At 72.0% G+C, this 56,713-nt stretch carries 46 protein-coding genes and 2 pseudogenes (2 of these 48 only partly in view); 25 read left to right on the top strand and 23 right to left on the bottom strand.

Features of this window, described 5'->3' with window-relative positions; genetic code table 11:
- Together lysX and ACZ4EG_RS10815 are read left to right on the top strand one after the other, a co-directional pair.
- A protein-coding gene (gene lysX, locus ACZ4EG_RS10820) for a bifunctional lysylphosphatidylglycerol synthetase/lysine--tRNA ligase LysX (RefSeq protein WP_467790365.1) crosses the window boundary here: on the top strand, window positions 1–2,717 show its 3' portion. The gene continues 562 nt to the left of window position 1, outside the view; 2,717 of the gene's 3,279 nt are visible here — the last part of the coding sequence; its start codon lies off the left edge, out of view; its stop codon occupies window positions 2,715–2,717.
- Window positions 2,718–2,806: 89 nt separating this feature from the next.
- The gene (locus ACZ4EG_RS10815; protein ID WP_453545778.1) at window positions 2,807–3,640 is read left to right on the top strand and encodes a polysaccharide deacetylase family protein; all 834 of its coding nucleotides are present in this window, start codon (window positions 2,807–2,809) and stop codon (window positions 3,638–3,640) included.
- 28 nt (window positions 3,641–3,668) lie between these two features.
- Here ACZ4EG_RS10815 and ACZ4EG_RS10810 read toward each other — a convergent pair whose 3' ends face one another.
- The gene (locus tag ACZ4EG_RS10810) at window positions 3,669–4,346 is read right to left on the bottom strand and encodes a class F sortase (protein ID WP_453545780.1); all 678 of its coding nucleotides are present in this window, start codon (window positions 4,344–4,346) and stop codon (window positions 3,669–3,671) included.
- Between the two features lie 973 nt (window positions 4,347–5,319).
- Between ACZ4EG_RS10810 and ACZ4EG_RS10805 the strand changes: the two are divergent.
- Window positions 5,320–5,712, top strand: a pseudogene (locus ACZ4EG_RS10805) (hypothetical protein); the annotation flags it as partial.
- Window positions 5,713–6,035: 323 nt separating this feature from the next.
- Here the strand turns inward: ACZ4EG_RS10805 and ACZ4EG_RS10800 are convergent.
- Complete coding sequence (locus ACZ4EG_RS10800) at window positions 6,036–6,800, bottom strand: bestrophin-like domain (RefSeq protein WP_453545781.1); 765 nt, start codon at window positions 6,798–6,800, stop codon at window positions 6,036–6,038.
- 42 nt (window positions 6,801–6,842) lie between these two features.
- Complete coding sequence (locus tag ACZ4EG_RS10795; protein ID WP_467790364.1) at window positions 6,843–7,316, bottom strand: hypothetical protein; 474 nt, start codon at window positions 7,314–7,316, stop codon at window positions 6,843–6,845.
- A 321-nt stretch (window positions 7,317–7,637) separates the two neighbouring features.
- Between ACZ4EG_RS10795 and ACZ4EG_RS10790 the strand changes: the two genes are divergently transcribed.
- From ACZ4EG_RS10790 to ACZ4EG_RS10780, 3 genes are all read left to right on the top strand, one after another.
- Window positions 7,638–8,603, top strand: coding sequence for an SCO0930 family lipoprotein (locus ACZ4EG_RS10790; protein ID WP_453545786.1), 966 nt, complete (start codon window positions 7,638–7,640; stop codon window positions 8,601–8,603).
- Window positions 8,604–8,993: 390 nt separating this feature from the next.
- Window positions 8,994–9,806, top strand: coding sequence for an SAM-dependent methyltransferase (locus ACZ4EG_RS10785; protein ID WP_467790363.1), 813 nt, complete (start codon window positions 8,994–8,996; stop codon window positions 9,804–9,806).
- Window positions 9,803–11,944: a putative bifunctional diguanylate cyclase/phosphodiesterase gene (locus ACZ4EG_RS10780; protein WP_467790362.1), complete on the top strand. Its 2,142-nt coding sequence runs from the start codon at window positions 9,803–9,805 to the stop codon at window positions 11,942–11,944. Before ACZ4EG_RS10785 ends, ACZ4EG_RS10780 begins: the two co-directional genes overlap by 4 nt.
- Before the next feature lie 121 nt (window positions 11,945–12,065).
- On the opposite strand, the gene ACZ4EG_RS10775 is transcribed toward ACZ4EG_RS10780, so the two are convergent.
- Complete coding sequence (locus ACZ4EG_RS10775; protein ID WP_453545791.1) at window positions 12,066–12,950, bottom strand: LysR family transcriptional regulator; 885 nt, start codon at window positions 12,948–12,950, stop codon at window positions 12,066–12,068.
- 120 nt (window positions 12,951–13,070) lie between these two features.
- On the opposite strand from ACZ4EG_RS10775, the gene ACZ4EG_RS10770 reads away from it, so the two are divergent.
- From ACZ4EG_RS10770 to ACZ4EG_RS10745, 6 genes are all read left to right on the top strand, one after another.
- Window positions 13,071–13,742, top strand: a complete 672-nt coding sequence (locus ACZ4EG_RS10770) for a succinate dehydrogenase (RefSeq protein WP_453545793.1) — start codon at window positions 13,071–13,073, stop codon at window positions 13,740–13,742.
- A gap of 1 nt (window position 13,743) precedes the next feature.
- Window positions 13,744–15,693, top strand: coding sequence for a fumarate reductase/succinate dehydrogenase flavoprotein subunit (locus ACZ4EG_RS10765; protein ID WP_467790361.1), 1,950 nt, complete (start codon window positions 13,744–13,746; stop codon window positions 15,691–15,693).
- Entirely contained in the window at window positions 15,690–16,439 is a 750-nt protein-coding gene (locus ACZ4EG_RS10760; RefSeq protein ID WP_453545797.1) for a succinate dehydrogenase/fumarate reductase iron-sulfur subunit, read from the top strand. Before ACZ4EG_RS10765 ends, ACZ4EG_RS10760 begins: the two co-directional genes overlap by 4 nt.
- 130 nt (window positions 16,440–16,569) lie before the next feature.
- Window positions 16,570–17,595, top strand: coding sequence for a hypothetical protein (locus ACZ4EG_RS10755; protein WP_467790360.1), 1,026 nt, complete (start codon window positions 16,570–16,572; stop codon window positions 17,593–17,595).
- 156 nt (window positions 17,596–17,751) lie between these two features.
- Window positions 17,752–18,528 (top strand): GNAT family N-acetyltransferase, encoded by a 777-nt coding sequence (locus ACZ4EG_RS10750; protein WP_453545802.1) that lies wholly within the window; start codon window positions 17,752–17,754, stop codon window positions 18,526–18,528.
- Complete coding sequence (locus tag ACZ4EG_RS10745; protein ID WP_467790359.1) at window positions 18,528–19,433, top strand: lysophospholipid acyltransferase family protein; 906 nt, start codon at window positions 18,528–18,530, stop codon at window positions 19,431–19,433. The genes ACZ4EG_RS10750 and ACZ4EG_RS10745 overlap by 1 nt, the downstream gene beginning before the upstream one ends.
- Before the next feature lie 281 nt (window positions 19,434–19,714).
- Here the strand turns inward: ACZ4EG_RS10745 and ACZ4EG_RS10740 are convergent, their stop codons facing one another.
- Together ACZ4EG_RS10740 and ACZ4EG_RS10735 are read right to left on the bottom strand one after the other, a co-directional pair.
- A complete protein-coding gene (locus ACZ4EG_RS10740) occupies window positions 19,715–22,048 on the bottom strand; it encodes an excinuclease ABC subunit UvrA (RefSeq protein WP_467790358.1) in 2,334 nt (777 codons plus the stop codon).
- 86 nt (window positions 22,049–22,134) lie between these two features.
- A complete protein-coding gene (locus tag ACZ4EG_RS10735; protein ID WP_263214954.1) occupies window positions 22,135–22,326 on the bottom strand; it encodes an antitoxin in 192 nt (63 codons plus the stop codon).
- A gap of 149 nt (window positions 22,327–22,475) precedes the next feature.
- On the opposite strand from ACZ4EG_RS10735, the gene ACZ4EG_RS10730 reads away from it, so the two are divergent.
- Window positions 22,476–24,947, top strand: a complete 2,472-nt coding sequence (locus ACZ4EG_RS10730; protein ID WP_467790357.1) for an ATP-dependent Clp protease ATP-binding subunit — start codon at window positions 22,476–22,478, stop codon at window positions 24,945–24,947.
- 27 nt (window positions 24,948–24,974) lie between these two features.
- Here the strand turns inward: ACZ4EG_RS10730 and ACZ4EG_RS10725 are convergent, their stop codons facing one another.
- Window positions 24,975–26,261 (bottom strand): DUF2716 domain-containing protein, encoded by a 1,287-nt coding sequence (locus ACZ4EG_RS10725; RefSeq protein WP_467790356.1) that lies wholly within the window; start codon window positions 26,259–26,261, stop codon window positions 24,975–24,977.
- Window positions 26,258–27,271, bottom strand: coding sequence for an LLM class flavin-dependent oxidoreductase (locus ACZ4EG_RS10720; protein WP_467790355.1), 1,014 nt, complete (start codon window positions 27,269–27,271; stop codon window positions 26,258–26,260). Before ACZ4EG_RS10720 ends, ACZ4EG_RS10725 begins: the two co-directional genes overlap by 4 nt.
- 101 nt (window positions 27,272–27,372) lie before the next feature.
- Between ACZ4EG_RS10720 and ACZ4EG_RS10715 the strand changes: the two genes are divergently transcribed.
- Entirely contained in the window at window positions 27,373–27,864 is a 492-nt protein-coding gene (locus ACZ4EG_RS10715; protein WP_390705760.1) for a phosphatase domain-containing protein, read from the top strand.
- Between the two features lie 36 nt (window positions 27,865–27,900).
- Here ACZ4EG_RS10715 and ACZ4EG_RS10710 read toward each other — a convergent pair whose 3' ends face one another.
- Entirely contained in the window at window positions 27,901–28,116 is a 216-nt protein-coding gene (locus ACZ4EG_RS10710; protein ID WP_390705761.1) for a dodecin, read from the bottom strand.
- Window positions 28,117–28,343: 227 nt separating this feature from the next.
- Between ACZ4EG_RS10710 and ACZ4EG_RS10705 the strand changes: the two genes are divergently transcribed.
- Window positions 28,344–29,600 carry an extracellular solute-binding protein gene (locus ACZ4EG_RS10705; protein WP_467790426.1) on the top strand — a complete coding sequence of 419 codons (1,257 nt, stop codon included), beginning with the start codon at window positions 28,344–28,346 and terminating at the stop codon, window positions 29,598–29,600.
- 54 nt (window positions 29,601–29,654) lie between these two features.
- Here ACZ4EG_RS10705 and egtD read toward each other — a convergent pair whose 3' ends face one another.
- Genes egtD through egtA form a run of 4 tightly spaced genes read right to left on the bottom strand, consistent with a single transcriptional unit; the run spans window position 29,655 to window position 34,073 of the window.
- On the bottom strand, window positions 29,655–30,623 hold the full coding sequence (gene egtD, locus ACZ4EG_RS10700) for an L-histidine N(alpha)-methyltransferase (protein WP_467790354.1): 969 nt from the start codon (window positions 30,621–30,623) through the stop codon (window positions 29,655–29,657).
- Complete coding sequence (gene egtC, locus ACZ4EG_RS10695) at window positions 30,620–31,399, bottom strand: ergothioneine biosynthesis protein EgtC (protein WP_467790353.1); 780 nt, start codon at window positions 31,397–31,399, stop codon at window positions 30,620–30,622. The genes egtD and egtC overlap by 4 nt, the downstream gene beginning before the upstream one ends.
- Window positions 31,399–32,715, bottom strand: coding sequence for an ergothioneine biosynthesis protein EgtB (gene egtB, locus ACZ4EG_RS10690; RefSeq protein WP_467790352.1), 1,317 nt, complete (start codon window positions 32,713–32,715; stop codon window positions 31,399–31,401). Before egtB ends, egtC begins: the two co-directional genes overlap by 1 nt.
- Window positions 32,712–34,073: an ergothioneine biosynthesis glutamate--cysteine ligase EgtA gene (gene egtA / locus ACZ4EG_RS10685; protein WP_467790351.1), complete on the bottom strand. Its 1,362-nt coding sequence runs from the start codon at window positions 34,071–34,073 to the stop codon at window positions 32,712–32,714. Before egtA ends, egtB begins: the two co-directional genes overlap by 4 nt.
- Window positions 34,074–34,342: 269 nt before the next feature.
- Between egtA and ACZ4EG_RS10680 the strand changes: the two genes are divergently transcribed.
- Window positions 34,343–35,167, top strand: coding sequence for a TIGR02452 family protein (locus ACZ4EG_RS10680; RefSeq protein WP_467790350.1), 825 nt, complete (start codon window positions 34,343–34,345; stop codon window positions 35,165–35,167).
- On the opposite strand, the gene ACZ4EG_RS10675 is transcribed toward ACZ4EG_RS10680, so the two are convergent.
- The 4 genes from ACZ4EG_RS10675 to ACZ4EG_RS10660 form a co-directional block, all read right to left on the bottom strand.
- Window positions 35,152–35,598, bottom strand: a complete 447-nt coding sequence (locus ACZ4EG_RS10675; RefSeq protein ID WP_363298186.1) for a type II toxin-antitoxin system PemK/MazF family toxin — start codon at window positions 35,596–35,598, stop codon at window positions 35,152–35,154. The two genes, ACZ4EG_RS10680 and ACZ4EG_RS10675, sit on opposite strands and share 16 nt — an antisense overlap.
- 45 nt (window positions 35,599–35,643) lie before the next feature.
- Window positions 35,644–37,125: an SPFH domain-containing protein gene (locus ACZ4EG_RS10670; protein ID WP_453545829.1), complete on the bottom strand. Its 1,482-nt coding sequence runs from the start codon at window positions 37,123–37,125 to the stop codon at window positions 35,644–35,646.
- 131 nt (window positions 37,126–37,256) lie between these two features.
- On the bottom strand, window positions 37,257–37,475 hold the full coding sequence (locus ACZ4EG_RS10665) for a hypothetical protein (protein ID WP_316750697.1): 219 nt from the start codon (window positions 37,473–37,475) through the stop codon (window positions 37,257–37,259).
- Between the two features lie 26 nt (window positions 37,476–37,501).
- Window positions 37,502–38,926, bottom strand: coding sequence for an amidase (locus tag ACZ4EG_RS10660; protein ID WP_467790349.1), 1,425 nt, complete (start codon window positions 38,924–38,926; stop codon window positions 37,502–37,504).
- 213 nt (window positions 38,927–39,139) lie between these two features.
- Between ACZ4EG_RS10660 and ACZ4EG_RS10655 the strand changes: the two genes are divergently transcribed.
- Window positions 39,140–40,528, top strand: coding sequence for a glycoside hydrolase family 43 protein (locus ACZ4EG_RS10655; RefSeq protein ID WP_467790348.1), 1,389 nt, complete (start codon window positions 39,140–39,142; stop codon window positions 40,526–40,528).
- An 80-nt stretch (window positions 40,529–40,608) separates the two neighbouring features.
- Here the strand turns inward: ACZ4EG_RS10655 and ACZ4EG_RS10650 are convergent, their stop codons facing one another.
- A complete protein-coding gene (locus tag ACZ4EG_RS10650; RefSeq protein WP_453545836.1) occupies window positions 40,609–41,385 on the bottom strand; it encodes an SDR family oxidoreductase in 777 nt (258 codons plus the stop codon).
- A gap of 250 nt (window positions 41,386–41,635) precedes the next feature.
- On the opposite strand from ACZ4EG_RS10650, the gene ACZ4EG_RS10645 reads away from it, so the two are divergent.
- The 4 genes from ACZ4EG_RS10645 to ACZ4EG_RS10630 all read left to right on the top strand — a co-directional run bounded on the left by ACZ4EG_RS10645 (window position 41,636) and on the right by ACZ4EG_RS10630 (window position 49,482).
- Entirely contained in the window at window positions 41,636–42,526 is an 891-nt protein-coding gene (locus ACZ4EG_RS10645; RefSeq protein ID WP_467790347.1) for a helix-turn-helix domain-containing protein, read from the top strand.
- A 172-nt stretch (window positions 42,527–42,698) separates the two neighbouring features.
- Window positions 42,699–46,676: a molybdopterin-dependent oxidoreductase gene (locus tag ACZ4EG_RS10640; protein WP_467790425.1), complete on the top strand. Its 3,978-nt coding sequence runs from the start codon at window positions 42,699–42,701 to the stop codon at window positions 46,674–46,676.
- Window positions 46,677–46,868: 192 nt separating this feature from the next.
- On the top strand, window positions 46,869–48,980 hold the full coding sequence (locus tag ACZ4EG_RS10635; RefSeq protein WP_467790346.1) for a xanthine dehydrogenase family protein molybdopterin-binding subunit: 2,112 nt from the start codon (window positions 46,869–46,871) through the stop codon (window positions 48,978–48,980).
- Window positions 48,981–49,011: 31 nt separating this feature from the next.
- Window positions 49,012–49,482, top strand: a complete 471-nt coding sequence (locus ACZ4EG_RS10630) for a (2Fe-2S)-binding protein (protein ID WP_453545846.1) — start codon at window positions 49,012–49,014, stop codon at window positions 49,480–49,482.
- A gap of 168 nt (window positions 49,483–49,650) precedes the next feature.
- Here the strand turns inward: ACZ4EG_RS10630 and ACZ4EG_RS10625 are convergent.
- Window positions 49,651–49,755: pseudogene (locus ACZ4EG_RS10625) on the bottom strand (alpha/beta hydrolase); the annotation flags it as partial.
- A gap of 121 nt (window positions 49,756–49,876) precedes the next feature.
- Here ACZ4EG_RS10625 and ACZ4EG_RS10620 point away from each other — a divergent pair.
- Window positions 49,877–50,758 (top strand): LLM class F420-dependent oxidoreductase, encoded by an 882-nt coding sequence (locus ACZ4EG_RS10620; protein WP_467790345.1) that lies wholly within the window; start codon window positions 49,877–49,879, stop codon window positions 50,756–50,758.
- A 65-nt stretch (window positions 50,759–50,823) separates the two neighbouring features.
- Here the strand turns inward: ACZ4EG_RS10620 and ACZ4EG_RS10615 are convergent, their stop codons facing one another.
- Window positions 50,824–51,381, bottom strand: a complete 558-nt coding sequence (locus ACZ4EG_RS10615; RefSeq protein WP_467790344.1) for an NAD(P)H-dependent oxidoreductase — start codon at window positions 51,379–51,381, stop codon at window positions 50,824–50,826.
- Window positions 51,382–51,481: 100 nt separating this feature from the next.
- Here ACZ4EG_RS10615 and ACZ4EG_RS10610 point away from each other — a divergent pair, with 100 nt between their 5' ends.
- Window positions 51,482–52,162 (top strand): TetR/AcrR family transcriptional regulator, encoded by a 681-nt coding sequence (locus ACZ4EG_RS10610; protein WP_467790343.1) that lies wholly within the window; start codon window positions 51,482–51,484, stop codon window positions 52,160–52,162.
- A 13-nt stretch (window positions 52,163–52,175) separates the two neighbouring features.
- Here ACZ4EG_RS10610 and ACZ4EG_RS10605 read toward each other — a convergent pair whose 3' ends face one another.
- Window positions 52,176–53,312: an FAD-dependent oxidoreductase gene (locus ACZ4EG_RS10605; protein WP_467790342.1), complete on the bottom strand. Its 1,137-nt coding sequence runs from the start codon at window positions 53,310–53,312 to the stop codon at window positions 52,176–52,178.
- Window positions 53,313–53,332: 20 nt separating this feature from the next.
- A complete protein-coding gene (locus tag ACZ4EG_RS10600; RefSeq protein ID WP_467790341.1) occupies window positions 53,333–54,016 on the bottom strand; it encodes a TetR/AcrR family transcriptional regulator in 684 nt (227 codons plus the stop codon).
- Window positions 54,017–54,146: 130 nt separating this feature from the next.
- Between ACZ4EG_RS10600 and ACZ4EG_RS10595 the strand changes: the two genes are divergently transcribed.
- On the top strand, window positions 54,147–55,193 hold the full coding sequence (locus tag ACZ4EG_RS10595) for a LacI family DNA-binding transcriptional regulator (RefSeq protein WP_453546811.1): 1,047 nt from the start codon (window positions 54,147–54,149) through the stop codon (window positions 55,191–55,193).
- Between the two features lie 105 nt (window positions 55,194–55,298).
- On the opposite strand, the gene trxA is transcribed toward ACZ4EG_RS10595, so the two are convergent.
- Window positions 55,299–55,679 carry a thioredoxin gene (gene trxA, locus ACZ4EG_RS10590; protein ID WP_263214994.1) on the bottom strand — a complete coding sequence of 127 codons (381 nt, stop codon included), beginning with the start codon at window positions 55,677–55,679 and terminating at the stop codon, window positions 55,299–55,301.
- Window positions 55,680–55,797: 118 nt separating this feature from the next.
- Between trxA and ACZ4EG_RS10585 the strand changes: the two genes are divergently transcribed.
- A protein-coding gene (locus ACZ4EG_RS10585; protein WP_467790340.1) for a dihydrolipoyl dehydrogenase family protein crosses the window boundary here: on the top strand, window positions 55,798–56,713 show its 5' portion. The gene runs 515 nt beyond the window's last position; only the first 916 of its 1,431 coding nucleotides appear in the window; the start codon lies at window positions 55,798–55,800; its stop codon lies off the right edge, out of view.

Here is a 56,713-nt window from a genome sequence, read left to right as displayed (position 1 = left end):
GGGCGGCCGACCGGGTGTGCGGCGGTCTGGTCTCCGACCAGTCCTTCGACGGCCGCCCGCCCCGCGCCGTCACCTTTGTGCTCGGCCTGTTCGGCGCGCTCGCCCTGCTGAACGCCGCGGCCACCCTCTTCCGCTCACAGCGCCTGGAGGCCGCCCTGCACGGCGACGAGGAGGCCCGCATCCGCGCCCTCCTCAAGGCGTACGGCGAGGACGACTCCCTCGGCTACTTCGCCACCCGCCGCGACAAGGCCGTCGTCTTCTCGCCCAGCGGCAAGGCCGCCGTCACCTACCGCGTCGAGGCAGGCGTCTGCCTGGCCAGCGGCGACCCCGTCGGCGACCGCGAGGCCTGGCCGCACGCCATCGCCGCCTGGCTCGCCCTGGCCCGCCGTCACGCCTGGGCCCCCGCGGTGATGGGCGCCTCCGAGGACGGCGCCAGGGCCTTCGTCCGCGCCGGACTCGGCGCGCTCCAGCTCGGCGACGAGGCCATCGTGCACGTGCCCGGCTTCGACCTGGACGGCCGCGACATGCGCGTCACCCGGCAGGCCGTGCACCGGGTCCGGCGCACCGGCGCCACCTGCCGCGTCCGCCGCCACGCCGCCCTCACCGACGCGGAGATGGAGGGGGTCGTCGACAAGGCCGACGCCTGGCGCGACACCGAGACCGAACGCGGCTTCTCCATGGCCCTGGACCGGCTCGGCGACCCGGCCGACGGCGACTGCCTCCTGGTCGAGGCCCTCAGCGACGACGGCCGGCTCCTCGCCCTGCTCTCCTTCGTGCCCTGGGGCGGCGACGGCGTCTCCCTGGACCTGATGCGCCGTGACCGCACCGCCCCGAACGGCGTCATGGAGTTCATGGTCGCCGAACTCTGCACGGCCGCCCCCAAACTGGGCGTGCACCGCATCTCCCTCAACTTCGCGGTGTTCCGCTCGGTGTTCGAGGAGGGCGCCCGCATCGGCGCGGGACCGGTCCTCAGGCTGTGGCGCCGTCTGCTGCTGTTCTTCTCCCGGTGGTGGCAGCTGGAGGCCCTGTACCGCTCCAACGCCAAGTACCTGCCCGAGTGGTACCCGCGCTTCATCTGCTACGCCGACACCGCCTCCCTCGCCCGCATCGGCCTCGCCTCCGGAATCGCCGAGGGTTTCGTCGCCGTACCGTCGCTGCGCAAACTCTTGGGAAAGGGGCACTCGAAGGCCGGGCAGCGGCCCACGACCACCGAGGGTCTGCCGCCCCTGGCGGCGCTCGGCCTCGACGGAGGGGGCGAGACCGGGCCCGCAGCCGCGGACGCGGGCCTGCCCGAACAGGTCCGCGTCCGCCACCACCGGCTCGACCGGCTGCGCGCCGAAGGCACCGACCCCTACCCCGTGGGAAGTCCCCGGCCCACCCATGCCCTGGCCGAGGTCACAGAGGGCCAAGAAGTCACCGTCGCGGGCCGGATCATGCTGGTCCGCGACTTCGGCGGCATCGTCTTCGTCGTCCTGCGCGACTGGTCCGGCGACCACCAGCTCGCCCTCACCCGCGGCGACTTCGGTCCCGCCCTCGACCGCTTCACCGCCGACACCGACATCGGCGACCACATCACCGCCACCGGCCGCGCGGGCCGCAGCGACAAGGGCGAGCCGACCGTCTTCGTCACCTCCTGGCAGCTGACCGGCAAGTGCCTGCGCCCCCTGCCCGACAAGCGCCGCGGCCTCACCGACCCCGAGGCCAAGGTGCGCATGCGCTCTCTCGACCTGGTCACCAGCCCCGCCGCCCGCGACATCGTCCGCGTCCGCTCCACCGCCGTACAGGCCCTGCGCCAGGGCCTCCTGGACCGTGGCTACCTGGAGGTCGAGACCCCGATGCTCCAGCAGATCCACGGCGGCGCCAACGCCCGTCCCTTCACCACCCACATCAACGCCTACGACCTCGACCTGTATCTGCGGATCGCCCCCGAGCTGTATCTGAAGCGGCTGTGTGTCGGCGGCCTGGAGAAGGTCTTCGAGCTGGGCCGCACCTTCCGCAACGAGGGCGTCTCCCACAAGCACAACCCCGAGTTCACGATGCTCGAGGCCTACCAGGCCCACGCCGACTACGACGTGATGCTCGACCTCACCCGCGAACTCGTCCAGGGCGCGGCCACCGCCGCCTTCGGCCGCCCGGTCGCCCACAAGGACGGCAAGGAGTACGACATCTCCGGGCGCTGGACGGTCAGCACGGTCTACGGCGCGATCTCCGAGGCGCTGGGGGAGGAGATCGGTCCCGGCACGGAGCCGGAGCGACTGCGCCGGCTGTGCGACCGGGCGGGCGTGCCGTACACCACGGACGACGGGCACGGAGACATCGTCCTGGAGATGTACGAGCGGCTCGTCGAGGAGAGGACCCAGCTGCCGACCTTCTACAAGGACTTCCCGACCGAGGTCTCCCCGCTCACCCGGCAGCACCGCACCGACCCGCGGCTCGCCGAACGCTGGGACCTGGTCGCCTTCGGCACCGAGCTCGGCACCGCCTACTCCGAACTGACCGACCCCGTGGAACAGCGGCGCCGCCTCACCGCCCAGTCCCTGCTCGCCGCCGGGGGAGACCCCGAGGCGATGGAGCTCGACGAGGACTTCCTCGACGCTCTGGAATACGCGATGCCGCCCACCGGCGGACTCGGCGTCGGCGTCGACCGACTGGTCATGTTCCTCACCGGACTGACCATCCGTGAGACGCTGCCGTTCCCCCTTGTGCGCCATCACTGACCGCCGGGACTGGGCCGAGCGGGTGCTTTCCGGCGGCCGTACCGGTGTCGCTGTGGTGCGCCGGAGCCTCTTCGGGCGACTGATGAGTCATGCAGAAGGATCAGTTGCTCACACGGCGCCGGGTGCTGCTCGGTGCCGCCGCTCTGGGAGCCGCCGGTACCGCGGGACTGCTCATGTCCGGCACGGGCGGCGAATCGGTACGGTCGGCGGCGCCCGCCTGGGGCCCGCAGGCGCGTGCCGCGCTCAAGCCCAACGCCTACCGGCTCCAGCCCCTCGCCGGTGACGCGCCGCCGCGCAGGCGGCCCGGCAAGGTCGCGGTGCGCGGCGAACCCATCATGGAGCTGCCCGTGCACGGCCGGCTCATGGTGCTGACCTTCGACGACGGACCCGACCCCCGCTACACCCCCGACATCCTGGACACCCTGGACGAGTACGGCGTCCGCGCGATGTTCTTCGTGTGCGGGGAGATGGCCGTGGACAACAAGGAACTGCTGGCCCGGATGGCCGACGCCGGGCACATCGTCGGCAACCACACCTGGACGCATCCGCTGCTGACCCAGCTCGACCGCGCCGAGATCCGCTCCGAGATGGTGCGCACCAGTGATGTCATCGAGGACGCCTACGGGGAACGGCCCTGGTGGTTCCGGGCGCCCTACGGTGCCTGGAACCGCGCGGCGTTCCAGCTGGGCGCCGAGATGGGGATGGAGCCGCTGGCCTGGACGGTCGACAGCCTCGACTGGACCACTCCGGGCACCCGCACCATCATCGACCGGGTCGAGAACGGCGCCGCCCCCGGTGTCGTCGTGCTCTCCCACGACGCCGGGGGCGACCGCTCGCAGACCGTGCGGGCACTGCGCAAGTGGCTGCCCCATCTGCTCGACGACGGCTACCACTTCACCGTTCCCCGACGCCGCACCGCCTGAGGGACCGGCCCGCCCCGCCGGGGAACGGTCAGCGGACCTCGGCCAGGCGGGCGAAGACGACGACGTTCCCGTCGTAGCCGTGCTGTTTGGAGAATCCGCCTCCGCAGGTGATGACACGCAGCTCGGGCGTGCCCTTGGAGCCGTAGACCCGGTCGCCGGGGAAGTTGTTCTTCGCGAAGACCTCGATGCCGTAGATCTCGAAGACCGCGGTCTTCCCGTCCTTGCGGGCGACCTCGATGCGATTCCCCTTCTTCAGGGACCCGAGTCCGTAGAACACGGCCGGGCCCTGCTTGTTGTCGACGTGCCCGACGATCACCGCCGTGCCCTTCTCGCCGGGCGAGACGGCGCCGGTGAACCAGCCGGCCAGATTCGGGTCCTCGGGCGGCGGCGCGCCGACCCAGCCGTTCGAGTCCAGGCCCACGGAGATGATGGGTGCGTCGACCCGGATCGAGGGGATCCTGACCCGGTCGGGCGCGGCGAACGGCAGGTCCTGCCGGCCCCCCGCGACGGTGGCACCGGGCACCCGGCTGTCCGCGGCCGCGGCCGCCGCCCGGGCGGGCTGCGGCGGCCCGACGTCGAACTCCCCCGAGCCGTTCCGGATGAGCGCGAGCCCGGTCAGCAGAACAAGCGCTATCACGCCCCAAGGGGCGCGCTTCTTTCGCCGGTCCTCCACTTCGACGAGCTCGGACAGCCCGGACGCATACATTCGCCATCCCCTCTCGACGAAGCCGTCGCCACGTCATTCGCGCATACGAGAACGCTAAGTCCCGCACGAGCGACCGGCGACGGGGCATACGGCGAACGGGTGGCCCGGGCGACCCTTGGTGCGCCATCCGAGTTGCCATCGGCCGGAAATTTTCTGACGGTCCGTGACCTGCGATGTTGTCCGATTGTGCGGTTTTCCGTCGGCGTGTCCGCTCACCAGGACGGACCATTCTCGAAATGCGGGCGTGTTCCCCGCGCCCGAGGGTCTTTCCTGGAGGTGCTTTCTCGCCGATCGACCGGGGACGGGTCCCGGGGTGCCTCCCGCGGAGGATCACATGAGGAACACACGTGCCCTGGCGGCCGCGGCCTTGACGGTCGCCGCCCTCGGGCTCGCCGCCCCCGCGGCCGTCGCGGACGGTGTGGGGAGCGGCGGCGGTCCGAGCAGCACCGATCTGAACGGGGTGAGCGGCGTAGGCGGCGTAAGTGGTGTAGGCGGCGTGGCCGGTGTGGGAGGTGTGGGCGGCATCGGCGGTGTAGGTGGCGTGCTCGGCGGGGGCGATCTGGGCAACAACGGGCTCCGCCCCGGCAACAACAACGGCTACGGCAACAACAACGGGGTCGGGAACAACAACGAGAACCGGCCGGGGAACAACAACGGTTACGGCAACAACAACGGGGCGGGGAACAACAACGAGAACCGGCCGGGCAACAACGAGAACCGGCCGGGCAACAACGAGAACCGGCCGGGCAACAACGACGGGTACGGCAACAACAACGGTTCCGGGAACAATGGTTCCGGGAACAACGGTTCCGGGAACAGCAACGAATCCCGGCCGGGCAACGAAAACGGCGCCGGGAACAACAACGGGGTCGGCAGCAACAACGGCGTCGGGGGAAACAACGGGGTAGGGAGCAACAACGGCGTCGGCAACAACAACGGGCCGGGCAACAACACCCTCGGTGACTTCGCGAGGAACATCAACGCCGCGCCCAACGCGATCGCCGCGGGCGGCCGGCTCACCATCACGGCGGAGGGCTGCCGGGGCGGTGGCACGGCGTCCTCGCGTGCCTTCCGCGCCATCGCACTGTCGCCGCTGGCCGGCACCAACGACACCGCGCGGGGCATCGCGACGGTCAACAACGACGCCCTGGCCGGCCCGTTCGACATCGCCGTCAACTGCAACGGCCGCACCCTGACCCGCCCGGCGGCCTTCAATGTGCTCGGCGGCGTCAACGGCGGCGTCGGTGGCAGCGTCTCGTCCGGGGCGACCAAGACCGACATGGCCATCGGCGGCGGTCTGGTGGCCGCGGCCGTGATCGGCGGCGGGGTGTTCCTGGTGCGCCGCAGGCACGAGAAGCGGATCTGAGCGGGTGGCCCCTCTCCCTGGCAAGGCCCCCTTCGGAGAGCACGACGCACGGTGACAGGCCTTCGCCCCGGTCCTCGACGGATCCCGGGGCGAAGGCCTGCTGGGGCGTTGACGGGGGCAGACACCGTCCGCGGCAACGCGTATCGCGCCCATGGTCTGTCCCTCCGGTCACCGAGGAGCGGCGGCGGACCTGCTCCGCTCGCGCCTGACGTGCACCTCGCTGACTCGAACGCTAGGCACGCCGGCCCACGGGCGCGATCGGGATGGGGCGAACGGGTCAGGCCCGTGGGCCGCACGGGTGAGGGCTCGGCCCCTGGCCGTCGTCATCCCTTGACGTGCGGGAAGAGCGCGAGGAACGGTTCGGCCGTCGCCGCGATGCCCCGGCTGTAGGGCGCGTCGAAGTCCCAGATGAGGAACAGCATGAAGGCGATCGTCGCGGAGAACAGCCCGGCCAGGACGAGCTCGCGTGGGGTGCGTCTGATCTGCAGGGCGAAGACCATGCCGATGGTGATCGCGGCCCCGGTGAGCAGCCCGAACCACACCACGCCGGGCATCGTCGCCCCGGTCGAGTCGGCCCGGGCGTTGCGCGCCTGGTCGGCCGTGGCCACCTGGTCGGCCAGCGGCTGGTAGGCCTGCGCCTGGAAGTCCGTCTTCGGCTGAAAGTCGGTGACGTCGTGGCGGACGCGGTCGAGCAGTTCGGTGCCGCGCGGGGTGAGCCGGCCGTGGTCGGTCATCGACTTCCACTCGGTGGTGACGACGTGTCCGACATAGGCGTTGACATCGGCCCGAATCCGGTCGCGGACATCGGGCGGATAGACCCGGACCCGCTCCGAGATCTCGTGCAGCGCCTGGGCCTCCGCCTGTACGTGGTCCTGGGCGGCGCTGCGCGCCTCCCACGCCCCGGCGATGGCCAGGCCCAGCACGATGGCGTACACGACGCCGATCCACATGGTCATGTACTCGATGACGTCGGGGGTCTCGCTGGGATCGTCGTCTTCGGCGGCCGTGCGGTGCCGTACGAGGGTGACGACGACCACCACGGCGCACGCGCCCAGCATCGCGAGGGCGAGAACAAGCCATTCCGACAACAGGTGCCTCCAGAGAACAGCGCGTGTCTGTGCGTCGACGCGTCAGCGCGGACGCAGTGCGGCGACGGCGACCACCGCGGGGACGGTGATGAGCAGGACGTAGGTGACCGGGGACGTACGCCCGTGCGTCGTCCCGCCGGTCGGCCTGGGCCGGTAGTGCGGGTACCGCACCGGCGTGGGCGAGGGGTGTGGGGTGGGCCTCGGCCTGGGCTTCGGGGGCGGGGGAGTGGGCGTCGGGGTGGGGACGAGCGCCGGCCGGAGCGGGGGTGGTGGTTTCGGCGCGGGCTTCGGCGGCGGGGGCGGCGTCGGACGCGGGGTGGGCGTCGGCCTCGGCGGTGCCGGGGTGGGTGTCGGCGTCGGAGTGGGCGACGGGCAGGCCGGCGGCGTGGGCCAGGAGCGGCCCCCGGCGACGGCCACCGCGACCATGCCGTCCGGGCCGGTCGAGGCGTACGCGCAGGCGTCGGCGGCCGCCGGCCCCGCCGGGCAGCCGGCCAGGGTCCACGTCAGCGCCAGCACGGCCAACACCCTTGGGGCGGGCGCGAGTCGGGTCCGTTCGGGTCCATGCACGACGGAGATCATGGGCAGCGGAACACCGTCCCACGCCGCCGTGCCCGGGGATTGCCCCGAAGGGGGGACCGGCACCGCAGGGCGGTTTGAACGGCGGGGCGCGGCGGCCGGGCGATGGCGGACGCGCGTGCGGTGTGCGGCAGGGTGTGGCACAGCGTTCGGAAAGAAATTTGTGCGCCGGTTGAACACAACGCCCGTCCCCATCCGTACCCAATGTCGTGCGGCGGCGCAGAGGCGCTGCAATATCCAGGCGATTATGGGGAGTTGACGATGAAGACCTCCTGGCGGAGCGCCTCACTTGTGGCGACGGCCGCATCGGTGCTGATGCTCACGACGGCGTGCGGTCAGGACAATGCCACCACTCCGTCGTCGGCGGCCCAGAACGTCGGTGCGACGGCCGCGGCGGGCGATTACGGCAGTGCCACCGCCGGTGCGGGGACCGGCGCCGGCAATGGCTACGGCGCCGACGGCAGCCAGAGTTCGAGCTCCCCGAGCCCGGCGGCCCCCGCCGGCAATCTGTCCGTGGCCGCCAACCCGGACCTGGGCAAGGTGCTGACCGACGGTTCCGGTCTCACCCTCTACCGTTTCGACGCGGACACCGCCAATCCCCCCAAGTCGAACTGCGACGGCGACTGCGCCACCACCTGGCCGCCGGTTCCCGCGGACGACGCCACGGCCGGTGAGGGCATCGACAAGTCGCTCCTCGGTGAGGTCACCCGCTCCGACGGCACCAAGCAGCTGACGATCGGCGGCTGGCCGGCGTACCGCTACGCCAAGGACGTCAACGCCGGTGACGTCAACGGCCAGGGTGTGGGCGGCAAGTGGTTCGCGCTCGCCCCCAATGGCAAGAAGGCGACCCTCTCCGCTCTGCCCGGCCTGTCCGTCCGCAAGGACGCCAAGCTCGGCGACATCGTCGTCGACAAGAACGGCATGACGGTCTACCGCTTCATCAAGGACAAGGCATGGCCCAAGTCCGTCTCGAACTGCACCGGAGCCTGCCTGGAGAAGTGGCCGGCCGTCGCGGAGGTCAGCGCGAACGACACCAAGGGCGTCAAGAAGAAGGGCCTGATGGGCTTCACCCGGCCCGACAACGGCACCAAGCAGATGACGGTCAACTGCTGGCCGATCTACACCTTCTCCGGTGACAAGGCCCCCGGGGACACCAACGGTCAGGGCGTCGGCGGCACGTGGTACGCCGTCTCGCCCGAAGGAAAGCTGGTCGGCGCGTCGGAGTAGAGATCACCTCCCCAGGGTTGATCGCCTCGCCCATGTCGTATCGGACCACCGCGGAAGGGAGGGACGAGGACGAGCGAGAGTGCCGGACGCACGACAACCGGCGCGCGACCACAGGTCCGCCCCCTCCGCACCGCACGGAGGGGGCGGACCCCTTTGCGTGGGCGCCGGATGGCGCGCCCCGTGGAGAGGGGGGAACGGGGCGACTGGCACGAACCGCCCGCACCCGACCGACGGGCCGAACACACCCAAAGCGCAGCTCGGCGTTGCCGCAGGCAGTGACCGGGAACGGACGGTCAATTTCCGGTTCGGGTCGCTCCATTGGCGGGCGATCAGTAGCCTCAGCTCGAACACCGGATCGCCTGACCTGTCGCCTACGCCTTGGAGAGATACATGGAGCGTCCCGCCTGGGCCCCACGAAGCATCGACATCTCGGTGCCGAGCGTTTCGCGTATCTACGACTACTACCTGGGCGGATCGCACAATTTCGAGGTCGACCGCGAGGCGGCCCGCAAGGCCATGGAGTTCATGCCGGGCCTCCCGAAGATCATGCAGGCCAACCGGGCATTCATGCGCCGGGCCGTGGCCTTCGCGGCCGAGGAGGGCATCGACCAGTTCCTGGACATCGGCTCGGGCATCCCGACCTTCGGCAACGTCCACGAGGTGGCCGGGACGGCCCGGCCCGGCGCACGGGTCGTGTACGTCGACCACGATCCGGTGGCCGTGGCGCACAGCCAGGCGGTCCTGGCGGGCAACGAGCGCGCGGATGTCGTCGCCGCGGACCTCCGCAAGCCCCAGGAGATCCTGTCGAGCCCCCAAGTGGAGCGTCTGATCGACCTGAATCGGCCAGTGGCGCTGCTTCTCGTTGCCATACTGCACTTCGTGGAAGACGCGGACGACCCGTACAGTGCGGTGGCCGAGCTGCGAGAGGCGCTCGCGCCCGGCAGCCTGCTGATCCTCACGCATGCCTCGTACGAGGGAGTCCCGCTGCCACCGAAGCGGGCGGAGGGTGCGGTGGACGTGTACAAGGACATTCGCAACCCGCTGATCATGCGTTCGCGCGACGAGATCGCGCGGTTCTTCGAGGGGTACGACATGGTGGAACCCGGGCTGGTGCCGATGCCTCACTGGCGGCCGCAGACGGCGCCGGAGGACGAGGATCCCTACGCCTTCTCCGGATTCGCCGGCGTGGGGCGTACGGCGTGACCGCGGAGCCGGACGGGCCGGAGGACAGACTCCGCCGGTTCGCGACGATCTGGAGCCGGGCCGTCTTCCCGGTGACCTCCACGTCGCTGACCCGGCCGGAGCTCGAAGAGCAACTCCTGCCGCTCGCACGCCGGTTGAGCGACGCGCTACGGGCCCGCAGCTTCGACGCCGACGAGGCCAGGGCGGTCGGCGCGGCGCTGATCGACACGCACTGCACCGACCCCGAGGCGCTCACCCGCACCCTGGACTGCGTCGACGCCTACCTGGTGCTCTACTGCGGCGCGGACGGCCCCCAGGACGAGATGCGGATGCGCTCCTCGCGGGTCCAGCACTCCATGGCCGCCGGGTTCGCGCAGGCGCTGCGCGAGCGGACCCTGGCCGAACAGGAGGCCATCGCCCGGGCCGCGCTCCAGGCCCAGGGCGTGGTCGCCCAGGCGCTGCACGCCAGCGAGGCCCGGTTCCGCGCGGTGTTCGAGGGCGCCGCCATAGGCATCGGCATCGCCGACCTCGACGGCAACGTCCTCCAGGTCAACGGGGCGCTGCTGCGTATGTTCGGCGGCTCCGAGCAGGCCGTGCGGGGCCGCAACGTCATGGAGTGGACCCACCCCGAGGACGCGCCCCAGACCTGGAAGCTCTACGACGAGCTGGTGCGCGGCGACCGCGAGCACTACCACGTCGAGAAGGCCTTCAACCGCCCCGACGGAACGGTCCTGTGGACCAATCTCACGGTCTCCCTGCTCAGGGACGCCGACGGCAGCCCGCAGTACCAGCTCGCCCTGATGGAGGACACCACCGAGCGCCGGCTGCTCAATCTGCGGCTGCGCTACGAGGCCACCCACGACGCGCTCACCGGCCTGCCCAACCGCACCCTGTTCTTCGAGCGTCTGGAAAAGGCCCTGGCGGCGGGCGAGGGCCAGCGCTTCGGCCTGTGCTACCTCGACCTCGACGGCTTCAAGACCATCAACGACAGCCTCGGTCATGCGGCCGGCGACCGGCTGCTCGTCGAGGTCGCCGACCGGCTCCAGTCCTGCGCGACCGCGCCCGGTGAGATGGTGGCGCGGCTCGGCGGCGACGAGTTCGTGGCGCTGACCACCGGTCCCGGCACCGAGCGCGAGGTCGACGAGCTCGCCGAACGCATCATGCACGCGCTCGTCACCCCGATCAGCGTCGACGGCCGCGAGCTCCTGGTCCGCGGCAGCATCGGCATCGTCGAGGGCCCGGCGGGCGAGCGCACCCCGGCCGAGGTGCTGCGCAGCGCCGACATCACCATGTACCGGGCCAAGTCGGCGGGCGGCAACCGCTCGGAGCTGGCCGACCCGGAGGCCGACGCCCGCGCCATCACCCGGCACGGTCTGACCACCGCGCTTCCCGCGGCCCTGGACCGGGGCGAGTTCTTCATCGAGTACCAGCCGCTGGTCCACCTCGGCGACGGCAGCGTGCGCGGCGCCGAGGCCCTGGTGCGCTGGCTGCACCCGCAGCACGGCGTCCTCGGCCCCGACCGGTTCATCCCGCTCGCCGAACACACGGGCCTGATCGTGCCGTTGGGCCGCTGGGTCCTTGAGGAGTCCGTCCGCCAGGCCCGCGACTGGCGCGAGCGATACGACGGGGCGGCCGACGGGCCGCTGCGCATCAACGTCAACCTCTCGCCGTGCCAGCTCACCCATCCCGGTCTGGTGCAGGACACGGTGGAGATCCTGGAACGCGCGGGCGTCGCGCCGGACTCGCTGTGCCTGGAGGTCACCGAGTCCGCCCTCATCGGCGCCGACGACGATCTGCTCAAACCGCTGCGCAGGCTCGCCGAGATGGGTGTCGACATCGCCCTCGACGACTTCGGCACCGGCTACTCGAACCTGGCCAACCTGCGTCGTCTGCCGGTGAGCATCCTCAAGCTGGACCGCTCCTTCACCCAGAGCATGCAGCGGTTCCCGGCCGACCCCGTCGACCTCAAGATCGTCGAGGGGATCGTTTCACTGGCCCACAGCCTCGACCTCGCGGTCACCGTGGAGGGCGTGGAGACCGGCGCCCAGGCCGAGCAACTGCGCATCCTGGGCTGCGACACGGCCCAGGGCTGGTACTACGCCCGCCCGGGCCCACCGGAACGCCTCCACGACCTGGCCCTGGTGGACGCAACAGGCTGAACCCCTGAAGCACGGCAGGCGCAGTTCCCCTCAGGGTGCGGGGAACTGCGCGAGCAACCGAACACGACCCGCACCCCCCGACGGCGCCCCCGAGGCAGACGCACCCGGGCACAAAGCAAACTCACCGCTCGAGCAACATCCGCTGCAACTCACGCGCGGCCCGAGGCGGAGCCACATCGCTCCGGTGCGCCAACGCGATCGTCCGATGCAACCCCGGCCGAGCCAACGGAGTAACCCGCAGGCCCCGGCCCGACCGCGTCGCCACCATCCGCGGTACGACGGCCACGCCGAGCCCCGCCCGGACAAACCCCAGCACCGCGTCCATCTCACCCCCCTCCACGCCGAAGTCCGGCTCGAACCCCGCGGAGCGGCACGCCGCCACCGTGAGCTCGCGCAGGTCGTAGCCGTGCCGGAACATCACGAGGCGCTCGCCCTCCAGGTCGGCGACGCGCACGGCCGGCGCGCCCCGGCCCGGTGCGGGCGCCTCTGGTGACGACACCACCACCAGGTCCTCCCGCAGCAGTTCCACCGAGGTGAGGGCGGGCGAGGCGGGCGGCAGCGGGAGCACGATCAGGGCGAGGTCGAGGGCGCCGCGCGCGAGCTCCCGTACGAGATCGTGGGAGCCGCCCTCCTCGATCAGCAGCCGGATGCCGGGATAGCGGTCGTGGAAGGCCCGCAGCACGTCAGGCAGCAGCCCGGTGCACAGACTCGGGGTCGCGCCGAGCCGCACCCGCCCGCTGCGCAGCTGCACCAGCTCCTGCACCTCGTGCCGGGCCGTGTCGGCGTCGGCCAGGATCCGGCGGGCCAGCGGCAGCAGCGCCTCGCCCGCGTCGGTGAGCGTGATGTTGCCGCGCGCCCGCAGGAACAGATCCGCCCCCAGCTCCCGCTCCAGCGCCTTGATCTGCTGGGACAGGGACGGCTGTGCGACATGGACCAGCTCGGCGGCCCGGGTGAAGTGCCGGGTCTCGGCGACCGCCACGAAATACTGGAGCTGCTGGAACTGCATGGTTTCAGAATAGCCCCAGCCTATGGAAACAAGCCGGACCATGTCTTGGACCGATCGGGACCATCGGCCCTAGCGTTCTGATTCATGGCTCTGGCAACGCGGACGGACCGACGGCCGTCCATGGCACGCACGGTGTGGGACTCCACCGTAGGCAAGAAGACCGTGATGGCGGTCAGCGGCCTGATCATGCTGCTGTATCTGGTCGCGCACATGATCGGGAACCTGAAGATCTACTTCGGGGCGGGCGAGTTCAACCACTACGCCCACTGGCTGCGCACCGTCGGTGAACCGTTCATGCACTACGAGTGGACGCTGTGGCTCATCCGCGTCGTCCTGGTCGTCGCCGTGGTGGCCCACGCCACGTCCGCCTACCAGCTCAGCCGCCGTGACATCAGGGCGCGCCCCAGCAAGTACGTGCACAAGAGGCCCCGGGCGAGCTACGCCACGCGCACCATGCGCTGGGGCGGGATCATCCTCGGCCTGTTCATCGTCTGGCACCTCCTGGACCTGACCACCGGCACCGTGCATTCCGGCGGCTTCCAGGAGGGCCACCCGTACCAGAACGTCGTGGACACCTTCTCCACCTGGTACGGCAACGTCATCTACATCGTCGCGATGCTCGCGCTCGGCCTGCACATCCGGCACGGCTTCTGGAGCGCCGCACAGACCCTCGGCGTCGGCAGCCGCGCCCGCGACCGCGCCCTGAAGACCGTCGCCAACGTACTGGCGCTGCTGCTCACGGCCGGCTTCATCGCCGTACCCGTGGGCGTCATGACCGGAGTGGTGAGCTGACATGACAACCTACGCGAACTACGAGACCGGCGCGCCCGTCGTCGACGACAAGGCGCCCTCCGGCCCCGTCCACGAGCGCTGGGACAAGCGCCGTTTCGAGGCCAAGCTGGTCAACCCCGCCAACCGCCGCAAGCACACGGTGATCGTCGTCGGCACCGGCCTCGCCGGCGGCTCCGCCGGCGCCACCCTCGCCGAACAGGGCTACCACGTCGTCCAGTTCTGCTACCAGGACTCCCCACGCCGCGCCCACTCCATCGCCGCGCAGGGCGGCATCAACGCGGCCAAGAACTACCGCAACGACGGCGACTCCGTGCACCGGCTCTTCTACGACACCGTCAAGGGCGGCGACTTCCGGGCGCGCGAGTCCAACGTCCACCGCCTCGCGCAGATCTCGGTCGAGATCATCGACCAGTGCGTGGCCCAGGGCGTGCCCTTCGCGCGCGAGTACGGCGGCCTGCTCGACACCCGCTCCTTCGGCGGCGTCCAGGTCTCGCGCACGTTCTACGCCCGCGGCCAGACGGGCCAGCAGCTCCTCCTGGGCGCCTACCAGGCGCTGTCGCGGCAGATTGCGGCCGGGAACGTGGAAATGCACCCGCGCACCGAGATGCTCGACCTGATCGTCATCGACGGACGGGCGCGCGGGATCGTGGCACGCGACCTGATCACGGGCCGTATCGACACCTACTTCGCGGACGCCGTCGTGCTCGCCAGCGGCGGCTACGGCAACGTCTTCTATCTGTCGACGAACGCCATGAACTCCAACGCCACCGCGATCTGGCGGGCCCACCGGCGCGGCGCGTACTTCGCCAACCCCTGCTTCACCCAGATCCACCCCACCTGCATCCCGCGCACCGGCGACCACCAGTCCAAGCTCACCCTGATGAGCGAGTCGCTGCGCAACGACGGCCGGATCTGGGTGCCCAGGGCCAAGGGCGACACCCGGCCGCCGAACCGGATCCCCGAGGACGAGCGCGACTACTACCTGGAGCGCATCTACCCGTCCTTCGGCAATCTGGTCCCGCGCGACATCGCCTCCCGCGCCGCGAAGAACGTCTGCGACGAGGGCAGGGGAGTGGGCCCCGGCGGGCAGGGCGTGTACCTGGACTTCGCGGACGCGATCGAACGGATGGGCCGCAAGGCCGTCGAGGCCAAGTACGGCAATCTCTTCGACATGTACCAGCGGATCACGGACGAGGATCCGTACGAGGTGCCGATGCGCATCTACCCCGCCGTGCACTACACGATGGGCGGCCTCTGGGTCGACTACGACCTGCAGACCACCGTCCCCGGCCTGTTCGCCGTCGGCGAGGCCAACTTCTCCGACCACGGCGCCAACCGGCTCGGCGCCTCCGCGCTGATGCAGGGCCTGGCCGACGGGTACTTCGTGCTGCCGGCCACCATCAACGACTACCTCGCCCGCAACCCCCACCAGGAGGCGGTGACGGTCGAACACCCCGTCGTCCAGGAGGTGCTGGCGGAGACGCAGGACCGGCTCAGTCTGCTCCTCTCCGTCGACGGCGACCGCACCCCCGACTCCTTCCACCGCGAAGTCGGCGAACTGATGTGGGAGTTCTGCGGCATGGCGCGCACGGACGCCGGACTGCGCAAGGCCCTTGAGCGCATCCCACAGATCCGCGAGGAGTTCTGGCGGCGGATCAAGGTTCCGGGGACGGGCGAGGAGCTCAACCAGTCCCTGGAGAAGGCGAACCGCATCGTCGACTACCTGGAGCTCGCCGAGCTGATGTGCCTCGACGCGCTGCACCGCTCCGAGTCCTGCGGCGGCCACTTCCGCGAGGAGTCCCAGACGCCCGACGGCGAAGCCGCCCGCAGGGACGACGAGTTCTCCTACGCGGCCGCCTGGGAGTTCACGGGTACGGGCGAGGCCCCGACCCTGCACAAGGAAGACCTGGTCTTCGAGTACGTCCACCCCACCCAGCGGAGCTACGCATGAAGCTCAACCTGCGCGTCTGGCGGCAGAAGAACGCCGACGCCGACGGCGCCATGTCCACGTACGAGGTGGACGGCATCTCCTCCGACATGTCCTTCCTGGAGATGCTCGACACACTCAACGAGGAGCTCATCCTCAAGGGCGAGGACCCGGTCGCCTTCGACCACGACTGCCGCGAGGGCATCTGCGGCGCCTGCTCGCTCGTCATCAACGGCGACGCGCACGGCCCCGAGCGCACCACCACCTGCCAGTTGCACATGCGGTCCTTCAAGGACGGCGACACGATCGACATCGAGCCGTGGCGGGCGTCCGCCTTCCCGGTGATCAAGGATTTGGTCGTGGACCGGTCCGCCTTCGACCGGATCATCCAGGCGGGCGGCTACATCACCGCGCCGACCGGTGCCGCCCCCGAGGCCCACGCCACGCCGGTGCCCAAGCCGGACGCCGACTTCGCCTTCGAACACGCGGAGTGCATCGGCTGCGGGGCGTGCGTGGCCGCGTGCCCGAACGGGGCGGCGATGCTGTTCACCTCCGCCAAGGTCAACCACCTCAACGTGCTGCCGCAGGGGGCGCCCGAGCGCGAGACTCGGGTGCTGGACATGGTGGCGCAGATGGACGAGGAGGGGTTCGGCGGCTGCACGCTCACCGGGGAGTGCGCCACCGCCTGCCCCAAGGGCATTCCGCTGATGTCGATCACGAACATGAACAAGGAGTGGCTGCGGGCCACGCGCAAGGCGGGCAAGCGGTAGGGCTGTTGGCCGCAGGGCCGTCGGTCGCAGGGCCGTCGGCCGTGCGTCGGCCGGGTGCGGACGGGCGGGGCCGGGAGCGGTGCTCATCCCCCGGTCCCGCCGGGCACCCGGCCCTCGATAGGCTGCGCGCATGATCTTCGAGAACAACGGGAGGGAGCGGTTCCTCGAGGCCGTCATGGACTTCGAGGCCGCTGTGCGCGAGCGGGACGTGGACCGTTCGGAGCGCGCGTTCGGAGAGCTGTACCGGAGCATCGGGGAGGCGGGGGAGCAGGAGGTCGGGAAGGCCGCGCCGCGGCTCGCCGCGCTGCTGCCCGACGTGCCCCCGGGGCCGCGAGGCACCATAGCCGTGATGGTCGGCGCCTGCGTGGAGCGCGGCGCCGACGCGGTGCCCTGCGCGCCGTACGTCTTCGCGGAGCTCGCCGAGACGCTCGCCGCCGTCGGCGAGTTCTGCGAACGCTGGGAGGAGACCGGCGGAGGGGACTTCCCCGACCCGGAGGACGGCGAGCCCGACCCGGCCCTCTTCGACCGGGTGGGGCCGGAGCAGGCCCTGGCCTGGCTGACGCTGCCCCAGTGGGAGATGGCCTCCGTCGCCATGCTCAGCCACGCGGCCGTGCGCACCGCGCTCGACGCGGCCCTGCGCGACCGGCTGCTGCGGGCCGTGGGGAGCGTCGCGGAGGCGTCCGGGCACACCTTCAAGTGTCTGACGTACGCCCTGCTGGTCCTCGACGAGCCGCTGATCGTGCTGCACCGCCCCACCGGCACCGGCTACGCGATGCGCATGGGCGGCATCGGCGACAACTTCCAGCTGCACACCCTGCTCGCCGACGTCCTCGTCGGCGGCGGCCATGTGCCCGGCCGCGCCCCCTCCGCCGAGGAGGCGGCCGTGTGCCGGGACCAGCCCGGGCAGGTGCACACCACCGGCTCCTTCAACCTCGTCAGCCCCACCGGGGAGTGGGTGTGGAACGAGGGGACGCCCAGCGACATCCCCGTCGTCGACGGAGTACGACTGCTCGTCCTCGACCCCCCGCCCTACGAGCGGAGCTGGCCCTCGGGCCGGTTCTTCCCCAACATGACGGGCGACCTCGTCCTGGAGCGGGCGCTCGCCCCGGAGGAGGCCGGGCGGCTGCTCGCCGGGTGCGTGACCAAGGACGGCTGACCGGTCGGTAACCCCGGCGTTCAACATCCCCACATCCACTCTCCTGGCGCAGGTCACGCGCAGGTCAACCGGCATCGGAAGAACAGGAGCGGCGGCCCGTACGCACCCGGTCCGCCCTCTTCCCCCGCCGAACCGGCCCGTGACCAGGAGAGAGCCATGACCGGCGTTTCCACCCTCGACCGTCCCCCGCAGCCCGCGGCTCCCACCCGCTACACCGTCACCCTCGCCCGTGACGAGGCCGACGTGCGTGCCGCGCAGCGGCTGCGACACGACGTGTTCGCCGGGGAGATGGGGGCCCTGCTGTCGAGCCCGCACCCCGGCTACGACATCGACGCCTTCGACGCGTACTGCGACCATCTGCTCGTGCGCGACACCGCGACCGGGCAGGTCGTCGGCACCTACCGGCTGCTGCCGCCGGAGCGGGCCGCGGTCGCCGGCCGGCTGTACTCGGAGGGCGAGTTCGACCTGGCCGCGCTCGACACGATCCGGCCCGGCCTGGTCGAGGTCGGCCGCTCCTGTGTGCACCCCGACCACCGCGACGGCGCGGTCATCGGCCTGATCTGGGCCGGAATCGCCCGCTACATGGTCGACCGCGGCCACGAGTGGCTGGCGGGCTGCTGCTCCATCCCGCTCGCCGACGGCGGCGCCCTGGCCTCCGCCACCTGGGAGCGGGTGCGCACCAAGCACCTGGCTCCGGAGGAGTTCCGGGTACGGCCGCTGCTGCCCTGGGTCCCGGACGGCGAGGTCCAGGCCCAGGCCGCGCGCACCGAACTGCCCGCCCTGCTGCGCGGCTATCTGCGACTCGGCGCGTGGGTCTGCGCCGAGCCCGCGCACGACGCGGACTTCGGGGTGGCCGACCTGTACGTGCTGCTGTCGATGCGCCGGGTCAACCCGCGCTATCTGCGGCACTTCCTCTCACTCGTGCCGGCCTGATGAGCGTCTGGCTGCCGAGCGCGCCCTGCACCCCGGGGGCGTGTGTGGAGCCGACGGGGTCCGCGACGGCCGTACCGCGTGCCGTGCTGCGGCTGACGGGGGTCACGCTCCTGGTCCTGACCGGGATCGTGCTGGCCCCGCTCGGCGGGCTGATCCCCGCCGGGCTGGTCAGGCGGTGGTGCCGGGCGATCGTGCGGGCCGCCGGGGTCCGGGTCCGCCTCACCGGCGCCGCCGCACCCACCGGCGGACTCCTCATGGTGGCCAACCACATCTCCTGGCTGGACATCCCCCTGCTGGGCGCCGTGCGTCCGGCGCGGATGCTCGCCAAGACGGAGATACGGCAGTGGCCGGTGGCCGGGGCCCTGGTGGCACGCGGCGGGGCCCTGTTCATCGAGCGCGACCGGCTGCGGGCGCTCCCGGAGACGGTCGCCCGCATCGCGGACGCCCTGCGCGACGGTGCCGCGGTCGTCGCCTTCCCCGAGGGCAGCACATGGTGCGGCCGCGCCCAGGGCCGCTTCCACCGGGCCGTCTTCCAGGCCGCGCTCGACGCCGGGGTCCCCGTCCAGCCGGTGCGGCTGCACTACCGGATCGCCGGTGGCGCGGCCAGCACCGCGCCCGCGTTCGTGGGCGAGGACACGCTGTTCGCCTCGGTGTGGCGGGTGGTGTCGGCGCGCGGCCTGGTGGCTGAGGTGGAGGTGCTGCCGGCGATACCACCGGGCACCCACCCCGACCGCCGCACCCTCGCCCGAGCCGCAGAACCGGCCACACACGGGCCCACCTGGACCCACGCGGCCCTGGTGACCCGCGACCAGACGCCCAGCGATCGCTCCCGCGCCGATGCCCGCCCGGCTTCGGGGCCGGGGGCTGTGCGCCCGGATTCCCGGGAGGACCTGGAGCGCGCCTGAAGGTGACTGGGGGTGGCAGCCGCGCACGGGCCCACTTGGGGGCCCACGTGGCCCAGGTGGCGGGCGGGTAGGCGCTCAGTGATTGTTCTCCTGGGTGGCCCGTCCGGGTTCGGGGCGCCGGATGTGCGCACGGATTCCCGGAAGAAGCTGGACCGCGCCTGAAGATCACTGGGGCAGCGCCCGCCGCAGACAGGGCGCCGTCGCGCTCCCCGGTGCTTGCGCTACGTCGCCCGGTGAGCCTCCCGCGCACGGGCCCACGTGGCCCGCGAGCAGGCGCTCAGTCACTCGGGGAGTGCCCGCCGTAGGTACGGAGCCGTCGTGCTGCCCGGGGCTTGTGCCACCTCGTTCGGTGAGCCTGCCGCCACGATCCGGCCGCCCGCGTCGCCGCCGCCCGGGCCCAGGTCGATCACCCAGTCCGCGGCCGCGACGACCGTCATGTCGTGCTCGACGACCACGACTGTGTGCCCGGCGTCGACCAGGCCGTGCAGCTGGCGCATCAGCACCTCGACGTCGGCCGGGTGGAGGCCGGTCGTCGGCTCGTCGAGGAGGTAGAGGGCGTGACCCCGCCGGGCGCGCTGGAGTTCGCTCGCCAGCTTGATGCGCTGGGCCTCCCCGCCGGACAGGTCGGTCGCGGGCTGCCCGAGCCGCAGATAGCCGAGCCCGACGTCGAGCAGCGTGCCCAGGCTGCGAGCCACGGCCGGGGTGTCCGCGAAGAAGTCCGCCGCACTCTCCACGGTCAGGTCAAGGACCTGGGCGATGTTCCGTCCCCGGTACGTCACTTCGAGCGTCTCGGGGTTGTAGCGCGCCCCGCCGCAGTCCGGACACGGCGCGTAGGTGCTCGGCAGGAAGAGCAGCTCGACGCTCACGAACCCCTCGCCCTGGCAGGTCTCACAGCGCCCGCCCGCCACATTGAAGGAGAACCGCCCCACGCCGTACCCCCGTGCGCGAGCGTCGTCGGTGGCAGCGAACACCTTCCGAACGACGTCGAACAGACCGGTGTACGTGGCGAGGTTGGAGCGCGGGGTGCGCCCGATGGGCCTCTGGTCGACCGACACCAGCCGGCCGACCCCGGCCGCCTCCTCGGTGATCTCGCCGATGAGCGTGGACTTTCCGGAGCCCGAGACACCCGTGACCGCGGTGAACACACCGAGCGGGAACTCGGCCGTCACCTCGCGCAGGTTGTGCCGGGTCACCGGACCGACCGTCAGCCGGCCCTGCGGTGCCCGGACTTGACGCACCGGCGCGGGGGAGCGGCCGAAGAGGAAGCGCGCCGTCGCCGACCCGTCGACCCCCGCGAGCGCCGTCACCGGGCCGCTGTGCAGCACCTGTCCGCCGTGCTCGCCCGCGCGCGGGCCCACGTCCACCAGCCAGTCGGCGCCGCGCATCACGTCCAGGTGGTGCTCCACCACGAACACCGAGTTGCCCGCGGCCTTCAGCCGGGCCAGGACCGTGAGGAGGGCCTCGGTGTCCGCCGGGTGCAGTCCTGCCGACGGCTCGTCGAGGACATACACCACACCGAACAGCCCGGACCGCAACTGGGTGGCCAGCCGCAGCCGTTGCAGCTCGCCCGCCGAGAGGGTGGGCGTGGCGCGGTCGAGGCTGAGGTAGCCGAGGCCGAGCTCGACGACCGGCGTGATACGGGACTTGAGGTCCTCGGTGAGGACACGCGCGGTCTGTGACGTGCCTTCGAGCAGTCCGGCCAGCTCGGCGAGCGGCAGCGCGGCCAGTTCCGCGATCGTGCGGCCCGCGAAGGTCACCGCGAGCGCCCGCGGCCGCAGCCTGCCGCCGCCGCACACCGGACAGGGCGCGCTGGTGAGGAAGCGCTCCGCCTTCGCCCGCAGGGACGCGCTCTTGGAGTCCGAGAACGTCTTCATCACATACCGGTGGGCGCTCATGTACGTGCCCTGGTACGGCCGTTGGATCCGGTCGGCGTCCCGCACCGGATGCACCGTGATGACCGGCTGCTCTTCCGTGAAGAGGATCCACCGCCGCCGCTCGGCCGGCAGCTCGCGCCAGGGCCGGTCCACGTCGTGTCCGAGGGCGTCGAGGATGTCGCGCAGGTTCTTGCCCTGCCAGGCACCCGGCCAGGCGGCGATCGCGCCCTCACGGATCGACAGCGACGGGTCGGGGACCAGCAACTCCTCGGTCGTACGGTGCACTTGACCGAGACCGTGGCACTCGGGACAGGCCCCGGCCGCCGTGTTGGGGGAGAAGGCGTCGGAGTCGAGCCGCTCGGCGCCCGGCGGGTAGTCGCCGGCCCGCGAGAACAGCATGCGCAGCGAGTTGGAGAGGTTGGTGACCGTGCCGACCGACGAGCGGGAGGTCGGGGAGGAGCGGCGCTGCTGGAGCGAGACCGCGGGCGGCAGCCCGGTGATCTCCCCGACCTTCGGCGCGCCCACCTGATGGATCAGCCGGCGGGCATAGGGCGCCACCGACTCGAAGTAGCGACGCTGTGCCTCCGCGTAGATGGTGCCGAACGCCAGCGACGACTTCCCCGAGCCGGACACGCCGGTGAACACGGCCAGCACGTCCCGCGGGATGTCCACGTCGACACCCTTGAGGTTGTGCTCGCGGGCGCCGCGGACACGGACGTACGGGTCGTGGGCGCTGTGCATGGGGGGTACTCCGTACGGGCCGGCCGGGCGGGGACAAACCCCGCGATTCTAGCCCGGCGCCCGACGCGCCCCCCAGGAGCGGGGACTTACGGGTGCGGCGGGATGTCCCGCTCCTGGCCGCCGAGCTCGTCCTTCAGCTTCTGCTGTGCGGTGTCGACCTGGGACTGGTACTTGTTCCCGGTCTTCTGGTCGGCGTAGTCGCCGCCCTTGTCGATGCCCTTGGAGGCCATGTCCTCGTGGCCCTTGAGCATTCCCTTGATCTTGTCCATGAAGGACATGGGGTCCTCCCAGCCGGTAGACGTTCCCTCTCCCAGCCTGGTCGGCCCGGGCGCCGTCCGCATCTCGGCGGCCGTCCCCGTGCGGGGGTGCCCGGCCTGTGCGAGTTTGGAAGGCGCGTATGCCTGGCGCACCAGAAAGGCCCGTTCCCATGACTACTCCCGGTTTCGGCTTCGGACGCAGCCCCTTCGAAGAGTTCGACGACCTCATGAATCGCTTCTTCGGTGGATCCGGCCCGGCCTCGTCCGGCAGGCGGGTGCAGCGGGTCGACATCGGCAGCCTGCTGTCGGAGCGCGCCCGTGAGCTGGTCGCGGACGCACGCGACATCGCCGCCGTGGAGGGCAGCGAGGAGCTCGACGCACGGCACCTGCTGGCCGCCGCCACCGAGCACGAATCCACCCGCCGGCTGCTGACCGAGGCGGGCGCGGACCCCGACCGGATCCGGGAGCGGCTCGGCACTGCCCCGGGCGGCGCCGAGAAGTCCGAGCCCACCACGCTGACCCCGGCCGCCAAGCGCGCACTGCTCGACGCCTACCAGATCTCCCGCGCCGAGGGCGCCTCCTACATCGGCCCCGAGCATCTGCTGCGGGCGCTCGCCGCGAACCCGGAGTCGGTGGCCGCGCGGGAGCTCAGCGACAGCGGCTGGGAGCCGACCCGGCTGCCCGCGGAGGGGGCGGCGGAGCGCCGCAAGCCCAGCAGCACGCCGACCATCGACGAGTACGGCCGCGACCTCACCGAGGACGCCCGGGCCGGGCGGCTCGACCCCGTGATCGGACGGGACGAGGAAGTCGAACAGACGATCGAGGTGCTGTCCCGGCGCAGCAAGAACAACCCGGTCCTCATCGGCGACCCCGGCGTCGGGAAGACCGCGATCGTCGAGGGCATCGCCCAGCGCATCGCCGCGGACGACGTCCCCAAGACCCTGAAGGGCAAGCGGCTCGTCTCCCTGGACCTGGCCGGGATGGTGGCCGGGACCAAGTACCGGGGCGAGTTCGAGGAGCGGCTGAAGAAGCTGCTCGACGAGGTGGGCGAGCACAGCGACGAACTGGTGCTGTTCCTCGACGAGCTGCACACCGTCGTGGGCGCCGGCGGGGGCGGCGAGGGCGCCCTGGACGCGGGCAACATGCTCAAGCCCGCCCTGGCCCGCGGCGAACTGCACCTCATCGGCGCGACGACCGTCGACGAGTACCGCAGGCACATCGAGAAGGACGCCGCGCTGGAGCGCCGCTTCGCCCCCATCCTGGTCGGCGAGCCCACCGTCGACGACACCATCGAGATCCTCCGCGGCCTGCGCGACCGCTACGAGGCCCACCACCAGGTCCGTATCACCGACGAGGCGCTCGTCGCCGCGGCCGAGCTGTCCGACCGCTACATCACCTCCCGCTTCCTGCCCGACAAGGCCATCGACCTGATGGACCAGGCCGCCGCCCGCGTCCGGCTGCGGTCCAAGACACCCCTGTCGGACACCCGGGACATCGAGGACCGGATCGCCGCCCTCAACCGGGAGAAGGACCAGGCGGTCGCCGACGAGGAGTACGAGCGCGCCAAGGAACTGCGTGACCGGATCAAGGACGCCGAGGAGCAACTGGCCGGGTCGGACCGGGCCGAGGAGCACGCGCCCAAGGTCACCGCCGAGGACATCGCCGAGGTCGTCTCCCGCACCACCGGCATCCCCGTCGCCCAGCTCACCGAGGAGGAGCGGGAGCGGCTGATGAAGCTGGAGGAGCACCTCCACGAGCGGGTCGTCGGCCAGGACGAGGCGATCACCGCGGTCGCCCGGTCCGTCCGCCGCGCCCGCGCCGGCATGAGCGACCCCAACCGCCCTGTCGGCAGCTTCCTCTTCCTCGGCCCCACCGGCGTGGGCAAGACCGAACTGGCCCGCGCGCTCGCCGCCGCCCTCTTCGGCGACGAGAACCGCATGATCCGCCTGGACATGAGCGAGTTCCAGGAGCGGCACACCGTCTCCCGGCTGGTCGGGGCGCCTCCCGGATACGTCGGCCACGAGGAGGCCGGCCAGCTCACCGAGGCCGTGCGCAGGCAGCCGTACGCCGTCCTGCTGCTCGACGAGGTCGAGAAGGCGCACCCGGACGTCTTCAACACCCTGCTGCAACTGCTCGACGACGGCCGCCTGACCGACTCCCAGGGCCGCACGGTGGACTTCAAGAACACCGTCGTGATCATGACGTCGAACATCGGCGCCGACCGGATCCTGACGTCCGGCGTCGAGGACTACACGAAGGTCCGCGAGTCGGTGATGCCGGTCCTGAACCGGCACTTCCGGCCCGAGTTCCTCAACCGCATCGACGAGATCATCGTCTTCCGCGGCCTGGACCGCGCCCAGTTGCGCCAGATCGTCGACCTGCTGCTGGAACACACCCGGCGCCGGCTGCACGCGCAGGACGTCTCGATGGAGGTCACCGACGCGGCCGCCGACCTGCTCGCGAACATCGGCCACCAGCCGGAGTTCGGCGCCCGCCCACTGCGCCGCACCATCCAGCGCGAGGTCGACGACCGGCTCGCCGACCTGCTCCTGTCCGGTCAGCTGAACGCGGGCGACCGGGCCGTGGTGGACGCGGCGGACGGCGCGATCGCGATCCGCACGGACCGGACGGCCGCCGTCTGAGGACGACGCCCGGGCACGCGGGTGCGATCAGGGGCCGAAGCTCCACACATTGCCCACCGGCCGGCCGTCGCGGCGCAGCACCGTGCCGAGCAGTGCGGTGAGTTCGGCCTCCACCTCCTCGACGAGGTCGGGGCCGAACACGCACAGGGACTCCTCGCGGAAGTTGCCGTACGTGCCCATCCGCAGGTCGCCGGTGACCTGGACGACGTTCTCGTCGACGAGGTAGGAGTAGCCCACCCAGCGGGGCTGCCCGGGGCCGCCGACGCGCGTGGGGTCGCAGCGGGAGCCGCTGATGTACCACTTCAGGCGGTAGAGCCGGTCGCCGGGCCGCCCGCAGGCCCGCAGTCCGCGCGCGATCACGCGCTCGACCTCGGCGAGCAGCGGGTCCTGTGGGTGGTCGACGGCGGCCATGTGGAAGACGACCGAGCCCGGGGGCTCGGCCATACCGTCGTAGGCCGTCTCGTACGTCACCTCGAAGCGCTCCTCGAACCGCTTCCAGATCTCGTCGTGCTCCGGCTCCGACAGGAGTCGTCGGGACGGACGTTCCAAGGCCGGATCACCGGGCGGCGCCCAGCGGTACGTGGTCACGCGGGCGGCCTCGTGGAAGCCCGCCGCGAGATGGGCCGGCACGAAGGCCTCCGGCGCCTCGGCGACCAGCCGCGTCGACCGGACGGACCACCGGGAGGCGAACGCCACTGCGGCGTCGAGCAGTTCGGGACGCGGGTTGGTCGTCCCCCCGATCGCGGTGAAGTCGGTGTCGCGTACTGCCTCCAGCCAGAGCACGTCCACGACCCGGCCCGCACGCTCCAGAACGAGGGCCTCCCAGTCCTGCCCGTCGGCCTCCGACTCCGCGAGCGCCCGGCGCTGTTCGGGAGCGTCGGCCGCCATGCGGCGCACGGACTCCCGGCGCGGTTCGTCCAGACCGGCGAAGTGCGACCGTACGACCGCTCCGGGGCAGGCGGGCACGTCGGCGACGTCGGCGATCAGCAGGGCTCGCGGTGGTCCCGGCGTGAACCCCGCGGCGTACAGCGCCGCGGGCAGGGCGGGTCCGTCGTGGTCGTACACCTTCCACTCGACCGGCTCGACACGCTCGGCGAAGGCCGCCTGCTGGCGCCGGACCAGCCCGTCCAGGTCCAGGTCCGCGCCGACCAGCGATGCGTGGACGACGGTCCCGTGCGTGCCGTAGTGGACGCGCACGAGCGGTCCGTCCCGCTCGACCCTGGTACCCCATGGCTCCCAGGGGCCCTCCGGGGGCGCGGCACCGCGGATCTGTCTCTCGTACTCGGCCCACAGCAGCGCGGAGGTGGCGGTCACTCGGTGTTCTTCTCCAGGTTCGCGATCCCGGCGAGCCGCCGGTAGGAGTCCAGCAGCGCCGATCGGTCGTGTGTGCTGGTCGTGACGAGGATCTCCTGGGCGCCGGTGTCCTTCAACAGCATTTCCAGCTCGTCGGCCACCTGCTCCTCGGTGCCCGCGATATGCCCGGCCAGGCCGGACTCGTACAGGCCGCGCTCCTTCGCCGTCATCGTGCCGGACTCGATCCGCTCGGCGGGCGGCAGGGGCGGAAACATGCCGTGGGTGCGCGCGTACGCCATGGACCAGGCCTCCGGGACGAGCAGGCGCCGGGCCTCCTCGGGGGTGGCGGCCACCGCGATCGTGCCGGAGACGACGACGTACGGCTGCGACGCCCAGGGCGAGGGCCGGAAGCGGGCGCGGTAGTGGTCGATGCCGCGCAGCATCTTCTCCCGGTTGCGGAGGTCGCCGATCACCATGGGCAGCCCGGCGCGGGCCGCGATGCCGGCGCCCTCGCCCATGGCCAGCACGAAGGGCGGCACGCGCAACCCCTCCGCCGGACGCGCGTGCACCCCGGTGGGGGAGGTCCCCTCGAACCAGCCGAGCAGTTCGTCCAGTTGTGCCGCGAAGTCCTCCGCGTCGCCCTTGCCGCGCCCCAGCGCCCTGCGCACCCCGTCGGTGAAGCCCACGGACCGGCCCAGGCCCATGTCGATCCGCCCAGGGAACAGCGACTCCAGCACCCCGAACTGCTCGGCCACGACCAGGGGTTGGTGGTTCGGCAGCATCACTCCGCCGGTGCCGACCCGGATCGTGCGCGTGGCCGCGGCCACCGCGGCGGCCAGCACGGTCGGCGCGGACCCGGCGACACCGGGCACGCCGTGGTGTTCGGAGACCCAGAGCCGGTGATACCCGAGCGCCTCCAGTTCCCGCGCCAGCACGACGGTGTCGCGCAGCGCCTCGGTGTGCGTGTGCCCCTCCCGGGTGCGGGAGCGGTCGAGGACGGAGAAGCGGGCCGAGGCGACAGCGGAACTCATACGAGGTACAACACCGCAGAGCCCGCGGGATTCCTCACGGCGGCCGCGGGGCCTTGCGTTCCTCCGCCCGGGTTCCGGGCGGTGCCGATTAGGGTGGCCGGGTGACTGACAGCAGTACGCGACCGCTCGCCGTGTTCGATCTCGACAACACGCTCGCCGACACCGCGCACCGGCAGCGGTTTCTTCAGGACAAGCCGCGGGACTGGGAGGGCTTCTTCGGCGCGGCGTCGCTGGATCCGCCGCTCGCCGAGGGCGTGGCGCTGGTGCTGGAGTGCGCGCGGGAGTGCGAGGTCGTGTATCTCACCGGGCGGCCCGAGCGGTGCCGGCCCGACACGGTCGACTGGCTGGCCGCCCAGGGGCTGCCCGAGGGACGTGTCTTCATGCGGCGCGACGCCGACCGCCGGGGCGCCCGTCACACCAAGCTGGAGATCCTGCGGCGCCTCGCCCGTGACCGCGAGATCCGGGTCCTGGTGGACGACGACAAGCTGGTGTGCGAGGACGCCGAACGGGCCGGATTCACCGTCGTACGGGCGCGCTGGGCCGACCGGTCGGCCGCCCTGGAGGACGCCCAGGAGCGGGAGGGGCGGACCTGAGGCGGCCGGGCACGTCAGGTCGCGGCCCCGGTCGGGTCAGGTCTCGTCCTCGATGCGGAAGCCGACCTTCAGGCCGACCTGCCAGTGCTCGATCTGCCCGTTCTCGATCTGGCCCCTGACCTGTGTCACCTCGAACCAGTCCAGATTGCGCACGGTCTGGGCGGCGCGGGCGATGCCGTTGCGGATGGCCTTGTCGACGCCCTCGGGGGAGGTGCCGACGATCTCCGTGACCCGGTAGGTGTGGTTGGTCATGCGGGTGCTCCTCTCTCTCCGTGACGGGTGTGTCACGCGTCACTCCACCGTGCCGTATGTGGAGGCGGAGCGCGAGGCGTCACGGCCCTACCCCCGGTAGCCCTTGACCGCCGCATTGGTCCATACCAAAATCCTGCACACCCGTACGAGCCCCGCGCTCGTCCCCCCACGTCGGGCCTCTTCCCCTGTCCGCCGACAGAACAGGACCCCTCGTGAGTCACGAACCGGTGCGCCGACGGCTGCTCGCCCTCATCTGTGTGTCCGCCTCCCTCGCCACCGGCTGCGGCGTCCTGCCCGGCGGGAACGAGCGCCACACGGTCACGGTGTGGCTGATGAAGGACAGCGCGTCGAAGGAGTTCCTGCGCCGCTTCACCGAGGACTTCGAGCGCACGCACAAGAGCATCCGGCTCGACATCCGCATCCAGCAGTGGACCGGCATCGTCGACAAGGTGCAGTCGGCCCTGAAGGCACAGTCCAAGGACGGCCCCGACGTCATCGAGGTCGGCAACACGCAGGTCCCGCAGTACGTCGAGGACGGCCGGCTCACCGACCTGACGCTGGAGTCCGCGCGCGACTGGGGGATGTCGCACTGGCTGCCCGGCCTCGCCGAACCCGGACGGGACAACACCCAGCAGTACGGCATCCCCTGGTACGCGGCCAACCGCGTCGTCATCTACCGCAAGGACCTGTTCGAGAAGGCCGGCATCGACGCGCCGCCGAAGACCCGCGAGGAGTGGCTCAGCGACACCCAGAAGCTCGACTCCGGCGGCAACCAGGGCATTTACCTCGCCGGACAGGACTGGTACACCCTCTCCGGGTTCATCTGGGACGAGGGCGGCGACCTCGCCCGGGAGGCGGACGGACGCTGGAAGGGCACCCTGGACACCCCGGCCGCCCTGCGCGGCATGGAGTTCTACCGCCGGTTGCAGGCGCTGGGCCAAGGACCCGTCGGCGCGGACGAGGAACACCCGCCCCAAGCGGGCGTGTTCGCGGACGGCAAGGTGGCACAGATCGTGGCCGTGCCGGGACTCGCCCAGGCCATCGTGCAGCAGAACCCCGCGCTCGCGGACCAGTTGGGCTACTTCCCGGTCCCCGGCAAGACCGCGGGCCGTCCCGGCACCGTCTTCACCGGCGGCTCCGACCTCGTCGTACCGCAGAACACCGACCGGCCGTACGACGCCGTGGCCGTGGTCGGGGCGCTCGCCGGGGCCAAGTGGGACACCGAGCTGGCCCGCACCATGAACTACGTCCCCAACAAGACGACCCTGGCGAGCGCGGTCGCCGGGGCCGAGGGGGTCGCCGCCATGGCGGCCGGTGCCGCGCACGGCCGGGCGACCCCCAGCACCCCTCAGTGGACCGCGGTCGAGGCCGACAACCCGATCAAGGAGTACATGACCAGGGTGCTGGGCGGCGCGGACCCGGCGACCGAGGCGCGCCGCGCCTCCCGGCGGATCACCGAGGCCCTCGCACCCGACCTGGGCTGAGGCACCGCACCCTGCCCGGTGACGGGCACGGTGCGCATCCGTCGCGCACGGTGCTCAGTGCTCGCGCACGGTGCTGAGCGACAGAGCGAAACGGTTCTGCGGGTCGGTCCACCAGTCGGTCAGCGTCAGCCCCGCCGCGGCCAGTTCGGCGGAGATCCCCTCCTTCCGGAACTTCGCCGACACCTCGGTGCGCAGTTCCTCGCCCGCCGCGAACTCCACGGCCAGATCGACGGCGGGGATCTTCACGGTCTGGGCCGTACGGGAGCGCAGCCGCATCTCGATCCACTCGTTCTCGGCGTCCCACAGCGCCACATGCTCGAAGGCGTCCGGATCGAAGTCGGCGCCCAGTTCGCGGTTGACCACGGCCAGTACGTTCTTGTTGAACTCGGCCGTCACCCCGGCCGCGTCGTCGTACGCCCTGACCAGCACCTCCTCGTTCTTGACCAGGTCCGTGCCGAGCAGCAGCGCGTCGCCCGGCGACAGCAGTCCGCGCACCGACGCCAGGAAGTCGGCGCGTTCGGCCGGCAGCAGATTGCCGATGGTCCCGCCCAGGAAGGCGACCAGCCGCGGACCGGGCGTGTCCGGCAGGGTCAGCCGGGCGGTGAAGTCCGCGATCAGGGCGTGCACGTCGACGGCCGGCCGCTCCTCGACGAGGGCCTGTCCGGCCTGGACGAGCGCGCTCTCGCTGACGTCCACGGGGACATAGGTGCGCAGGTCGGTGAGCGCGTCGAGCAGGAAGCGGGTCTTCTCGGACGAGCCGGAACCCAGCTCGACCAGGGTGCGGGCGCGGGAGGCCGCCGCGATCTCGGCGGCCCGGGCGACGAGGATCTCGCGCTCGGCGCGCGTCGGGTAGTACTCGGGCAGTTCGGTGATCTTGTCGAACAGTTCGCTGCCCCGGGCGTCGTAGAACCACTTCGGCGGCAGGGTCTTGGGAGTGACGGTGAGGCCGTCCCGGACGTCGGCGCGCAGCGCGGCGTCGGTCGCGTCCTCGGGAAGCGTGCGGGTGACGTGCAGGGTACTCACGTACAAGGCTCCTTCGACGGTACGGAGGCCGGGTCCTCGACCGGGGTGAGCAGCACCCCCGCGCGGCTCGCCGTGAGCAGCGTGCGGTCGGGGACCTCCTGCCAGTGCGGGTCGTCGTCGTACGGCTCGGAGGCCACGACGGTGCGAACGCCGGGTTCCACGAGATGGAAGAGGGTGTCGCCCCAGGCGGTGGCGGCGATCGTCTCGCCGTCGCTGAGCAGCAGGTTGAGCCGGGAGGCCGGGGCCGCCTCGGCGACCTGCCGCACCGTGCCGGCCAGCGCCCGGCCCAGGTCGTCGCCGCCCCGCAGCCGGTGCAGGACCAGGGCCCACACGAACGCCGAGTCGGTGCGCGCCTCCAGGGACAGCAGATCGACCGGAGGCAGTCCCGGGACGAGCGGCGCCGCCGACTGCGGCCAGCCCGCGACGGCGCCGTTGTGGCTGAAGAGCCAGCGGCCCGCGGCGAACGGTGCCGCCGCGGCCTCCGCGTCGGCGCCCGCCAGGGTCGCGTCACGCACCGCGGCGAGCAGTGCTCCGGTGCGGACGACCCGGGCCAGATCGGCGAAGGAGACGTCCGCCCAGATCGGCCCGGCCCGCCGGTAGCGGGCCGGCACCGGATCGCCCGGGGCGTACCAGCCCACCCCGAAGCCATCGGCGTTGACCGTCCCGTACCGCTGCCGCCGCGGCGCCCACGACTGGCGGTACAGACCGTGCGGGGGCTCCACGAGCAGCCGTCCCAGCGGCTCCTCGGCTCCCAGATACGCCAGATGACGGCACATCAGACACTCTCCGAGCGGGCGGTGCGGAACCCGGAGAAGATCTGCCGCCGGATCGGGTAGTCCCAGTTGCGGAACGTCCCCCGGCAGGCCACCGGGTCCACGGCGAACGAACCGCCGCGCAGCACCTTGTACTCGGACCCGAAGAACACCTCCGAGTACTCCTTGTACGGGAACGCCGCGAACCCCGGGTACGGCAGGAAGTCGCTCGCCGTCCACTCCCACACATCGCCGATCAACTGCCTTATCCCCAGCGGGGATTCACCGGCCGGATAGCTGCCGGCCGGAGCGGGCCGCAGATGGCGCTGGCCCAGGTTGGCGTGTTCCGGCGCCGGATCGGCGTCGCCCCACGGGTAGCGCGTCGAGCGGTCCTGGGCGGGATCGTGGCGGGCCGCCTTCTCCCACTCCGCCTCGGTGGGCAGCCGACGCCCGGCCCAGCGGGCGTAGGCGTCCGCCTCGTACCAGCACACGTGCAGCACCGGCTCGTCGGGCGGCACCACCTCGGTGACGCCGAAGCGGCGCCTGAGCCACTGCCCGCCGTCGCGGCTCCAGAACAGCGGTGCCGTGATGGAGTGCCGGCGTATGTGCTCCCAGCCCTCCGGCGTCCACCAGCGCTCCTGCTCGTAGCCGCCGTCCTCGATGAACGCCTGGTAGGCGGCGTTCGTCACGGGAGTGGTGTCGAGATGGAAGGGCGCCACCTCGACCTGGTGTGCCGGGCGTTCGTTGTCCAGCGACCACGGCTCGGTGGAGGTGCCCATGGTGAACGGGCCGCCGGGGACCAGTACTTCGGCGGGGCCGGTGAACGGCGGTGCCGGGTCCGGGTCCGGGGCGGTGAGGGCCTGCGGGCCCCTGCGGAGCTGATGGGTGATCAGCATGGTCTCGTCGTGCTGCTGTTCGTGCTGCGCGATCATCCCGAAGGCGAAGCCCGCCTCGGTCAGCCGTGTGCCGTGGAACGCCGTGCTCTCCAGCAGGTCCAGGGCGCGTCCGCGCACCTCGGCCGCGTAGCGGCGGGCCTCGGCGGGCGGCAGCAGCGGCAGCGAGGGCCGCTCGGCACGCGGGTGCTCGAAGGCGTCGTACAGGCTGTCTATCTCGGGTCGCATCGCCTCCCGGCCGCCGACCGAGCGCAGCAGCCACAGCTCCTCCTGGTTGCCGATGTGGGCGAGGTCCCACACCAGCGGGGACATCAGCGGAGAGTGCTGGGCGGTGAGGTCGGGCTCCTCGACGCAGCTGGTCAGCAGCGTGGTGCGGTCACGGGCCGCGGTGAGCGAGGTCAGGGCACGTCGGCGCAGGGTCTCGGAGTCGGTCTCGGGGGCGGTCATGTGAGGATGTCCTTCCCGTGGGCAGTGGGCGTCCCTCCGGTCGAGCCGAGCCGAGACTGGGGGAGTTCCGTGCCGTGCAGACGGTCCAGCAGATCGTCGGCGGGGCAGCGGCCCCGGACGACATAGCGGTTCAGGTACGCCGCGACGGCGGCCGTGACGTCGCCGGTCGCGCCGAGGCGGGGCAGGGCCTCCAGCGCCGCCGTGAAACAGGTGACGGCGGCCTCGCGCAGCTCGGGGTCGGCGAGCCCGGTCCGTGCCGCGTCGATCCACAGCGGATTGTGCGGCGCGGGGCGCGACAGGGCCCGCTCGGCCAGCGGCTTCACGGTCCGGTACGCGGTCTCGGCCGCCTCCGGGTCGTCGAACAGCGCCGCCGTCACCGCGAGCGGCACGATCCAACCGTCGTCGCCGGGCTGTGCGTCGATCATGCGCAGTTCCAGGTGGCCGCGCGGTCTGATCGGCGGGAACAGCGTTGTGACGTGGTAGTCGAGGTCCTCGCGGGTGGGCGGCCGGGGCGCCTTCGAGCGGGTCCACTCCCGGAAGGTGAGCCCCTCGGGCACCTCCCACGGGCCGTCGTCGTGCCGTACGCACATCACCGGGGCGTCGAGAACGTGCCGGGCCCAGGCGTCGCGCGGCTCCCCGTCCAGTGGGGGAGCGCCCGCCTGACCGGGGCCGATCTCCAGCCACAGCAGCTGCCGGGTGGACAGCCAGCCCGTGGGCTGCCGTCCCACCAGCGGGGAGTTGGCGAACGTGGCCACCAGCACCGGGCCCAGCTGATGCGCCAGCCACCAGCGGCGGCCGTGGCCCAGTGGGCCGGGTTCCTCGTACCCGGCGTCCACGCACACCTGGACGGAGGCCGAGGTGCACATCATGTGCCGGCCGGCCGTGCCCCTGCGGTCGAGGCTGGTCTCCATGGCCTCGTAGCGCGGATCGCGCAGGAACCGGCGGGGCAGGTGCCAGGGGTCGTGACCGACGCCGACGAGACCGAGGCCGGCCTCGGCGAGGACCGCGCGGACGGCGTCCAGATCGGCGGAGACGGTACCGATGCACTCCATCAGGGAGGCGGCGGGCGGCGAGCTGAGTTCCAGCTGGCCGCCGGGCTCGACGGTGAGCGCCGACCTCAGGGGCACGGTACGCAGTGCGGCATAGGCCGCTTCGAGTCGTTCGGGTGTCACGGGGAGCTGCGGCTGCCGCAGCTCGTGGACCAGCCATTCCACTTCGACCCCGAGGCAGCGGGGCGGTCCGGTCTTGAAGCAGATGCCCCGGACCAGGGCCTCCACCTCGGCTTCGGTGACGGAGGTGCGTGGCTGCGTACAGTCGCTACAGTCACTCACCGAACCGGCACTGGATGTATCGGACATATCGCGATCCTCTCAGAGATTCCGCGATGCCACCGGTCGGGCGTTCGACGGGCCCCGCCCGGCGGCACTCGTCCCACCCAAGACCCTCGCCTCGATTCGCACAAGGGTGCACATAGGCGTGTTCGGGACTCGTCATCTCCGTTTCCCGCGCGTTTCCGGGGCCGGGAAACTCTGTTGCACCCAAAGACCGGAATCGCTCACGATGCGTTCATGAACACGACGGGGGAGACCGCGCGGCACGCGGTCGTGGCGCACACGGGGGTGGCGCCATGAGCGCGCGGCTGCGCGGTATCGCGACGGAGACCGAGCGGATCGTGGCGCAGGGGGCGTATCGCGCGCCCGGCGGTCACGAGGTGTCGCTCACGGCCGGGATCGAGGCCGCGCGGGCGGGCACCCGCATGCACGGGCCCGACCCGGTCCCGTTCCCTCCCGCGGCGGCCACGGCCACGGTCCTGGAGGTCTCCGGCGAGAGCAGCCTGGAGGCGGCCCGCCGGCTCCCGGGACCGGTCGCCGTCCTGAACTTCGCCTCGGCCCGCAATCCGGGCGGCGGCTACCTGAACGGCGCCCAGGCCCAGGAGGAGGCCCTGTGCCGCGCCTCCGCGCTGTATACGTGCCTGCTGCGGGCCCCGGAGTTCTACGACCACCACCGCGCCCACCGCGACCCGTTCTACACGGACCGTGTCATCCACTCACCGACCGTACCGGTCTTCCGTGACGACCGCGGCCGACTGCTCGACGAGCCGTACACGGCCGGATTCCTGACCTCCCCGGCCCCCAACGCCGGAGTCGTCCTGCGTACGGTTCCGGAGCGGGCGCCCGACCTGCCGCGGGCCCTCGCGGTGCGTGCCGAGCGGGTGCTGGAGACGGCCGCGGCGCACGGCTACCGGCGGCTGGTCCTCGGCGCCTGGGGCTGCGGAGTCTTCCAGAACGACCCCGCGCAGGTCGCGGGCGCCTTCCACGGGTTGCTCGGGCCCGGCGGGCGGTTCGCCGGGACCTTCGAACACATCGTGTTCGGGATCCTGGACCGCACACCGGGAGCCGTGGTGCGAGCAGCCTTCGAACGGACGTTCGTGGAGCGTCAGGTCCAGCCGTAGCGCTCGTGCAGCCGCTGCCGCACCAGGTTGAACCGGCCGCGGTCCAGCGCGCACGCCTCCCGGCGCATGCCCTCCTCGTGCAGCCGCAGCACGCGGTCGACGTCCACCCATGAGTCGCGCCCCGTGCGGTCCCACGGCCCGCTGCCGATGGCCACCCACTCGCGGTCGCCGTCGTGCCGCTTGCTGGACAGCTGGACGGCGAGGAACGTCCCCTCGGCCTCCCGTGCCACGACCAGCACCGGCCGGTCCTTGCCCCGCCCGTCGTTCTCCTCGAAGGGCACCCAGGTCCACACGATCTCACCGGGATCCGGGTCGCCGTCGTGCGCGGGGGAGTACTCGGTGCGCACCCGGCCGACCGCACGGGGGTCGGCCTCGGTGGTGGCGGTGGGGCCGTGGCGGCCCGGGACGTTCTCTTCGGTAAACGCAGTCACGGGGGCACCTTAGAGGGTGCCCCCGTGACCGCGTCAGCCCGTCACCTACTCCTTCTCCACCGGCACCTTCTGCGCCGGCGGCGTCGCGATCCCGTTGAGGGACGAAGTCCCGTTCGGGGCCTGTCCGTTCTGGTTCATCGAGGCCAGCAGTTGACGCGCCAGGCCGAGACCGGTGCCGCCCATGGTGAGCGCCTTGGCGAACATGTCGGCCATGCCGTCGGCACCGTTGAGCAACACCATGTTGTCGACGTTGCCGAAGACGGACGCGCCGGCCTTCACGATCTCCGGCCAGTTCTCGGCGAGTTGCTGGGCGACGACCGCCTCCTGGTTCTCGGCGAGGGCCGCGGCCCTCGCCTTGATGGCCTCCGCCTCGGCGAGACCCTTGGCCTTGGTCGCCTCGGCGTCCGCCAGGCCCTTCGCCTGCGCCGAGGCCGCCTCGGCCTCACCGGTGGCCCGGGTCGCCGCGGCCGATGCCTCACCACGGGCCTTGGTCGCCTCGGCCTCGGCGCTCGCGGCCGTCTTGACCCGGGTGGCCTCGGCGGCCGCCGCGAGCTCCGTCTCCTTCGCCTTGGCCTGGGCCCCCGAGATACGCGCGTCACGCTCGGCCTCGGCCAGCGTGCGCTTCTCGTAGGCCCGGGCGTCGGCCGGCTTGCGGATGTCCGCCTGGAGCTGCTGCTCGCGCCGGTGCGCCTCCAGTTCGGCGACCCGCGTCTCCTGGACGACGACCTCCTGCCGGGCGGCCGCGTCGGCGAGCGGTCCGGCCTGCCGGGCCTTCGCCCCCGCCTTGTCCCGCTCGGCCTGGTAGCCGGCCTGGAGGATCTCGCTGTCCCGGGTCGCCTCGGCCATCCGGGCGTACGACTGCTGCTCGGCCTCGGTGGCGAGACGATTCGCCTCCGCCTGCGCGATACGCGCGTCCCGCTGGACGGCCGCCGCGTGCGGGGCCGCCAGGTTCTGGATGTAGCCGGTCGGGTCCTCGATCTCGTGGATCTGCAGCGAGTCGACGATCAGGCCGAGCTTCTCCATCTCCGTGCCGCAGGCGGCCCGGGTCTGACCGGTGAGCTTCTCCCGGTCGCGGATCATGTCCTCGACCGTCAACCCGCCCACGATGGATCGGAGATGACCGGCGAAGACGTTGTGCACCCGCTCCGACATCAGCTTTTGCTGGTCGAGGAAGCGCCGGGCGGCGTTGGCGACCGACACGAAGTCGTCGCCCACCTTGAAAATGACCACGCCCCGCACCTTGAGCGGGATGCCCTGCTGGGTCACGCAGTCCACTTGCAGTTCGGTCTCGTTCAGGTCGAGGGAGAGCTTGCGTACCGCCTGCACACCGGGCAGCACCAGCGTGCCGCGCCCCGTGACGATGCGGAATCCCATGCCCTCCTCAAGACCCTCGGTCCGATGCTTCGAACCGGAGATGATGAGCGCCTCGTTCGGTTCGGCGACCCGCCACATCATCTTGAACACACCGATCAACACGAGGACGGCAACGACCGCCGCCCCCGCAACGACGCCGACAACCATCGGCATACGCCCCCTTTGCATGGTGCCCTCTCGGCACCGAACGAAGGGAGTGTGCTCCCGCGCAAGCCCACGGAGAAGATGCTGACGGATCCTTGTTGCAATCTTGACGCGAGGCTCTCACCTGGGGCGACGCATGCTCAACTGTCGTACGCGGCAGTGACGTAGACGGTCCTCGGGGGCAGGTACTCCACCACCATCACCACCGTGCCCCGCTCCAGCCGCCCCGTGCCGTCCGCGGCGTACGCCAGGAAGTGCTCCGCACCCCCGCGCACCCGGACGATCACCTCGCCGACGAGCCCGGGCCCGATCGTTCCGGTGACCCGCCCCATGAGCCCGACCATCGACGCATCGTCCATGGTCACAGGGTACGGGCCAAGCGCCGTCACGCGGCCGGGGCGTCGGCGACGGCGTGCTCCGGCGGCCACAGTTCGTGCCAGCGCAGCTCCGCCTCCAGCTGGGCGGCGACGGAGATCAGCAGGGCCTCGCTGTTCGCCGGGCCGAGCAGCTGGGCGCCGACCGGCAGCCCGCCGTCGACGAAGCCGGCCGGGACGTTCACCCCGGGCCAGCCCAGGACGTTCCACGGCCAGGCGTAGGGACATGCGGCGATGATGGCGCGGTCGGTGGCCAGCCCGCCCAGTTTCAGCATCGACCCGATACGGGGCGGGGGAGCGGCCGTCGTCGGGGCGAGGATCACGTCGTACGTCCCGAAGAAGCCGCCGATCCGCCGGTGCAGGGCCGCCTCCGCGCGCCGGGCCACCCGCAGCGGCGCCCCGCCGAGCAGCCGGCCCAGCCGGGCGGCGTCCCGGGTGCGGCGGTCCAGCAGGGCGGGGTCGGGTGTGTCGGCGACGTGCTCGGCGATGCCGACCGTGGCACGCGGTACGAAGGTCAGCCCGATCTGGCCGTAGGGCGGGTCGGCCTCCTCGACGGTGTGGCCCAACGCAGCCAGTTTTTCAGCGAGTTCGAGGACCCTGGCCCGTACCTCGGGCTGGAGTCGGGCGGGTACCGCGGTGAACGGCGGCTTCAGCGACAGCGCGATGCGCAGCCGCCCGGGGTCCCGGCCGACCGCGTCCGAGGCCGTCAGCGCGGGCGGCTGGTGCGGGTCCCGGTCGTGGTTGCCGCTCGCCGCGTCGAGAAGCAGGGCCGCGTCGGCCACGGTCCGGGCCAGGGTGCCGTTGACCGTGATGCCCTGGAAGGCCTCGCCGCGCGGCCAGGTGGAGATGCGGCCGCGCTGCGGCTTGATGCCGATCAGATGGGTCCAGGAGGCAGGGATCCGTACCGACCCCGCACCGTCGGAGCCGAGCGCGGCCGGGACGAGCCCCGCGGCGACCGCCGCCGCCGAGCCGCCCGAGGAGCCGCCCGGGCTGTGGTCCGTGTGCCAGGGATTGCGGGTGTCGCCGAACGCGGGCCCCTCGGTGAACGGCCACTGCCCGAGCTCACAGGTGTTCGTCTTGCCGACGATCACGGCTCCGGCCGCGCGCAGCCGCCGTACCGCCTCGCCGTCCTCGGCCACCGGCGGGAAGTCGCCCGGGCAGCCGAAGGCGGTCGGCTCGCCCGCGACGTCCATGTCGTCCTTCACCGCCACCGGCACGCCGAGCAGCGGGCCGCGCTCTCCCGCGGCCAACGCCCGGTCGGCGGCCTCTGCTTCGGCGAGGGCCGCCTCGCCGCGTACGATCCGGAAGGCGTTCAGGGAGCCCTGGGTGGCCTCGATGCGGGCGAGGGCCTGCTCTACCAGCCGACGGGAGGTCACCTCCCCCGCGGCCAGTGCGCGGGCGGACTCGGCCAGGCCTTGGGCACGGTCGGGCGTCATTGCGGGACCACCTCCGGAGCACGTTGTCTACCGGAGAGTAACGTCGGAACGGCCGGCGCAGTACAGGTTTCGCACAGGTGACGGCGAGCCGTGTCGAAAGCATTGACGTGCACCTGCCTCCCCTCTACTTTCTGCTCGACTTCTCGAACTTCGTCCGAAATCTCGGACATGCTGAGGATGCACGAGATGCACGAGCCCCAGGGAGAGCCGCCCGTGACCCCACGTCCTTCCACCCCCTCCCGTCGCGCCCTGCTCCGCGCGATGGCCGTCCTGCCCGCGTCGGCCCTCGTCCTGGGCGAACTGCCCGGACTGCTCGGCACGGCCGCGGCCGCCGCCCCCGCGAGCGGCTCCACCACCCGCTACACCATCGTGCCGTTCCTCAACAGCAACGACGGCACGGTGAACGTCTACCAGTCCGACGACGCCACCGACTTCCGCCTGCTGCGGGCCTCCGCGTACACCCCGCCCGCCAACCGCATCCGGGACGCGAGCGTCCTCAAGCACACGGACGGCTATTACTACCTCACCTACACCACCCACACCTGGCAGGACGTCAGCACCACCATCGGCTTCGCGCGCAGTTCCGACCGGGTCAACTGGACGTTCCTGTACGACTATCCGGTCCCGATCACCAACCTCTCCCGCGCCTGGGCGCCCGAGTGGTTCGTGGACAGCGACGGCAGCGTCCAGGTCATCGTTTCCTGCTCCACCGCCGACAACGAGTGGATCTTCACGCCGTATGCGCTGAGGGCCACCAACTCCGCCCTCACCGCCTGGAGTTCACCGGTCGCCCTGTCCGGCATCGGCAGCAACCACATCGACACGTACATCGTGCGGACCGGCTCGACCTACCACGCCTTCACCAAGAACGAGACGGCCAAGTACATCGAGTACGGCACCGCCTCCAGTCTCACCGGCCCGTACACGATCTCCAGGACGGGCGACTGGGCCGGCTGGGGCAGCTACCGGGAGGGCCCCTCGGTGATCCAGCTCGACAACGGCGGCTGGCGGATCTTCTTCGACGGCTACGGCGACGGCAACTACTACTACAGCGACAGCTACGACACCTTCGCCACCTGGACCGCGCCGAAGGCACTGCCGGGCATCTCGGGCACGGCCCGCCACTTCACGGTCGTCAAGGAGACGGTGTCCGGCGGCGCGAGCATCACCAGGAACGCCACCCGCTCCTTCCAGTCCGCCAACTACCCGACCCGGTACTGGGCGGAGCAGTCCGCCCTGCTCAACCTGCCCGTGGTGAGCGGCTCCAGCGCCACCGCCGACAAGCAGGCCGCCACGTTCACGGTCGTCGCGGGCCTCGCCGACGCCAACGGCTACTCGTTCCGCGACGCGTCCGGCAACTATCTGCGCCACTACAACTTCCGGGCCCGCTTCGACGCCGACGACGGCACGACGACGTTCGCGAAGGACGCCACGTTCATCGCGCGGGTGGGCTCGGCCACCGGCTCGGTGCGCTTCGAGTCGTCCAACTACCCCGGTTACTACCTGCGCCACTACAACTACCAGCTCCGCGTGGACGTTTCGGACGGCACGGACCTGTTCCGCCAGGACAGCTCGTTCGTGCCGGTGACCGCCTGGGGCTGAGCGGCCGGGTCACCGTTGCCCCCGGCGGAGATCACCGTGGCCCCCGGCGGAGATCACCGGGGGCCGCACGTCCGCCGGACTCAGCCCGTCTGCGCCGTCGGCATGACCGTGACCTGCTGGAGGTTGACCCGGGCCGGCAGGGACGCGATGAACCCGACGGTCCGCGCGATGTCCTGGGGCGTGAGCCAGTCGATGGTCTGCCGGGAGCCCTCCAGCCAGGCCAGGGCGCCCTCGTCGGTGACGTGGTTCTGCAGCTCGGTGCCGACGATGCCCGGCTCGATCGCCGCGACCCGGACGTTCTTGGCGCCCAGCTCCGCCCGCAGGTGCCGGGAGAGATGGGTGACGTAGGCCTTGGTCGCGGAGTAGACGGCGAAGGTCGGGAAGACGTTCCGCGCCGCGATCGAGGAGGTGTTGATCAGGTCGGCCACCCCGCGCTCACCCGCGGCCGCGACCAACTGCGGGGTGAACGCGCCGATGACATTCATCAGGCCGGTGATGTTGAGGTCGATCTGGTGCTGCCACTGGTCGGCGGCCACCTGCTCGACGGGGGCGGGGAGCATGACGCCCGCGTTGTTGAACAGCAGGCCGGCGCCGCCCAGTTCGGCCGCGACCCGGACGGCGGCCGCCCGTACCGCCGCCGCGTCGGTCACGTCGACCGCCAGGGCCAGGGCCCGGCCGCCCTTCTTCTCGATCCGGGAGACCAGGTCGTCCAGCCGCTCCGCGCGCCGCGCCAGGACGGCGACCCGGGCGCCCAGCTCGGCCAGATGCTCGGCCGACGCCTCGCCGATGCCGCTGGAGGCACCGGTGACGACCGCGACCCGGCCGGTGAGGGGACGGGCGGAAGTCTGCGTGGTCATGAGACACACCTTTCAAGGCAGTGAGAGTGTCGGGGCAGGGAGAGACCGAGGGCGGGGAGAGAGCGAGAGCGGGGCTCTCAGCCGTGCGCCGTCTCGGCCCTCCACCAGCAAACCGCCCGCCGAGCCCGCACCGGGCGCCGGAAGTTGCCCTGAGCGGGCAGGTATCCGCGAGGCAGGTATCCGCGAGGCAGGTACTGGCAGGGCCACCCGGCCGAGGCCACGTCCCGCCCGGCCCGGTCACACTGAAGGCATGGGAGAACCAAGTCGCGAGCTCGCCGATTTCCTGCGCACCTGCCGCGCCCGGATCACCCCCGACCAGGCGGGACTCCCCGCCGACGGCCGGGCCCGCCGCGTACCCGGCCTGCGCCGCGACGAGGCCGCGCGGCTGGCCGGCGTCAGCACCGAGTACTACACCCGCATCGAACAGGGGCGCGCCCACAACCCCTCGCCCGAGGTCTTCGAGGCCCTCGCCCGCGCGCTCCGGCTCGACCACTCCGAGCGCGAGCACCTCGCCGACCTGCTGGCCCACCGCCCCGCCACCGCGCGCCGCGCACCCACCAGCCCTCAGCGGGTCCGGCCGGGCCTGCACCTGGTGCTGAACACCCTCGACCACGTGCCCGCCCTCATCCTCGGCCGTCGTACCGACGTCCTGGCCTCCAACCGCCTCGCCCGCGAGGTCCTGACCGACTTCGAAGCCCTGCCCGCGACCCGCCGCAACCTGGTCCGCTACTACCTCCTGGACCCCGAGGCCCGCGAACGCGTCGGCGACTGGGAGCGGGTCGGCGCCGAGACCGTCGCCGTCCTTCGGCTGGAAGCCGGCCGGTACCCGCATGACCGGCAGCTCGCCGACCTGATCGGCGAACTCACCCTGCGCTGCCCCGAGTTCACCACCTGGTGGAACGACCACCGCGTCCTGCGCCGCACCCACGGCACCAAGCACCACCGCCACCCCCTCGCCGGCGACCTCCACTTCACCTACGAGTCCTTCCAGCCCCCCGGCGACACCGACCAGACCCTGTGCGTCTACACCGCCGAACCCGGATCCGACACCGCCAAGGCCCTCCGGCTCCTCGCCGGCCGGACGGAGCCCGGCGGCGGCGCCGCTCACACCGGCCCGCCGGGACCTGTGCGGCGGGCTTAACTCCCGCTGATCGGCCGAGGTGATCTCGACGTAATCAGCGTTACGTACGTTCGCCCTGTACGAACCGGCCGATCAGCAGGGAGAGGAAGCGCCCGTGGCCACGCCCGACCCGCGGACCGACGGCAGCTCGACGGTGCGGACGGTCTGTTCGTACTGCGGCGTGGGCTGCGGCATGGTCCTCGACGTCGGACGCGCGCCGGACGGCCGCCGTACGGTGCTCAAGGCCTCCGGGGACAAGGAGCACCCGGCGAACCGCGGGCGGCTGTGCACCAAGGGCGCCACCACGGCCGACATGCTGTCCGCCCCCGGCCGGCTGACCACGGCCCTGCTCCGGCCCGAACGGGGTGAGGAGCCGGTCCCCGCCCCCATGGACGCGGCGATCGACGAGACCGCCCGGCGGCTGCGCGCGATCATCGACCGGCACGGCCCGGACGCCGTCGCCCTCTACGTCTCCGGACAGCTGAGCCTGGAGGCGCAGTACCTCGCCAACAAGCTGGCCAAGGGGTTCATCCGTACCAACCAGATCGAGTCCAACTCCCGGCTGTGCATGGCGAGTGCCGGTACCGGCTACAAGCTCTCGCTCGGCGCGGACGGCCCGCCCGGCTCGTACCAGGACCTCGACCAGGCCGACGTCTTCCTCGTCATCGGCTCCAACATGGCCGACTGCCACCCCGTCCTCTTCCTGCGCATGATGGACCGGGTGAAGTCGGCCGGCGCCAAGCTGATCGTCGTAGACCCGCGCCGCACCGCGACGGCCGCGAAGGCGGACCTCTTCCTGCGGCTCAGGCCCGGCACCGACCTCGCCCTGCTCAACGGCCTCCTGCACCTCCTGCACGAGAACGGTCACACCGACCCCGACTTCATCGCCGCCCACACCGAGGGCTGGGAGGCGATGCCCGGGTTCCTCGCCGACTACCCGCCCGCCACCGTCGCCGAGCTCACCGGCATCCCCGAGGCCGATCTCCGCGAGGCCGCCCGGCTGATCGGCGAGGCGGGGGAGTGGACCAGCTGCTGGACGATGGGCCTCAACCAGTCCACCCACGGCACCTGGAACACCAACGCGCTGATCAACCTCCACCTCGCGACCGGAGCGATCTGCCGCCCCGGCAGCGGCCCCTTCTCCCTCACCGGCCAGCCCAACGCGATGGGCGGACGGGAAATGGGCTACATGGGGCCGGGGCTGCCCGGACAGCGGTCCGTCCTCGTCGACGACGAGCGGGCCTTCGTCGAGGAGCTCTGGGAGCTGCCCCCGGGCACGATCCGCGCGGACGGCGTCGGCAAGGGCACCGTCGAGTTGTTCCGGAAGATGGCCGACGGGGACATCAAGGCCTGCTGGATCATCTGCACCAACCCGGTCGCCTCCGTCGCCAACCGCAAGACGGTCATCGAGGGCCTGGAGGCCGCCGAGTTCGTCGTCACCCAGGACGTCTTCACCGACACCGAGACCAACGCGTACGCCGACGTCGTGCTGCCCGGCGCGCTGTGGACCGAGACCGAGGGCGTCCTCGTCAACAGTGAACGCAACCTCACCCTGGCCCGGCCCGCCGCCGACCCGCCCGGCGAGGCCATGGCGGACTGGCGGATCATCGCGGCCGTCGCCCGTGCGATGGGCTACGAGAAGGGGTTCGCGTACGACAGCGCCGAGCAGGTCTTCGAGGAGATCAAACGCGCCCGGAACCCGAAGACCGGCTACGACCTGCGGGGCGTCACCTACGAGCGGCTGCGCACCACCCCCGTCCAGTGGCCCGCGCCGACCCCCGACGGCCCCGACCGCAACCCCGTCCGGTACCTCGCCCCGGACGGCACCCTCACCTTCCCCACCGCCACCGGCCGGGCCGTCTTCCACGCCCGCCCGCACCTCCCGCCCGCCGAGCTGCCGGACGACGACTACCCGTACGTCCTCAACACCGGCCGCCTCCAGCACCAGTGGCACACCCTGACCAAGACGGCGAAGGTGGCGAAGCTCAACAAGCTCAACCCCGGGCCCTTCGTGGAACTGCACCCCGAGGACGCGGCCGGGCTCGGCGTCGAGGACGGCGACTCGGTGGAGGTCGCCTCCCGGCGCGGCAGGGCCGTACTGCCCGCGGTCGTCACCGACCGGGTACGGCCCGGCTGCTGCTTCGCGCCCTTCCACTGGAACGACCTGTTCGGCGAGTATCTGAGCGTCAACGCGGTGACCAGCGACGCGGTCGACCCGCTGTCCTTCCAGCCGGAGCTGAAGGTGTGCGCGGTGTCGCTGACCAAGGTGTCCACACCGGTCGCCGTGCAGACGCCGGCGGCCGTACGACCGGCCCTCCCGCCGACCGCCGTCCAGCCCTCGGCCGCTGCCGTGTTCGGCCTCGACCCCGCGCCCCCGCCGGTCCTGACCGAACGCGAGCGGCAGTACCTGGTCGGCTTCCTCGCAGGCATCCCCGCGGGCGCCCCTGGCGTGCCCGTCCTGCCGCCGGACGCCCCGTTCAGTCCCGAGCACGCGCTGTGGGTGAACGGCACCCTCGCCGGCATGTACTCCCGGTCCGCCGCGGCCACTGTGACGGCTCAGGCACCCGGCCGCCAAGTGGTCGTCCTCTGGGCCTCGCAGACCGGCAACGCAGAGGACTTTGCGGCCACCACCGCCGAGCGCATCACCGCGGGCGGCCACGCGGCCTCCCTCGTCGCCATGGACGAGGCCGACCCGGCCGCTCTGCCCGCGGGTGCCGACCTGCTGCTGATCACCAGCACCTTCGGCGACGGTGACGCCCCCGACAACGGCGCAGGCTTCTGGGACGGCCTCGCCGCCCTCGACGCCGGGCGTCTGACCGGCCGCCGGTACGCAGTCCTGGCTTTCGGTGACTCCAGCTACGACGACTTCTGCGGGCACGGACGGCGCCTGGACAGTCGTATGGACGAACTGGGCGCGGTCCGGCTCGCGCCGCGCACCGACTGCGAACCGGACTACGAGACACAGGCGGAGGCCTGGCTGGACCAAGTGCTGACCGCGCTCAAGGACGAGTCCGAACCTTCATTGGTGGCCGCCCCCGCCAGGTCCCGGCGCCCCGCCCCGATCACCGCGCGCCTCATGGGCAACCGGCTGCTGAGCCTGCCGGGCGCCGGCAAGGAGGTCCGCCGGTTCACCTTCGACACCCGGGACAGCGAGACCCCGCTGGTCTACGAGGCGGGTGACGCGCTGGGCGTGCGCCCCCTCAACTCCCGTGATCTGGTGGATGAATGGCTGACCGGCACCGGACTCGACGCCGCAACCGGCGTGGCGATCAACGGAGTCGGTGAAGTTACCTTCTCCGAGGCCCTGTTGCGGCATCTGGACATCACCCGGATCACTCCGGACCTGCTCCGCTTCGTCGCCGAACGCGCCTGCGACCCGCGCGAGTTGCGCAAGCTCCTGCGCGCCGACAACAAGGACGAGCTGGCCAAGTGGTCCTGGGGGCGGCAGGCGATCGACGTCGTCGCCGAGTTCGGGATCCGCGCCGAGGCAGCGGAGTGGGCCGGCGTGCTCGGCAAGCTGCAACCGCGCCTGTACTCCATATCCTCCAGCCCGCTCACCGACCCCCACCGGGTGTCCCTCACCGTCTCGGTCGTCCGCTACGAGAACCTGCACGGCAAGCCCCGCCAGGGCGTCTGCTCCCCGTTCCTCGCCGACGCCGGGCCGGACACGGCCGTACCGGTGCACGTCCAGCGCTCGCCGCACTTCCGGCCGCCCGCCGACCCGGGGACACCCATGGTGATGGTCGGCCCCGGCACCGGCGTCGCGCCCTTCCTCGGCTTCCTGGAGGAGCGCCGGGCCCGCGGCCACCGCGCCCCCAACTGGCTGTTCTTCGGCGAACAGCACCGGGCCACCGACTTCTACTACGAGGAGGAGCTGACCGCCTTCCTGGCCGACGGCACCCTGGACCGCCTCGACACCGCCTTCTCCCGGGACCAGCGGGCCAAGGTCTACGTCCAGGACCGGATGCGCGAACACGGACCCCTGCTCTGGTCCTGGCTCCGCGACGGCGCCCACTTCTACGTGTGCGGCGACGCCTCCCGCATGGCCAAGGACGTGGACCGGGCACTGCGGGACGTCGCCGTGCTGCACGGCGGGCTGACGGAGGAGGACGCGACGGCGTACGTCAAACAACTCGGCACCGACCGCCGATACGTCCGGGACGTCTACTGACCGTGGCGGCTGCCGCCCGCGGACGGCGGCCCCGGCATGCAACCAAGGGCGCGGTCCGTCCCTCATATCTGTCGAGACGAGTCGTGACGCACCGGCAGTCGTGACGCACCGACAATCGACAGGAGCCCTCGTTTGGACGCCAACGAGTCCTTGCGGCCCCGTCAGGCCGATGGGTTTTCCCGCCGGAGATTCATGGTCTACACACTGGCGGCGACCACTTTGACCGTCGCCGCCCCGCTCGGCTGCGACACACCGTCCGCGGAAGGCGCCGAACCCACCGCGGAGGGCGCGCGCCGGACCTCCGACGTACTGGTGACCGGCACCGACGAGGAGATGCTGGTCCTGGAGGTCACCGCGGCGAACAGGATCGTCGTGCGGCTGCCGCGCCTGGAGGTCGGCCAGGGCATCACCACCGCGGTCGCCATGATGATCGCCGAGGAACTGGACGCCCGCCTGGCCGATGTCTCCATTCCGCTCGCCGACGCCCGCGCCAAGGGCAACCAGTACACCGGCGGTTCGAGTTCGGTCAGTTCGCTGTACGGACCGGCCCGGCAGCTCGCCGCCACCGCACGCGCCAGACTGGTGACCGCGGCCGCCCGGCGGTGGCATCTGCCCGCGCGGCTGCTGCGCACCCGCGACACCATGGTCGTCGCGCCGGACGGGCGCACCGCCACCTTCGGGTCGCTCACCGGGAGCGCCGCGCGCATCCGGCGCCCGGCCGTGCCCGACCGGCCCAAGCCGGCCTCCCGGCACCGGGTGATCGGACGGCCGGCGAACCGGATCGACGCCCGGGACATCGTCACCGGCCGGGCCGAGTACGCGGGCGACCTGTCGGCGGCCGGAGCGAAGCCGACCGTGGTGGCCCGGCCGCCGACGGTCAGGGGGAAGCTCGTCTCGGTCGACGACGCCGCGGCGCGGGCCATGCCGGGGGTCCTCGCCGTGGTCAAGGCGGCCGGTGGGGTCGCCGTCGTCGCGGAGACCTTCCACCATGCCCTCGAGGCACGGGACGCGTTGCGCATCACCTGGGCCGCGGGCCCGCTCGCCCCGCTCTCGGACGCGGGCATCCGCACCCGGCTCAAGGGCGCGGTCCCCCGCCTCTCCTCCCCGCCGCGCGGATCGACGCAGGTCCAGGGCGAGTTCGAGTTCGCCTTCGTCAGCCATGCCCCGATGGAGGTGCTGACCGCGGTGGCCGACGTACGCGCCGACCATGCGGAGTTCTGGTTCTCCTCGCAGACACCGATGGACGCCCGGGACACACTGGCCGACCTGCTCCGGCTGCCGAAGTCCAAGGTCCGGGTCCATGTGGTGCGCGGCGGCGGCTCGTTCGGGCGGCGGCTGAACTTCGACGCCGCGATCGAGGCGGCCCTGATCTCCAAGGCGGCCCGCCGCCCGGTGAAGCTGATGTGGACCCGCAACGACGACATCCGGCACGGCCGGATGCGCCCGGCCAGCCACCACCGGATCCGGGCCAGCGTCGCGCGCGGCCGGGTGGTCGCCTTCGAGCACGCGATGGCCTCGGTGGGCGAGTCGTCCCAGGGCACGGGACCGACCGCGCAGGGCGGGGCGGCCCCCGCCGCGCTCGTCACCCGTCGTACGCCCGCGGCCGGCCCGCTGCCCAGCGACAGCGGTCTGTACAACTTCGGCCGGGTGTCCGGGAATTCGGGCGGTATCGAGCTGCCGATACCGCTCGGTGCCTGGCGGTCGGTGGACTCCGGCACGATGCGGACCGCGGAGGAGATCGTCGTCGACGAGGTCGCGCGCAGCCTGGGCAAGGACCCGGTCGCGTTCCGGCGCACCACGCTGCGGAGCAAGGCCGTGAAGGCCGTGCTCGACAAGGTCGCGGCCGCCGGGCACTGGGGCCGAGCCATGCCGGCCGGCACCGCCCAGGGGGTGGCCGTCCATGAGGAGTACGGCTCCTGCGTGGCCTGCCTCGCCGAGATCGACGTCACGGACCCGAAGCATCCCAGGGTGACCAAGGTGGTGATGGCCGCGGACGTCGGGACCGCCGTCAACCCGCGCGGTCTTCAGGCCCAGCTGATGGGTACCGCGATGGACGGGATCTCCACCGTGCTCCAGGCCGGTCTGCACATCGACCGGGGCGCCGTCCGCGAGGGCAGCTTCGCCGACTTCCGCTATGCCCGCCAGGCGCAGGCCCCGCTGCACTTCGAGGCGCACGTCATGCCCTCCCGCGCGGAGCCGGGCGGGGCCGGTGAACTCGGCGTGCCGGCCGCTTCCGGCGCCGTCGCCAACGCCTACGCGCGGGCGACCGGCACCAAGCCCCGCCGCTTCCCCCTCGACTTCTGATCAGTCGCCGATCAACTCCGAGAAGGTTCCGATGCGTTCGTACTCCTTCGTCCTCAACGGCAAACCGGTCACCGTGCAGGCGCCCCCCGACATGCCGCTGCTGTGGGTGCTGCGCGACATGCTCGGGGTGACCGGCCCCAAGTACGGCTGCGGGGTGGGCGTCTGCCGCGCCTGCACCAGCCATCTCGACGGCGCGGAGATCCAGCCCTGCGTCGTACCGGTCGCGGACTGCGCGGACCGCAGCGTCACCACGATCGAGGGCCTGGCCGACGGTGACACCCTCCACCCCGTGCAACAGGCCTGGATCGACTGCGACGTGGCACAGTGCGGCTTCTGCCAGCCGGGTCAGATCATGGCCGCGGCGGCCCTGCTGAAGAAGACACCCCACCCGACGGACGCCGACATCGACCGCATCGAGAACGTCTGCCGCTGCGGCACCTACTTCCGAGTCCGGGAAGCAATCAAGAAGGCGTCGGCCGCCGGCCCGCGGAATGATCACTGACCCTCCGGACATCGGGCCCACCACATCCCACCCGGCGCGTGGCCCTCGCCGGGCCGGGCGCGCCGGGCGCTGATCGGTTTCGCCGCCGGCGGCGCGGCCGGTGACAGGCGTGAAGCCTGGCCGGTGTGCCCAGGTTCCACGACGGGGCGGAGCTGCGCCTGCTGCCTACGGAGCCCCGTCCGGGCCGCCCCGCTGCTCCCCGAGCAGCGCGGTCCAGCCGGTCTCGTGGGCCAGGCGGTCCCAGGCGCCGGGCATCGGGCACATCAGCAGCTGCGTGCCGTGACGCCACCGCTCGTGTCAGGATCGAGGACCGCTGAAGGGCCTTGGCCCGAGCCGCCCTTCACGTCCTAATCTCGCTCCTGTCGTTGCGGGCCCGGGCGGAACGGAGACGGACATGCGGGTGGGCGTGCACATCAACCGGTTCAACCATTCCGAGGGTGCTCCCGCGCTCGCTGCCGAACTGGCCGCGGCGGGCAGCGCGGCCGAGGCGGCGGGCGTGAGCTGGCTCTCGGTGATGGACCACTACTTCCAGATGGAGATCAACGGCGGCGCCGAGGACCCCATGCTGGAGGCCTACTCGACCCTCGGCTACCTCGCGGGCCGGACCTCGACCGTCCGTCTCGGCGCACTGGTCACCGGTGTGACGTACCGTCACCCCGGCCTGCTCGCCAAGATCGTCACCACCCTCGACGTCCTGTCCGGCGGCCGGGCCACGCTGGGCATCGGAGCGGCCTGGTACGACCGTGAGCACCATGGGCTGGGCGTGCCGTACCCGCCGCTCGCGGAACGGTTCGAGCGGCTGGAGGAGACCCTGCGGATCTGCCTGCAGATGTGGGACCCGGAGAACAACGGCCCGTTCGAAGGGGAGTACTACCAGCTCGCCGAGACGCTGTGCGTGCCGGGGCCGGTCAGCGCCCCGCACCCGGAGATCATGATCGGCGGCACCGGCGAGAAGAAGACGCTGCGTCTGGTCGCCCAGTACGCGGACGCCTGCAACCTGATCGCCACGTCCCCGGAGCAGCTCCGCCACAAGCTCGACGTGCTGCGCGGGCACTGCGACGCCCTCGGCCGTGACTACGACGCGATCCGCAAGACCATCGGTTACATGGGCGAGTCGGCGACCGCCGAGGACCTCGACGCGTTCCTGACCGACATCAGCGGCTACACCAAGCTCGGCATCGACACCGTCGTCCTCTTCCCGTTCCTGGGCGAGCCCGCCGGATGGATCGAGCGCTTCGCCGCCCCGGTGGTCGAGCGGCTGGCCGAGCTGGAGTGAGGGGGATGCGGCAGGGGCCGGAGCTCCGGGAGCTCCGGCCCCTGCGGGACTCGCGACGGCCCGGCTCAGGCAGCCGCGCCCACGGTGCCGTGCAGCTGCGCCACGACGTCGGTCAGCGCGGCGGCGACCTCGGCGTCGTCGGCCGGGTGGGTCTCGGCGAAGCGGGTCAGCGAGCCGGGGATGGACAGCTTGACGTCCTCCAGCACCTTGCCGCCGGCGATGCCCACGGCCTTGCGGGCCTCGTCCTGGGCCCACACACCGCCGTACTGGCCGAAGGCGGTGCCGACCACGGCGACCGGCTTGCCCCCGAAGGCGCCGGCGCCGTACGGGCGGGACAGCCAGTCGATGGCGTTCTTCAGGACGGCCGGGATGGTGCCGTTGTACTCGGGCGAGAACAGCAGGAACGCGTCGGCGGCCTGTGCGGCCGCACGCAGCTCGGCGGCGGCCTGGGGGACGCTGCCCTCGACGTCGATGTCCTCGTTGTAGAAGGGGATGTCGGCCAGGCCCTCGAACAGAGCGATCTCGGCGCCCTCGGGAGCGTGCTTGACGGCGGCCTCGGCGAGCTGGCGGTTGGTCGAACCGGCGCGAAGGCTGCCGACGAGCGCGAGGATACGGACGGACATGGGGAACTCCAGGGGGCTGAAACAGTGCGGTTACGATCCGGACCGGGGTCCGTTTATCGTTGTAACACCATAACCGGACCGCGGTCCAGTTTTCTTCCCGGTGCTTTACGCTGTCTTCATGTCCAGCGCCCTGCCGCCCTTCCCGAAGCACCAGGAGCCCTTCGACGCGCCTCAGCTTCTGGAGGTCGGCTTGGGGCCCGATGAGCCGTGCCTGCGCGCCGACGCGGCCCGCAACCGCGCCCGGCTGCTGGAGGCCGCCGCCCGGCTGATCGCCGAGCACGGGGTGGCCGGGGTCACGATGGAGGCGGTGGCCGCGGCCGCCGAGGTGGGCAAGGGGACCGTCTTCCGGCGCTTCGGCGACCGCACCGGCCTGCTGACGGCGCTGCTCGACCACTCGTCGCGGCAGTTGCAGGCCGACTTCCTCGGCGGCCCGCCGCCACTGGGTCCCGGTGCACCGCCGGTCGAGCGGCTGCGCGCGTTCGGCATCGCGGTGCTGTACCGCGCGGCGGAACAGCTGGACCTGCAACTGGCCGCCCAGCCGGAGCCGACCCGCCGCTTCTCCCACCCTTCGGTGCAGGCGCTGCGCACCCACGTCACGATGCTGCTGCGGCAGATCCTGCCGGACGCCGACTGCGAGCTCCTCTCGCAGACGCTGCTGGCGTATCTCGACCCGGCCCTGATCAACCATCTGACCAGGCAGTGCGGGATGCCCATGGAGCGGCTGGAGGCCGGCTGGACCGACCTCGTCGCCCGCGTGACCGGTACGGAACCGCCCGCGTGACCCCGAGCCCTGTTCAGCCGAGCGCGGCGAACTGCTCCAGCAGACCACGCGGCGCGTCCTCCCGGAACAGCAGCACCGCGCCGCGGGCCGAGTCGGCCGCGGATGCCTCGCTGCGTGGGAACAGCCGCTCCTCGTAGGCGGCCAGCGCGGCCTCGATGTCGCCCGGGTGCGCGGCGATCGCCAGGCCCAGTTCCGAGCCGTCGAGCAGGGCGAGGTTGGCGCCCTCGCCCGCGAACGGCGACATCAGGTGAGCGGCGTCACCCAGCAGCGTGACACCGGGGACCCGGTCCCAGCGGTGCCCGATGGGAAGGGCGTGGATCCGCCGCGGCACCAGTGCGCCGTCCGCGTCCGCGACCAGCGCCCGCAGGCGCTCGTCCCAGTCCGCGAAGCGTTCCAGGACCGCCGACTTGGCCGCCTCGGTGTCGCCGAAGTCGATCCCGTCCAGCCAGTCCTCGGGGGCCTCCAGGGCGACGTACACATGCAGGCTGCCGTCGCTCTCGCGGTGGGCGAGAAAGCCGCGGCCCGCGTCGAGCGCGAACAGCATGCCGCCGCCGACCACTCGGGCGCTCACCGGGTGGCGGGTGTCCGCCTCCAGCAGGTCCGCCTCGACGAACGACACGCCCATGTAGGCGGGTTGGCCGGCGGACACCAGCGGGCGGATGCGCGACCAGGCGCCGTCGGCACCGATCAGCAGGTCCGTGGTGAAACGTCCGCCGTCCGCGAGGGTCACCTCGTGCCGGCCGTCGCCGAGCGGGCGGGCCCCGGTGACCTTGGTGCCCCAGCGGACCGTGCCCTCGCGCAGCGACCGCAGCAGCAGGCCGCGCAGATCTCCGCGGTCGATCTCCGGCCGCCCGCCGGTGCCGTCGTCGGACTGGTCCAGGTGGACCACGGCGTCCTTGTCGAGGATCCGCATCCGCTGTCCGCCCTGGTGGACGAGTGTCAGGAACTCCTCGTGCAGGCCGGCGGCGCGCAGGGCCTCCTGGCCGGAGTCGTCGTGGATGTCGAGCATCCCGCCCTGGACGCGGGCGGCGGGGGAGTCGTCCAGGTCGAAGACGGCCGCCTCGATGCCGTGCACCTGGAGGACACGGGCGAGGGCGAGCCCGCCCAGACCGGCCCCGACGACGGCTATGGGGTGATGGGCGATGGACATGGTGGCCTCCTGAGGGATGGTCAGTCGGGTACGGCGGTCCGCTCGATGCCGTTGATCAGTGCCTGGAACGCCCACGACAGGCGGGCCTCGGGCGCCCCCGACATCAGCTCGCCGGCGGTGGCGGCGATGTGCGGATGGGTGCTGTCGGACGCGTCGCCCAGGGCGCGGCCCAGGGCGTCCCAGTCGCCTCGCGCGGTGGGTGAGGCGTCCTGCCCGGCGTGCTCGGCGGCGGTCGCCGTGGCGTGCTGGAGCAGCAGGTCCACGCCCCACGCGGCCCGGGCGGACGGCACGCCGCCCTCGTCGAGCAGTGCCAGCAGGGTCTCGATGAGGTCGAGGTAGTGCGGGCCGCTCGGGCGGGCCGTCAGTGCGGAACGGGCGAGGCTGGGGTGTTCGAGGAGCATCTCGGTGTACGCGGTGAGCACCCGCTCCAGACGCTCCCGCCAGGTGCCGTCGGCCGGGGCGGGCCCCACCGTGCCGAGCAGCTCGTCCAGGACGGCCGCGTGCAGTTCGTCGGTGTTGCGCACGTAGACGTACAGCGAGGCCGGGCCGGTGTCGAGCTCCTGTGCCAGGCGCCGCATGGTGACCTTCCGCAGTCCTTCGGCGTGGAGCACGGCGACCGCGGCGGCCACGATTCCCTCCCGGGTCAGGGCGGGCTTGGCGGGGCGCTCGCGGCGGCTGCGGGGGGTGTCGGGTCGGGCTGTCATGCCCTCACGATAACGAACATGTTCGCCACGAACAAGTTCGTGGCAGCTCGTGAGCCCGCTACGCGCCCGCTTTGGTGCAACCGTGAATCACATTCCCCCGCCGCGACCGTCGCTCGGCGCTTCTGCCAAGATGCGGTACGTCATGGTGCAGATACCGAACACGCCCTCGTCCGCGTCGCCCGCACCGCGCTCCGTCCCCACGAGCGCCGATGTGGCCCGCCTGGCCGGCGTCTCGCGCGCGACCGTCTCCTACGTCCTCAACAACACCAGTGCCGTACGGATCAGCGAGCCCACGCGCCGCCGCGTCCACGAGGCCGCGAAGGAACTCGGGTACGTGCCGCACGCGGCCGCCCGCAGCCTGCGCGCCGGGCACAGCCGCATGGTCCTGATGCCCGCCCCGGCCATCCCGGTGGGCCCGCTCTACGGCCAGTTCCTCAACGAGCTCCAGTGGGCCCTCGGCCGCCTCGACTACACGGTCGTCCAGTACGGCACCGTGGGACTGCAGGGCGACGAAGCCGCCCGTGCCTGGGCCGAGTTGCGACCGGTCGCCGTCCTGGTGCCCGGCGCCGGACTCGGCCCCCAGGGGGTCGCCGTCCTCAAACGCGCCGGCGCCCGCGCGGTGGTCACCCTCGGCCCCGAGGGCGTCGAGGGGGCCCATGCCCTGCTGATGGACCACGACGGCGTCGGCCACTGTGCCGGCGCCCATCTGTATGCCCGTGGCCGGCGCCGTATCGGCGTGGTCGTCCCCGAGGAACCCGGCCTGGAGGCCTTCTCCCGGCCCCGCCTGAAGGGCCTGCGCGAGGCGCTGCACGGCACGGACGCCACGGTGACCGAACTCCCCCTCGCCCACGACGAGCGGGCCGCCGCCGAACTCGCCGCCCGCTGGCGGGACTTCGGTCTGGACGCGGTGTTCGCGTACAACGACGAGTACGCGATGCTCCTGATGCGCGCCCTGCAGGACGAGGGCGTCCGCATACCCGAGGACACCGCCGTGATCGGCGCCGACGACCTGATGCTGGGACGGCTGCTGCGGCCCCGGCTCAGCACGGTACACATCGAACTGCCGTCCGGCCGCGACCTGGCCGAACTGGTCGACCGCGCGGTACGCAACCCCGGCGCGGCACCCGAGACACACAAGGTCCTGGGCGCGTCGATGGTCCACCGGGACTCCAGCTGACGACTGCCGCCGGTGTGCCCCCGACAGGCGTCGTAGTCCCTCCTGCCGGACCCCTTCCGGCCGTGCCGCTTCCAGGCGACACGGCCGTTTCCCGGGAAGCGTGGACTACTCGCCCTGCGTGCCGCCCTGCTGCTCGGCGATGTTCTTGCGGACCTCGTCCATGTCCAGTTTCCGGGCCTGCCCGATGACGTCGGTCAGGGCGGCCTCGGGCAGCGCGCCCGGCTGCGCGAACACGGCCACCTGGTCACGGACGATCATCAGCGTCGGGATCGACTGGATACCGAAGGCCTGCGCCAGCTCCGGCTGGGCCTCGGTGTCCACCTTGCCGAACACCAGGTCGGGGTTCTCCTGCGCGGCCTTCTCATAGACCGGGGCGAACATACGGCACGGCCCGCACCAGGACGCCCAGAAGTCGATCAGGACGAACTCGTTCTCCGTGACCGTCTGGTCGAAGTTCTCCTTGGTGAGCTCCACGGTGCTGCTCATGCGTAATCCCTACTTCCTGCTGCGGGGCGAAACCGTCCGCACAACACGGCGGCCCGGGTACCTATTCCGCGCGCTTACCCATGTGGCCACCGCGCACACCACCCACCAGACTGACCCCATGACGGAAACGGAATCCATCGCGTACGACGTCGTGGTGCTCGGGGCCGGACCCGTGGGGGAGAACGTGGCCGACCGCACCCGCGCGGCCGGACTGTCCACCGCGGTCGTGGAGAGCGAGCTGGTCGGCGGCGAGTGTTCGTACTGGGCGTGCATGCCCAGCAAGGCCCTGCTGCGCCCGGTCATCGCCCGCGCCGACGCCCGCCGCCTGCCCGGCCTGAGCCAGGCCGTCCAGGGCCCCCTCGACACGGCCGCCGTCCTGGCCCGACGCAACGAGTACACCTCGCAGTGGAAGGACGACGGCCAGGTGGGCTGGCTGGACGGCATCGGCGCCGACCTGTACCGCGGCCACGGCCGCCTCGCCGGACCCCGCACGGTCACCGTGACCGGCCCCGACGGCGCGACGAAGACCCTCACCGCGCGGCACGCCGTCGCCGTCTGCACCGGCACCCGCGCCCAACTGCCCGGCCTGCCGGGGCTCGCCGACGTGAAGCCCTGGACCAGCCGTGAGGCCACCGCCGCACAGGCCGCCCCCGGCCGGCTGATCGTGGTGGGCGGCGGTGTGGTCGCCACCGAGATGGCCACCGCCTGGCAGGCCCTCGGATCCCGGGTCACCCTGCTGGTCCGCGGCAAGGGCCTGCTGTCCCGCATGGAGCCGTTCGCCGGGGAACTGGTCGCCGAGGCCCTCACCGAGGCCGGCGTGGATGTCCGCACCGGCACCTCCGTGGAGTCTCTGACCAGGCAGAACGGCACCGTCGTCGCGATCACCGACGCCGGCGACCGCATCGAGGCCGACGAGATCCTCTACGCCACCGGCCGCGCCCCGCGCACCGACGACATCGGCCTCGACACGATCGGCCTGGAGCCGGGCTCCTGGCTGCCGGTCGACGACAGCCTCCGCGTCACCGGCAGCGACT

The sequence above is a fragment of the Streptomyces sp. NPDC025638 genome (assembly GCF_055558775.1).
The sequence above is the reverse complement of the archived record's forward strand: the minus strand, read 5'-3'. Positions and strand labels throughout refer to the sequence as shown.

Bases quoted from the DNA above. Each gene is read 5' to 3' on its own strand.
- ACZ4EG_RS10815 (WP_453545778.1), top strand. From the start codon at position 2,807: ATGCAGAAGGATCAGTTGCTCACACGGCGCCGGGTGCTGCTCGGTGCC.
- ACZ4EG_RS10810 (WP_453545780.1), bottom strand. From the start codon at position 4,346: ATGTATGCGTCCGGGCTGTCCGAGCTCGTCGAAGTGGAGGACCGGCGA.
- ACZ4EG_RS10790 (WP_453545786.1), top strand. From the start codon at position 7,638: ATGAAGACCTCCTGGCGGAGCGCCTCACTTGTGGCGACGGCCGCATCG.
- ACZ4EG_RS10785 (WP_467790363.1), top strand. From the start codon at position 8,994: ATGGAGCGTCCCGCCTGGGCCCCACGAAGCATCGACATCTCGGTGCCG.
- ACZ4EG_RS10775 (WP_453545791.1), bottom strand. From the start codon at position 12,950: ATGCAGTTCCAGCAGCTCCAGTATTTCGTGGCGGTCGCCGAGACCCGG.
- ACZ4EG_RS10770 (WP_453545793.1), top strand. From the start codon at position 13,071: ATGGCACGCACGGTGTGGGACTCCACCGTAGGCAAGAAGACCGTGATG.
- ACZ4EG_RS10765 (WP_467790361.1), top strand. From the start codon at position 13,744: ATGACAACCTACGCGAACTACGAGACCGGCGCGCCCGTCGTCGACGAC.
- ACZ4EG_RS10760 (WP_453545797.1), top strand. From the start codon at position 15,690: ATGAAGCTCAACCTGCGCGTCTGGCGGCAGAAGAACGCCGACGCCGAC.
- ACZ4EG_RS10755 (WP_467790360.1), top strand. From the start codon at position 16,570: ATGATCTTCGAGAACAACGGGAGGGAGCGGTTCCTCGAGGCCGTCATG.
- ACZ4EG_RS10750 (WP_453545802.1), top strand. From the start codon at position 17,752: ATGACCGGCGTTTCCACCCTCGACCGTCCCCCGCAGCCCGCGGCTCCC.
- ACZ4EG_RS10745 (WP_467790359.1), top strand. From the start codon at position 18,528: ATGAGCGTCTGGCTGCCGAGCGCGCCCTGCACCCCGGGGGCGTGTGTG.
- ACZ4EG_RS10740 (WP_467790358.1), bottom strand. From the start codon at position 22,048: ATGCACAGCGCCCACGACCCGTACGTCCGTGTCCGCGGCGCCCGCGAG.
- ACZ4EG_RS10735 (WP_263214954.1), bottom strand. From the start codon at position 22,326: ATGTCCTTCATGGACAAGATCAAGGGAATGCTCAAGGGCCACGAGGAC.
- ACZ4EG_RS10730 (WP_467790357.1), top strand. From the start codon at position 22,476: ATGACTACTCCCGGTTTCGGCTTCGGACGCAGCCCCTTCGAAGAGTTC.
- ACZ4EG_RS10720 (WP_467790355.1), bottom strand. From the start codon at position 27,271: ATGAGTTCCGCTGTCGCCTCGGCCCGCTTCTCCGTCCTCGACCGCTCC.
- ACZ4EG_RS10710 (WP_390705761.1), bottom strand. From the start codon at position 28,116: ATGACCAACCACACCTACCGGGTCACGGAGATCGTCGGCACCTCCCCC.
- egtC (WP_467790353.1), bottom strand. From the start codon at position 31,399: ATGTGCCGTCATCTGGCGTATCTGGGAGCCGAGGAGCCGCTGGGACGG.
- egtB (WP_467790352.1), bottom strand. From the start codon at position 32,715: ATGACCGCCCCCGAGACCGACTCCGAGACCCTGCGCCGACGTGCCCTG.
- egtA (WP_467790351.1), bottom strand. From the start codon at position 34,073: ATGTCCGATACATCCAGTGCCGGTTCGGTGAGTGACTGTAGCGACTGT.
- ACZ4EG_RS10680 (WP_467790350.1), top strand. From the start codon at position 34,343: ATGAGCGCGCGGCTGCGCGGTATCGCGACGGAGACCGAGCGGATCGTG.
- ACZ4EG_RS10670 (WP_453545829.1), bottom strand. From the start codon at position 37,125: ATGCCGATGGTTGTCGGCGTCGTTGCGGGGGCGGCGGTCGTTGCCGTC.
- ACZ4EG_RS10665 (WP_316750697.1), bottom strand. From the start codon at position 37,475: ATGGACGATGCGTCGATGGTCGGGCTCATGGGGCGGGTCACCGGAACG.
- ACZ4EG_RS10660 (WP_467790349.1), bottom strand. From the start codon at position 38,926: ATGACGCCCGACCGTGCCCAAGGCCTGGCCGAGTCCGCCCGCGCACTG.
- ACZ4EG_RS10650 (WP_453545836.1), bottom strand. From the start codon at position 41,385: ATGACCACGCAGACTTCCGCCCGTCCCCTCACCGGCCGGGTCGCGGTC.
- ACZ4EG_RS10645 (WP_467790347.1), top strand. From the start codon at position 41,636: ATGGGAGAACCAAGTCGCGAGCTCGCCGATTTCCTGCGCACCTGCCGC.
- ACZ4EG_RS10640 (WP_467790425.1), top strand. From the start codon at position 42,699: ATGGTCCTCGACGTCGGACGCGCGCCGGACGGCCGCCGTACGGTGCTC.
- ACZ4EG_RS10635 (WP_467790346.1), top strand. From the start codon at position 46,869: ATGGTCTACACACTGGCGGCGACCACTTTGACCGTCGCCGCCCCGCTC.
- ACZ4EG_RS10630 (WP_453545846.1), top strand. From the start codon at position 49,012: ATGCGTTCGTACTCCTTCGTCCTCAACGGCAAACCGGTCACCGTGCAG.
- ACZ4EG_RS10620 (WP_467790345.1), top strand. From the start codon at position 49,877: ATGCGGGTGGGCGTGCACATCAACCGGTTCAACCATTCCGAGGGTGCT.
- ACZ4EG_RS10615 (WP_467790344.1), bottom strand. From the start codon at position 51,381: ATGTCCGTCCGTATCCTCGCGCTCGTCGGCAGCCTTCGCGCCGGTTCG.
- ACZ4EG_RS10605 (WP_467790342.1), bottom strand. From the start codon at position 53,312: ATGTCCATCGCCCATCACCCCATAGCCGTCGTCGGGGCCGGTCTGGGC.
- ACZ4EG_RS10600 (WP_467790341.1), bottom strand. From the start codon at position 54,016: ATGACAGCCCGACCCGACACCCCCCGCAGCCGCCGCGAGCGCCCCGCC.
- ACZ4EG_RS10595 (WP_453546811.1), top strand. From the start codon at position 54,147: ATGCGGTACGTCATGGTGCAGATACCGAACACGCCCTCGTCCGCGTCG.
- trxA (WP_263214994.1), bottom strand. From the start codon at position 55,679: ATGAGCAGCACCGTGGAGCTCACCAAGGAGAACTTCGACCAGACGGTC.